The organism is Lysobacter yangpyeongensis, assembly GCF_042655745.1.
In the GTDB taxonomy this organism is placed as follows: Bacteria; Pseudomonadota; Gammaproteobacteria; order Xanthomonadales; family Xanthomonadaceae; genus Agrilutibacter; species Agrilutibacter yangpyeongensis.
The window spans coordinates 1-57,671 of sequence record NZ_JBHSNM010000001.1 but is presented as its reverse complement, the minus strand read 5'-3'; the positions used below and the strand labels follow the sequence as shown (position 1 = coordinate 57,671).

Here is a 57,671-nt window from a genome sequence, read left to right as displayed (position 1 = left end):
CCTTATCGAGCTGGTCAAAGGCAGCCCGGTCAGCGAACGGGCGATGGCCGCCGGAAACGTCGTCGGCCTGGCCTTGATCGTCGGCCTCATGGGCCTGGCGTTCTACAACGACATCGTGAACAACCTGGTGCGCTGATGGCGACCGCAATGCCATCGCCGCACCGGGGAACCTGCTCACGAAAGACTGGTCCAGGAAGGGCCTGTCCGACCACCGCTTCGAGACCACAGATCAGCCCGCGGCGCCTGCCCACGGCACCCGCAATCCCCAACCGGATTTGATGATGACGCGACTTCCCAATCGCCGCCTGCTCGCTCTCGCCCTCACTGCAGCGATGGCACCGGCGCTTCCCGCCCTGGCGCAGTCGGCCGATCCGTTCGCTCCGGCGGGTGCCCAGGCGCCGCAGCCGCCGGTTCCGTCGAACGAGGCTCCGGCCAGTGCGACTTCCGCGGGCGCGTTTACCGTCAGCGACATCCGCGTCGATGGGCTGCAGCGCATCTCGGCCGGTACCGTCTTCACCTACCTGCCGGTCGAACGCGGCGACACGCTCGATTCGACCAAGGCAGCCGCGGCGATCCGTGCGTTGTACCGCACCGGCTTCTTCGATGACGTGCGCCTGGACCGCCAGGGCGACATCCTCGTGGTCACCGTGCAGGAGCGTCCGGCGATCAACAAGCTGACCGTCAGCGGCAACAAGGACATCCAGAGCGAGGATCTGCTCAAGGGCCTGAAGGAAAACGGGATGGCCGAGGGCGACACGTTCAATCGCCTCGTGCTGGACAAGATGGGCCAGGAGCTCACCCGCCAGTACCAGAACCGCGGCAAGTACGACGTCGAGATCACGCCGACCGTTTCGCGCCTGGACCGCAACCGCGTCGACGTCACGATCAACATCAAGGAAGGCAAGGCGGCGCGGATCCAGCACATCAACCTGGTCGGCAACGAGAAGTTCGCCGACAAGGACATCATCGATACCTGGGAATCGGCCGAGCACAACTGGCTCAGCTGGTACCGCCGCGACGACCAGTACTCGCGCGAGAAGCTCTCCGGCGACCTGGAGAAGCTCAACAACTATTACCTGGACCGCGGCTACGTCGACTTCAACATCGATTCCACCCAGGTTTCGATCAGCCCCGATCGGCGCGACATGTTCATCAGCGCCGGCGTCACCGAGGGCGACCAGTACAAGATCTCGTCGGTGCAGCTGACCGGCGACACGGTGTTGCCGAAGGAAGAGCTGCAGAAGCTGGTCATCGTCAAGGAAGGCCAGATCTTCTCCCGACGCCTGCTGGAGGTGACGTCCGATGCGATCGTCGCCACGCTCGGCAACGTCGGCTACGCCTTCGCCCAGGTCAATCCGGTCCCCGACGTCAACCGCGAGGAAAAGACCGTCGGCATCAGCCTGCAGGTCGTTCCCGGTCCGCGCGTCAACGTGCGCCGGGTCGTGTTCAAGGGCAACACGCGCACCGGCGACGAAGTGCTGCGGCGCGAGATGCGCCAGTTCGAAGGCAGCTGGTACTCCCAGGCGGCCATCGACCGTTCCAAGATCCGCCTGCAGGGCCTGGGCTTCTTCGAGACCGTCGACATCGAAAGCGAGCCGGTCGAAGGTACCAACGACCAGGTCGACGTCGTCGTCAACGTCAAGGAAACCTCCTCGGGCAGCTTCGTGTTCGGCCTGGGCTATTCGCAGCTCAGCGGGCTGACCACGCAGATCCAGCTGTCGCAGGAAAACTTCCTGGGCACCGGCAACCGCGTGTCGGTGCAGGCGCAGCGCAGCCGCTACCAGTCGCGCTACGACTTCTCGTTCCTCAACCCGTACTTCCTCGATAACGGGTTGTCGCTCGGCTACAACCTGTGGTGGCGCGAACTCGACTACTCCGATTTCGGCACCGCGCAGTACAGCAGCAACAGCGGCGCGGCACAGGTCGTGCTCGGCTTCCCGATCACCGAAACCGACAGCATCACCGGCCTGTTCGGCATCGACAGCAACCAGATCCTGGCCAGCGGCAGTACGCCGGAGCCGATCCGCAACTACCTCGACGCGCTCAACACCCGTACCTTCCATGCCTGGCGCGCCGAACTGGGCTGGTCGCGCAACTCGCTGGACAACCTGCTCACGCCCTCGCGCGGCATGCAGCAGCGCGTCTGGCTCGAGACCACCCTGCCCGGTTCGACCGTCGAGTACTACAAGCTCAACTACAGCATCTCCAAGTTCTGGCCGCTGTCGCGCCATTTCGTGCTCAACACGCGTGGCGAGCTGGGTTATGGCGACAGCTACGGCAACGCGACGTCGCGCAACCTGTGCTTCACCAGCGGTTCGTTCGTCGACACCGACCACGATCCCGATACGCCGCCGGTCTTCGTGCCCGGCCCCGAGCCGACCGATCCGTGCCTGACCTCCTCGCCGGACTTCCGCGGCACGGTCACCGCCGACGGGCTGCCGTTCTTCGAGAATTTCTACGCGGGCGGCGTGCGTTCAGTGCGTGGCTTCCGTGACAACACGCTCGGTCCGCGCCAGGCGCCCACGCCTACGAGCACCTTCCTGCAGCCGGTCGGCGGCGCGGTGAAGACCACCGGTTCGCTGGAAATGTATTTCCCGACGCTGCTCGACACGCCGGCGGCACGCGCCTCGGCGTTCATCGACTTCGGCAACGTGTACAAGGACGTCGACAGCTGGGATGCGGGCGAGCTGCGCGCATCGACCGGCATCGCGCTGATGTGGCGTTCGCCGATGGGCCCGATCTCGATCAGCTACGCCTTCCCGTTGCGCAAGAAGGAAGACGACGAACTCGAGCGCCTGCAGTTCACGTTCGGCGGCGCGTTCTGACGGACGCAGGCCGGACGTGGCCACGCCTTCCTACAGCGCAGCCGAACTCGCCGAACGCTTCGGCCTGGAACTGCACGGCGATGGCGCCGTGCAGGTGCACGGCGTCGGCACGCTGGCGCGGGCGCAGCCGGGCCAACTCGCCTTCCTCGCCAACAGCAAGTACCGCAACCAGCTGGCGCAATCGCAGGCCAGCGTGATCGCCATGCGCGCGGAAGACGCCGCTGGATATCCGGGCACGGCGCTGGTGGCGCGCGATCCGTATGCGGCATTCGCGCGGATGGCGGCGCTGTTCGAACCCATGCCGGAGTACCCGGCCGGCATCCACGCCACGGCGGACATCGCCGCGGACGCGCACGTCGATCCCGGCGCGCACGTGGGCGCCTTCGTTTCCATCGGCGCGCGCAGCCGGATCGAAGCCGGTGCGGTGATCGGTCCGGGCTGCGTCATCGGCGAGGACTGCGTCGTCGGCGCCGGCAGCCGGCTCCTCGCGCGGGTGACCCTGGTCACGCGCGTCCGCCTCGGCAGCCGCGTTACCGTGCATCCGGGCGCCGTGCTGGGCGCGGCCGGTTTCGGCCTGGCGATGGACGCCGGGAAATGGTTGAACGTGCCGCAACTGGGCGGCGTGGTCGTCGGTGACGACTGCGAGATCGGCGCCAACACCACGATCGATCGCGGCGCGATCGAGGACACCGTGCTCGAGGAGGACGTCCGCCTCGACAACCAGATCCAGATCGGCCACAACGTCTTCATCGGCGCGCACACCGCGATGGCGGGTTGCGCGGCCGTTGCCGGCAGCGCGCGGATCGGCCGCTACTGCCTGATCGGCGGCGCCGCGGGCGTGCTCGGGCACCTGGAAATCTGCGACAAGGTCATGGTCACCGCGATGAGCCTGGTGACCCATTCCATCCGCGAACCGGGCGAATACTCCTCGGGCACGCCCCTGATGGACAACCGCAGCTGGCGCAAGAACGCCGCGCGCTTCAAGCAGCTCGACGCCCTGGCCCGCCGGATCGGCCGGCCCGAACGGGCCAGCGAGGACTAGACCGGCGAGTCCGTGGCGCGTGTCGCGGCCCGGATCGCCCCATTCACGGTAAGCTTGGCGGCCATACGGACGCGCATGTGGCAGTGAAGCCGGATAATTGCCGATTTCGCTGCACGCTCCCGTGCGCCAGGAAGAGATGATGACCCAGCCCGTGCAACTCCCGGTCGATATCGAAGGCATCCAGAAGGTGCTGCCGCACCGCTATCCGTTCCTGCTGGTCGACCGCGTGGTCGAGCTGGAACCGAACAAGCGCGTGCTCGCCTACAAGAACGTCAGCGCCAATGAGCCCTTCTTCAATGGCCACTTTCCGGGCCATCCGGTGATGCCCGGCGTGCTGGTGATCGAAGCGCTGGCGCAGGCCGGCGGCCTGCTCACCCAGCTGTCCGGCCACGACGGCAAGGGCAGCGTGTTCTACCTGGTGAAGGTCGACAACGCGCGCTTCGCCCGGATGGTGGTGCCCGGCGACCGGCTCGAGCTCGAAGTCACGCTCAAGCGCATCATCCGCAACATGGCGCTGTACGTGGGCGTCGCCCGCGTCGACGGCCAGGAAGCGGCAAGCGCGGAGATCCTCTGCGCCGAGGTCAAGAACGACGCATGACGAGCGCCGCGCCCACGATCCATCCCACCGCCGTGGTCGAAGCCGGCGCGACGCTCGGCGCCGGCGTGAAGGTGGGGCCGTTCTGCTACATCGGCAACGAGGTCGAGGTCGGCGACGGCACCACGTTCGGCCCGCACTGCAGCGTGCAGGGTCCCACGCGCATCGGCCGCGACAACCGCTTCCACGGCCATTGCGCCATCGGCGGCGAGCCGCAGGACAAGAAATACGCCGGCGAACGGGTCGAGCTGACGATCGGCGACCGCAACGTGTTCCGCGAGTTCTGCACGGTGAACCGCGGCACCGGCGGCGGCGGCGGCAGCACCAGCGTGGGCAACGACAACTGGTTCCTCGCCTACACGCACATCGCCCACGACTGCCATGTCGGCAGCCACTGCGTGTTCTCCAACAACGCCACGCTGGCCGGCCACGTCACCGTGGGCGATCACGTGATCCTCAGCGGCTTCGCCGGCATCCACCAGTTCTGCCGCATCGGCGACCACGCCTTCATCGGCATGGGCGCGTTCGTCAATGGCGACGTGCCGCCGTTCCTGATGGTCGCGCAGGAAGGCTACGGCAAGCCGCGCGGGATCAACAGCGAAGGCCTCAAGCGTCGCGGCTTCGACAGCGAGCGCATCGGCGCGATCAAGCGCGCCTACCGCGCGCTGTACATGGCCGGCATCCCCCTCGACGAAGCCCGCGTGCGCCTGGCCGAACTCGCCAACGACAGCGCCGACGTGCGCGCGTTCCTCGACTTCATCGAAAGCGGCGACCGGCCGCTGGTGCGGTGAAGCCGTGATTCGGGAATCGTGATTCGATAAGGCAAAACCCACGCTCTCCCGGTCGATTTCCGTACACGCGCTCGGTCAGGTTCCCGCTTGTCCAATCCCCAATCCCCCATCCCGAACCCAGGCGCTCCCCGCATCGCCCTCGTCGCCGGCGAAGCTTCCGGCGACCTGCTCGGCGCGGGCCTGATCGCCGAACTGCGCAGGCGTTATCCCGACGCCCGTTTCGCCGGCATCGGCGGCGACGCGATGCGCGCGGCGGGCATGGACACCTGGTTCGACGCCTCCCAGCTTGCGGTCATGGGCCTGGCCGAAGTGCTCAGACACCTGCCCCGCCTGCTGCGCGTGCGGCGCGAACTGCGTCGGCGCGTGCTGGCGTGGCGGCCGGACGTGTTCATCGGCATCGACGCGCCCGACTTCAACCTCGGCGTGGAGAAATGGCTGAAACAGCGCGGGATCCGCACCGTGCACTACGTCAGCCCCTCGGTCTGGGCCTGGCGCGAGAAGCGTGCGGCGAAGATCGGCCGGTCAGCGTCGCGCGTGCTGTGCCTGTTCCCGATGGAACCACCCATCTACGCGAAACACCGCGTCGACGCGCGCTTCGTCGGGCATCCGCTCGCCGACGAAATGCCGGTGGATCCCGACCGCCAGGCGATGCGCGAACAACTCGGCATCGATCCCGATCGACCGGTGCTCGCGCTGCTGCCGGGTTCGCGCGTGGGCGAGATCGAACGGCTCGCGGGCGTCTTCCTCTCCGCCGCCGCACGGATGCTGGAGGAAATGCCGGAGCTGCAGGTCATCGTCCCGATCGCGAATTCGCCGACCAACCACGCGTTCCGCCGCATTCTCGCGACGCATCCGGACTTCGAACGGGTGCGCGGATCGCTGCGCATCCTGGTCGGCAACGCGCGCCGGCTGATGATCGCCAGCGACGCAATCCTGCTCGCCTCGGGCACCGCAACACTCGAGGCCATGCTCGCGAAGCGGCCGATGGTCGTCGCCTACCGGGTGGCGCCGCTGACCTACGCCCTGGTCAAGGGCCTGGGCATGCTGAAGACGAAGAACTACTCGCTGCCCAACGTGCTGGCCGGCGAGCGCGTGGTGCCCGAGCTGATGCAGGGCGACTGCACGCCGAAGAAGCTCGCCGACGCGGCCCTGGCGATGCTGCGCGACGGCGAGGCGATGGCGCGGATCGCACCGCGCTTCCGCGAACTGCACCTGCAACTGCGGCAGGACGCGTCCGCGCGTGCGGCCGATGCGGTGGCCGAACTGTTGCCGGCTTCTGCGCCGAGGCTTGCGTGAACGCGCGCCGCCCGCGCAAGCTGCGGCCGCCTTCCGAGTAGCTGCGATGCCGTCCGACGCGCCTTCTTCCGAACCCTTCCTCGCGCCGCCCTCGCCGCCCGATGCGCGTCCGCTGCGCATCGCCGGCATCGACGAAGCCGGACGCGGCCCGCTCGCCGGGCCGGTGGTGGTGGCTGCCGTGGTGTTCGCGCCCGGGCGCACGCCGGTGAACGGCCTGGACGACTCCAAGCAGCTGGATCCGGCGCGTCGCGAAGTGCTTTACGAGCGCATCGTGCAGCGCGCGCTCGCATGGCGGATCGAGTTCGTCGACGTCGCCGAAATCGACCGCATCAACATCCTGCAGGCCACGCTCACCGGCATGCGCCGTGCGCTCGAGGGCGTCGCGCACCTGGCCGATGCGGCGCGCATCGACGGCAACATCGTCCCGCCCGGGCTGTGCCGCCCGGGCGAGGCCTGGATCGGCGGCGATGCGCGCGACCGGTCGATCATGGCGGCGTCGATCCTCGCCAAGGTCGCCCGCGACCGCTACATGCGCGAGCTGCACGAACAGTGGCCCCAATACGGATTCGCCGAGCACAAGGGCTACTCGACGCCCGCCCACCTCGCGGCTCTGAAAACGCACGGTCCCTGTCCGCATCACCGCCGAAGCTTCATGCCGGTACGGCTCGCGCAGGCCGACCTGTTCGCCGAACCGGCCTGAGGGCCAGGCCGGCCCGACGCGAGCGGGTCACTGGTTGTGCGAGCGCGGCCCGATGATCACGTCCGGGTCCACTTCCTCGCCATTCACCGCGATGCCGTACGAATACTTGCCGTAGACCGAACCGGCGGTCACCTCCAGGGTGTGCTGGTCGCCGGTCTTCCTGTTGGACTTGCGAGTGACCCGTTCGTCGCTCCACAACAGCTTCAGGATGATTTCGAACGGTTCCGCGCAGGTCCATTTGATCGTGCCGCCGGGACTGACCCACGCACTGTCGGGCTCGGCCTTGGGCTTGCCGTTCTGCGTGTCCACGACGATGTCGATCTGCGCGGAACCCGGCGGCGTGTTGCCGCCGCCTCCGCCGCCGCCCTGCATCACCATGCCCATCGTTGCAAACGACAACAGGTTCATCGCGTTCTCCTTGCTGTACGCCCGTCCGCTGGGCCGGGAATTCAGCGGGCGGGATCAGCCGCCGGCTGCGGTTGCGGGGTCAGGCCCAGCAGGGGGCGAAGCACGGGCGAGGCCTCCAGGCGCGGCGCGTTGACGCCGCCCTTGCGCGCGCGCTCCAGCCAGGTGCGCGCGCCCGCCTCGTCGCCGAGCACGGCCAGCGATTGCGCCGCCCAGAACGCGACTTCGCCCGGCTCGATGTCCAGCGCCTGCGCGCGTTCGATCAGCTGGCGCGCCTCGCGTTCCTGCCCGAGATTGGCGCGGTACCACGCCAGCACCGCGATGGCATGCGCGTCGCTGGGCTTGATGTCGACGTACTGCTGCGCCATGCGCGCGGCGCGTTCGTAGCTGTCGCGCGCGCCATCCGCGCCCGACGGCAGCGCCGCCAGCGCGTCGCCGAGGTTGCCCCAGATCCGGTAGTCGCTGCCGTTCAATTTCGCGGCGCGCCGGTACAGTTCCGCGGCTTCGGCGTAGCGTCGCTGCTCGTAGCGCAGCGAGCCCAGGTTGCTCAGCGCGCCGTAGTTCGGTTCGATCGCGAGCGATCGCGAATAGGCATCGGCGGCGCGCGCGGCATCGCCGCTGACCATGTACAGGCCGCCCAGGTTGCTCCAGATGTCCGCATCGTCCGGGGCCAGCGTTGCCGCGGTGGCGAACCCGTCGATCGCCTTGGGCAGGTCGCCGCGCAGGTAGTACTCGAAGCCGAGGCCGCGATAGATCGCCGGATCCCCGGGGCGCGACTGGCGCGCGCGCTCGAAGTAGTCGAGCGCGAGATCGTTGTGTCCCTGCGCGGACTCGGCGCGCGCCAGCCCGAGGTACGCATCGGCGCGCAGGGCGAGCGACTCCAGCGCCTTGCGGTACTGCTCGATGGCCTGCGCGTTGTCGTTGCGCGCACGGTACAGGTCGCCCAGCGCGAGGCTCACCTCGCGCAGTTGCGGGTCCATCGCCGCGGCACGCTGGCACGCCGATTGCGCGCGGTCGAACGCGGCCGCATCGTGCGCGCCCTCGAAGGCGATGATCTCGGCCCGGCAGATGCCCGCCTGCGCGCGCGCGAACGACGGATCGGCCGCCAGCGCCTCGCGGAAGAACCCGATCGACTTCGCGCTCCCGGCCACCTCGTCGTCGCCGGGCTGTTCGAGTTGCTGCATGCCGTGCAGGTAGGCGTCGTAGGCGGCGACGTTGGAGGTGGGTGCCAGGCGCCGGGTGATCGCCTGCGTGTCGTGCGGCAGCACGCCCAGCAGCGACTGGACGACGTCCCGCGCCAGTTCGCTCTGCAAGGCGAAGACACCGTCGAGCTCGCGGTCGTAACTGCCCGACCACAGCGTGAAACCGGTGCGGGTGTCGGTGAGCCGCGCGTTGACCCGGACCTGGCGGCCTTCGCGCCGCACGTCGGCATCGAGCACGGTGGCCACGCCCAGCAGCTTGCCGAGCTTGCGGGCGTCGGCGCCGCGGGTTCCGCACGCGCTCGCCACGTGGCAGGCCGCGACCTTGAGGCCGGGCACGTCGGCGAGCGCACCATGCAGCTCGACCGCCAGGCCTTCGGCGAAATAGCTGTCCTGCCGGTCGGCGCTGAGGCTGGTGAACGGGAGGATCGCGATCGAGGGTTCCACCGGCTGCGGCCGCACCGGTGTTTCGGGGCGTCGCCACCACCACGCCGCGGCCAGCACCCCCATGATGGCCACGACGACGACCAGCAGCGGCCAGGCGCTCCGCCGTCGCGCCGATGGCCGCGTCGCAGCCGGCGCTGGCGCCGCGAGCGGCGCTACGGCCGGTTCATGATGGGTGTCACCCGCCGCGGGCGCCTCTTCGGGCGCCATTGGGGCCGGTTCTGCTGCGGGTGCAACCAAGGCCCGCGCGGGCGGTCCGTCCGGTTCGGGCCAGGATTTGAGCTCGCCGATGAAGCGATAACCCAGCCCGTGCTGGGTCTGGATGTACTGCGGCCGGTGCGAATCGTCGTCGAGCACATGCCGCAGCTGCGCGATGGCGCGGGTGAGCACGCCGGCCGTGACATGGCGGTGGCCCCAGACCGCATCGAGCAGTTCGTCGTGCCGCACCAGTTCGCCGGCATGCCGCAGCAGGTGCAGCAGGACCGCGAAGGCCTTGGGTTCGAGCGCCTGGGGTTCGCCGTCGCGCGTGAGCGTGTAGGCCGCCGCATCGACCAGGAAGGGCCCGAAACGGTAGCCGTCGCCCCCGTTTCGCGCGGTTCCGGGATGGCCTCCGGCATCCATCAGGAAAACCTCAGGAATGCCACGACATCGTCACGCAAGGCTGCGCGCTGCGTCGTGCACGCGTCATGACCCCGTTGCCGCGCGAACGGATGCTGGCCCCACGCCGGAACGCCGGCGTGCCCACATCCCCACGGAGCCTTTGTCATGAACGCCATGCTCGCTGCCACGATTCCGTTGCCCGCCATCCTCGACCAGCCGGCCCCGATCGGACCGGGCCGCCGCCACTGCATCGACAACTTTCATCTGACCGCGGCCTCTGTCGACCGCTTCAATGCACTGCTGGCCCGGCTGGGCCGGCGTGCCGCGCCGCTCGACTGCGACCGGTTGGCCACCGCGGCGCGCGAGTTGCGCGATGGCGTTGCCGGAACGGGGGAGCCGGCCTGCATCCTGCAACGCATGAAACGCCTCGAAGCGGCCGCCCGGATGCTCGACGACAACCAGTGGGAGCCCGTCGACGAGGCCGGCAACGTTGCCGCGCTGATGGTGCATTACGCCACCGGGCGCTACCAGTTGCTGCCCAATTCCCTGCCGACCGTGGGCCACCTCGACGACGCCATCGCCGTGGAAGCCGCCTGGCCCTCGCTGCAGGAGGAAGTCGCCTCGTTCCTGGACTACTGCCGGATCCGCTCGCTGGAAGCCTCGCTGCGCGGTCGCGACGTCGGCGGCTTCGGCTTCAGCCGCACCGACTGGGAGGAAGCGCGCCAGGCCGAATACTGGCTGGACAGGCAGCGCCGCTGCATCCGCGAGCGCAGTTACCTGCCGCTGCGCGAGGCGCGGTTCCTGGTCCACTGAGGGCCCGCGGGCCCGGTCGTGCAGACCCGATCGCGGGGCCGTCCTCCAGGACGGCCCCGCCGCATCCGCAGACAGCGATACCGCCGCAGTCAGCAACGGATCGCCCCACTGAACCGTTCGTCGGCAGCACCCTCCGGCCGGGCCACGGCGGCGCATCATCGGCATGCATCCCCGACCCGCGACCGCGCCGCGACCGGCCCAGCGCGAACCCGCGGAGGAAGGGTCTCCCCCGATGGACTGCGGCCGGACGCGAGGTGCCCCATGCGCTTGCCTCACCCCACTCCTACCAATCATCCCCTGCCGTTCGAGCACTTCCGCGGCGGCCTGACCGATGCCCTGGGCGCACCGGCGGGCTTCCCCGAAATCGCCCTGTCCGGCCCCGCCGTCGCCCGTTTCGACGATCTCGTGCACGAGCTCTATCCCGATGCCGCGCGCGTCGACCAGCCGCGCCTGCAGCAGCTGGCCGCCTGGCTGCTGTCGCTGCCGGAAGAGGAAGCCCGGCAGGAACTCGATGCACGCCTGCAATGCACGGACGACCTGCGCGCACTGTGCGAGGACGCCGCGTGGGACGTGCACGAGGCGACCCGCATGCGCATCGACAAGCTGCTGGCCTACGTCGATCGCGAGGACGACCTGATTCCCGACAGCCTGCCCTTGCTGGGCCAGCTCGACGACGTGCTGCTGATCGAACTGGCGTGGCCGGCCTTCGCCGAAGAAGCGAACGAATACCGCGATTTCTGCCAGTACCGGCAAACCGAACGCCCGAGCGGGACGCCCGAGGAGCAACGCAACGCCTGGATGCGCGACCGCCTCGCCGAACTCGAGCTGCTGCGCCAGGGCACGCGCATGGAAGACATGCACTTCGCCAACGGGCGCTCGCCCGAGGGGCCGATGCGGGTGACCGGATCGCCGCTCTGAGCCGTTTGCCTCCCTTGTCCCCGCACCGCGGGGAAGGTGCCGCAGGCGGATGAGGGGCGAGCGCAGCGAGCCCGACTTGCCTCTCCTTCTCCCCGCGCCGCGGGGAGAAGGTGCCGCAGGCGGATGAGGGGGCGAGCGCAGCGAGCCCGACTTGCCTCTCCCTTCTCCCCGCGCGCGGGGAGAAGAGGAAAGTCCTTCCGCGGCCTGCGAACGCGCACGCCGAAAGTCAACCTCCTCCCGGCGCGCCGCGACTGCTAACCTGCGGAACCGGTTTGTCCTGGTCCGCATGTCCCGCTTCGTTCATCTCCACCTCCACAGCGAGTACTCGCTCGCCGACTCGACGATCCGCATCGGCGAGCTGGTCAAGCGCTGCGCGAAGCTGCGGCAGCCGGCGGTAGCGATCACCGACCTCGACAACCTCTTCGCCGCGGTCAAGTTCTACAAGGCCGCCGAAGGCGCGGGGCTCAAGCCGATCATCGGCGCCGACATCGGCCTGGCCGACGGCAACGAGACGCCGGCGCGCATGACCCTGCTGTGCCGCGACCGCAGCGGTTACCTCACCCTCTCGCGCCTGCTCACCCGCGCGTGGATGGAAGGCCACCGCATCGACGGCGTGGCGATCCGCCCGGAATGGCTGCGCGAGGAGAACGCGGGATTGTTCGCGCTGGCCGGCCGCAGGTCGCTGGCCGGGCAACTGGTCGCCAGCCACCGCCACGAACTGGCCGAAGCCTCGCTCGCCGACTGGCGCGAAGTCTTCGGCGATCGCCTGCACCTCGAGCTCACCCGCACCGGCCGCGAAGGCGAGGACGCCTTCAACGCCTTCGCCCTGCACGCCGCCGCGCGCCGCGGCATTCCCGTCATCGCCAGCAACGACGTGCGCTTCATCGATGCCGAAGGCTTCGAGGCGCACGAAGCGCGCGTGTGCATCGCCTCCGGCCGTGTCCTCGACGATCCCAAGCGCCCGCGCGAGTACAGCGCCGAGCAGTACCTGAAGTCGTCGGAGGAAATGGCGAAGCTGTTCGCCGACGTGCCCGACGCGATCGACAACGCGGTGGCGCTCGCCACGCGCTGCAACGTCACGATGAAGCTGGGCGAATACGCGCTGCCGGCCTTCCCGGTGCCCAGCGAGCACACGATCGAATCGTGGCTGCGCAACTCCGCGCGCGAAGGCCTCGCCGCGCGCCTGGAGAAGAACCCGCTGGCGCCGGGCAAGGCCCGCGAGGACTACGACGCGCGCCTGGAAACCGAGCTGGACGTCATCATCAAGATGGGGTTCCCCGGCTACTTCCTGATCGTGGCGGACTTCATCAACTGGGGTAAGGCGCAGGGCATTCCGGTGGGGCCGGGCCGCGGTTCCGGTGCGGGGTCGCTGGTGGCCTGGGCGATCGGCATCACCGACCTCGATCCGTTGCCGTACGACCTTCTGTTCGAGCGATTCCTCAATCCCGAACGCGTGTCGATGCCCGACTTCGACATCGACTTCTGCATGGACCGCCGCGACGAGGTGATCGACTACGTTGCGCGCAAGTACGGCCGCGACCGCGTCTCGCAGATCATCACCTACGGCACCATGGCGGCGAAGGCGGTGGTGCGCGACTCCGGGCGCGTGCTCGGCCATCCCTACGGCATGGTCGACGGCATCGCCAAGCTGATCCCGAACACGCTGGGCATCTGCCTCGACGACGCGCTGGGCGAATCGGAGGCGGCGAAGAAGGATCCGAACCTCGCCTCGGCCGACCTGATCCAGCGCTACCACGCCGAGGACGAAGTCCGCGATCTGCTCGACCTCGCGCGCAGCCTGGAAGACCTGACCCGCAACGCCGGCAAGCACGCCGGCGGCGTGGTGATCGCGCCCTCGCCGCTGAGCGATTTCTGCCCGCTGTTCGCCGAACACGACGGCGAAGGCCGCGGCAAGAACCCGGTGACGCAGTTCGACAAGGACGACGTCGAAGCGGTCGGCCTGGTGAAGTTCGACTTCCTCGGCCTGCGCACGCTCACGATCATCGACTGGGCCGTGAAGGCGATCAACGCGCGCCGCGAACGCGAGGCGAAGGCGGGAACGCTGCTCCCCGGCGCGGTGGTGGGCGGCATGGAGGCCAGCGGTCCGCTGGACATCACCGCACTCCCGCTCAACGACAAACCGACCTACGAACTGTTCGCGCGCGGCGACACCGTCGCGGTGTTCCAGTTCGAATCGCGCGGCATGCGCGAGCTGCTCAAGCGCGCGCGACCCGACACGTTCGAAGACATCATCGCGCTCGCCGCGCTGTTCCGCCCCGGCCCGCTGGGTTCGGGGATGGATCGCGAATGGGTCGACCGCAAGCACGGCAATACCGAAGTCACCTACCCGCATCCGCTGCTCGAACCGGTACTCGCGCCGACCTACGGCGTGATCGTGTACCAGGAGCAGGTGATGCAGATCGCGCAGGTGCTGGCGGGCTACACGCTCGGCGGCGCCGACATGCTGCGCCGCGCGATGGGCAAGAAGAAGCCCGAGGAGATGGCGAAGGAGCGCGCCAAGTTCGAGGCGGGCTGCGCCGAGCGCGGGATCCCCGCGAGCCAGGCGAGCCCGATCTTCGACTTGATGGAGAAGTTCGCCGAGTACGGCTTCAACAAGTCGCACTCGGCCGCGTACGCGCTGGTCGCTTATCAGACCGCGTGGCTCAAGGTGCACTACCCGGCCGAATTCATGGCCGCGGTGATGTCCTCGGACATGGACAACACCGACAAGGTGGTGGGCTTCCTGGACGAAGCGCGGGTGATGGGCCTGACCGTGCTGCCACCGGACGTGAACGCTTCGGCGTACATGTTCGAGGCGGTGACGCCGGACACGATCCGCTACGGCATCGGCGCGGTGAAGGGCGTCGGCCGCGGCGCCTGCGAAGCGATCGTGGAAGCGCGGCGCGCGGGCGAGTTCACCGACCTGCTCGACTTCTGCAAGCGGGTGGACAGCAGCAAGCTCAACAAGCGCGCGCTGGAGGCCCTGATCCAGGCCGGTGCGCTCGATGCGCTGGGGAAGAACCGCGCGAGCCTCGCGCTGCAGTTGCCCGAAGTGCTCAAGGCCACCGACCAGCTCGCGCGCGAACGCGAAGCCGGCCAGGTGTCGCTGTTCGGCGGCATGGAGTCGGCCGCGCCGACCATCCACATCGAATTGCGCGAGACGGACGAATGGCCGCTCGTGCAACTGCTCAGCGGCGAGCGCGAGACGCTCGGCCATTACCTCAGCGGCCATCCCTTCGACCCGTATCGCGAAGAGTTGCGCGCCCTGGTCGGACACGACCTGGGCGATCTCGAACGCATCTGGGAATCGCGCCCCGAAAGCGCGCGCAGCGGCTGGCGGCCGGAACTGGAAACCGTGGTCGCCGGCCAGGTCGTCGGCCTGCGCAAGAAGGGCGACAGCCAGATGTTCGTGCAGATCGAGGATGGCCGCGGCCGCCTCGAATGCGCCTTCTTCGCCGAGACCTACAACGAATTCGCGCAGCTGATCGCGCGCGACCGTCTGCTGATCGTGCAGGGCGGCCTGCGCGAGGACGCCTTCAGCGGTGGCTTCGCGTTGAAGGCGCAGCGTTGCTGGGATTACTCGCAGCTGTGCGCGAAACATGCGCAACGCCTGTCGCTGCGCCTGGATTTGCGCGTGCCGGGCACGTGGGCACGCGTGGACTCGCTGCTGGCGAAGCACCGCCCGGGCGCGACCCCGCTGCGCCTGGACCTGCTGCGCGAAGGCGCGGCGGGGATGCTCGATCTCAATGGCACCCATTCGATCCGCGTCGACGCGGACCTGCCCGGCGCGCTGCGCTCGCAGCCGGGGGTGCGGACGGTGAAGCTGGCGTTCTCGCGGCCCTGGTGATTTGCAGATCGCCTACTAGGCGACACGTCCCCTCACTCTGCTTCGCTGCGCGAAGTCCCGCTTCCCGCAAGCGGGGCGAGGGCGACTTTCCTTCTTCGCGCAGGTGGCGAGGGTGACTTTTCCCTCTCCCCGCAAGCGGCGCGAGAGGTGACGCGGGGAAAGGTCGGAGCGGGCGCTAGCCCGCGGAGGGAAGGTGGCGGCGAAGCAGAAAAGTGTCTGATCCAAAACAGGCGCGGGAGCCCGCTTCCCACTGGACCACCATCGCACTTCCCGCCCCCCAACAAACACCCCCGTACGGCCCCTTTCCCTCACCTCGGCTACACTTCCGCCCCTCACCGGCCGCGGCCAGCGCATGAACCCGAACTACCTCGACTTCGAACAACCCATCGCCGACCTGGAAGCCCGCATCCAGGAAGTGCTGCATGCCAGCCATGGCCCGGCGGTCAATGTCGATGCCGAAGTGCACGCGCTGCGCGAAAAGCTGCGCCTGCGCACCGCGCACATCTTCCGCGACCTCACCCCGTGGCAGGTCTCGCAACTGGCGCGCCATCCGGCCCGCCCGTACACGCTCGATTACCTGCGCGTGATCTGCGACGAATTCCAGGAACTCGCTGGCGACCGCGCCTTCGCCAACGACAACGCCATCGTCGGCGGTCTCGCGCGCATCGATGGCCGCAGTGTCGTCGTGATCGGCCATGAGAAGGGTCGCGACACCAAGGCCAAGGTGCGCCGCAACTTCGGCATGCCCAAGCCCGAGGGTTACCGCAAGGCGCTGCGCCTGATGAAGCTGGCCGAACGTTTCGGCCTGCCCATCCTCACCTTCATCGACACCGCCGGCGCATGGCCCGGCATCGATGCGGAAGAGCGCGGCCAGTCCGAAGCCATCGCCCGCAACCTGCTGGAGATGTCCGAGCTGAAGGTGCCGATCATCTGCACCGTGATCGGCGAAGGCGGCTCCGGCGGCGCGCTCGCGATCGGCGTGGGCGACCGCACGCTGATGCTCGAATACAGCACCTACTCGGTGATCACGCCGGAAGGCTGCGCCTCGATCCTGTGGAAGACCGCGGAGAAGGCGAAGGACGCCGCCGAGCAGCTGGGCATGACCGCCAAGCGCCTGAAGGAACTCGGCCTGATCGACAAGATCGTGCGCGAGCCCATCGGCGGCGCGCACCGCAATCCCACGCAGATGGCCAGGCGCCTGAAGGCCGTGCTGATGAACGAGCTCGACGCGCTCGAACAAATACCGGTGCCGCAGCTGCTCGATCGCCGCTACAAGCGCCTGCGCAGCTACGGCGCGTACGAGGCGGCGTAAAGCGGGTGGCGGCGCAGGCGCTGCGCGTGACGAATTCCGCCTGGCCGCACCCGACATCCATGGCTCGTCATTCCCGCGCATGCGGGAAGCGTTTTACAAAACGGCGAAGCCGGTAATCCAGCGACGTTGCCCTAGTGCCCGTCATCCCTGCGAAAGCAGGGATCCAGCGACTTTGCCCTATTGCCCGTCATCCCTGCGAAAGCAGGGATCCAGCGACTTTGCCTTTTTGCCGATCATCCCTGCGGCTTCAACGAACAAATGTTCGGTCAAGCAGGGATCCAGTGAATTTGCCCTAGCCCGTCATCCCGCGCAGGCGGGATCCAGCGACTAGCCTTTGCCCGTCATCCCCGCGAAGGCGGGAATGATGAGCAAAAAACCGAAGCGGGCGGCCGCGATGAGCCTACTTCCCTGACCCCTCCTCCTCCGGCGGCGCATCCCCCGCCTTCACCGCCAGCGGACGCACGTCGTTGACCAGATGCATCAGGAACCGCCCCGGCTGCTCCTGCATCATCATGTGCGCCGAGTCGTCGAACCAGAACATCCGCTTGAGCGGTGCCTGCAACGTTTCGAACCAGCGCGCGGCCACTTCGAACGAAGTGGTGTAGTCGTGGCGGCCGTTGAAGAGGAACACCGGCGTGTCGAAGCGCGTGTTGCGGCTGAAATCCACCGATGCCAACGGCGTCAGCAAGTGCTGCAGCGAGAACAGGCTGCCCTGGTCGATCGCCGCCACTTCCGCGTTGCTGTAGTCGGGCGAAAGCTTGCGCGCGTCGTCGAACGGCTTGAAGTCGGTGCGGCCCCAGGCGAGCCCGCCGTAGTACATGTTCCATTTGCGCTGCGTGCCGATGCGCTCGATGGTGAGCTTCCCGGCCGGGCCGGGATACGGCGCCAGCGCTTCGAGTTCGCGGATCGCCTCCTGGTTGCCCTGCGTGCGCGCCTGCTGCAGCGCCCACTCGTAGCCGATCGCCTCGCTGGCGCGCATGTCCGCAATCTGCCCGGCACCGATGTACGCGTGCAGCCATTCCGGATGCCGGCGCGCGACTTCCTCACCGACCACGCTGCCCCAGGAATGGCCGAGCACGAAGATCTTCTTCTTGCCGTAGGTGGCCATCAGGTAACGAATCATCTCTTCGGCATCGGCGACCATGCCGTCGATGCTCATGCGCGGCGCCATCGCCTCGGGCGTGTTCGAAGCGAACGTCTTGCCCGCGCCGCGCTGGTCCCATTGCACCACGGTGAAGAAGTCTTCCCAGGGTCGCTGGTAGCCATAGGACTCGACCATCTCCACCGAGCCCGGACCGCCGTGGACGTACAGCAGGACCGGATTGCGACGATCGTTGCCGCGCACCGAGATCCATTGGCGGATGCCGCCGATTTCCACCGCTTTCACCTCCTCGATGCCCTGCGGCGAAAGGATTTTCCGGCTCTGGGCGATGATCGCGCGCGCATCGTCCTGTCCGAAGGGCTTGCGGGCGGTGGTCGCATCGTCGGCATGGGCCACGGACGCCGAGGCCAGCGCAGTCAACAGCAAGGACGAAGCGAAGCGTCCAATCGAATTCATCCGCATTCTCCGTGTGGGCTTGCAACGGATTGTCGCGAATGCCGGCAGCGCGGTGTCGTGCCATGCGTCACTGCAACCCTTCGCCGCCTGGCCGCAACGCGCGCCGCGCGGTGCGGCCGCGCTACGATGTCGCGATGACCACGTCCCGGCTCATTCCGGCTTCGGGCTTGCCCAGCGGCGGCGCGTTCGTGGTCGGACTCAGCGGCGGGCTGGATTCGATGGCGCTGCTGCATGCATTGGCGCAGTTGCCCGAAGTGCGGCAACGCGGCTTGCGCGCGCTGCACGTGCACCATGGACTGCACGCCGACGCCGATGCATGGCAATCGCACTGCGAAGACGCCTGCGCGTGCCTGCAGGTGCCGTTGCGAAGCGTGCGGGTGGACGTCGCACCAACCGGAGAAGGACTGGAATCGGCGGCGCGCCACGCACGTCGCGCGGCCTTTGCGTCCGAACTCCGGGAAGACGAAGTGCTGGCACTCGCGCATCACCGCGACGACCAGGCGGAAACCTTCCTGCTGCGCGCGCTGCGCGGCTCCGGCACCGACGGACTGGGCAGCATCCGTCCGCTGCAACGCTTCGGCCGCGGCTGGCTCTGGCGTCCGCTGCTCGATTGCACCCGCGCGCAGCTGCAGGACTACGCACAGGCGCAGGGATTGTCCTGGGTCCAGGACCCCAGCAACGCCGACGACCGCTTCGACCGCAACTTCCTGCGCAACCGCGTCCTGCCGCTGCTGCGCGAACGCTGGCCGCACGCCGTCGATGCCTTTGCCGCGTCGGCCGCCCTGTGCGCGCAGGCGGACGAACTGCTCGGTGCGGAAGACGCGCGCTGTCTCGCCTTGGTCCGCACTGCCGATCCGCAGGTGCTGTCGCGTGACCGGCTGCGCGAACTGCCGGTCGCGCGTCGCGCGCGCGTGCTGCGCCGCTGGATCGCGTCGCTCGGCTTGCCGCCGTTGCCTGCGCAAGGCGTGGCACGCATCGAAGCCGACCTTTTGCCTGCGCGCGCCGATGCCGCGCCCTGCTTCCGCTGGCAGGACGCGCGCATCCGCGCCTGGCGCGACCTGTTGCACGCGGCACCGGTGCAGTCGGCGCTGGCCGCATCGTGGCGACAGGCGTGGGACGGCGCGGCGCCGCTGGTACTGCCCGACGGCGCCACGCTCGCGCTGCATGGCGCCCCGGCATTCGCCGCGCCGCTGACGCTCGCCGCGCGCCAGGGCGGCGAGCGCATGATCCTGCCGGGGCGCACGCACTCGCACGCGCTCAAGCACCTGCTGCAGGACCTCGGCGTTCCGCCGTGGGTGCGCGAGCACCTGCCGCTGCTGCTGGACGCCGATGGCGAAGTACTGGCGGTCGGCGACCTCGCCTATTCCGCCGCCTTCGACACCTGGCTGCGTGAACGCGGCGCCCGGCTGGAATGGCGGCAACCGGCAACGGTCACGGCGGATCCGCGCGATTGACCGTCCCGCACCCGCCCCTCACACTTTCGCCATGGCCGCCCGCCCCCCCGACAACGAGACGCCCGCCGCTTCGCCGGCTGCAACCAGCCACGTGGCCGACTTCGAGCAGTCGCTGGACGCGCTCGAACAACTGGTCGAACAGATGGAACGCGGTGAGATGAGCCTGGAAGAATCGCTGGCCGCGTACGAGCGCGGCGTAGGCCTCTATCGCAAGTGCCAGACCGCGCTGGAACAGGCCGAGCTGCGCGTTCGCCTGCTCAGCGACCCGCAGGATCCCGCCGGCGCCGAACCCTTCGCATCGCCCGATGCCTGATTCGCTGTTCCAGCATTGGCGCGTCCGCGTCGATGCCGCGCTGCTGCGCGCCCTGCCTGCCCCGGATACGTCACCGCAACGCCTGCATGCCGCCATGCACCACGCCGTGCTGCTCGGCGGCAAGCGCATGCGACCGCTGCTGGTCTATGCCAGCGGCCTGCTGGCCGGCGCCGACGAAACCGCGCTGGACGCGCCCGCTGCGGCGGTCGAGCTGGTCCACGCCTACTCGCTGGTCCACGACGATCTGCCGGCCATGGATGACGATGCGCTGCGCCGCGGACAGCCCACGGTGCACGTGGCGTTCGACGAAGCCACCGCGATCCTCGCCGGCGATGCGCTGCAATCGCTGGCCTTCGACGTGCTGGCGGACACCGGCGTCGCCGATGACGTGCGCGTGGCGCTGCTGCGCACGCTCGCGCAGGCCTCCGGTGCCGCGGGCATGTGTGGCGGACAGGCCCTCGACATCGATGCGACCGCACTGCGGCAAGCGCCGGCGCCGCAGCGCGGCGCGGAAGACGAAACAGCCGACCGCCGCACCATCACCGTCCCGCAGCTCGAACGCCTGCATTCGCTCAAGACCGGTGCGCTGATCCGCGCCTCGGTGCGCATGGGCGCGCTGTGCGGCGGCGCCGGTGCCGACCTGTTGCAACGCCTCGACCGCTACGCGGACGCGCTGGGCCTCGCCTTCCAGGTGCGCGACGACATCCTCGACGTCGAGGGCAGCAGCCAGATCCTGGGCAAGACCGCCGGCAAGGATGCGGCCCAGGACAAGGCCACCTTCCCCGCCCTGCTCGGACTGGACGCCTCCCGCGCGCGACTGGCGGAGCTGGCTGCCGTCATGCACGACGCGCTCGCTGGCCTGGGGCCGCGTGCCGATGCGCTGGCCGCGCTGGGTCGCTTGGCCATCGAGCGCGACCGCTGATCGTCCAAAGAAAAACGCCGGCACGGGGCCGGCGTTTTCGCATGCGGATCAGGCTGCGTCACTTGATCAGGCGCAGCGTGAACGGATAGCGGTAGGTCTCGCTTTCGCTGGTCTTGACCGCCGCGATGATGCACAGGACCAGATTGGCCAGGGCCACTGCCGGCAGCAGCAGCAGGCCGATCAGGACGAACATCAGGATCCACGACACGACCATCGCGATCGCGACGGTGATCTGGAAATTCAGTGCTTCCTTGGACTGCTCGACAAGGTATCCCTTGTCTTCCTTGTCCTTGTTGATCAACCAGACGATCAGCGGCATCACGAAGCCGAGGAAGATCCCCGACAGGTGCGTGACCATCGCCAAGGTCTTGTCGTCGGAGGACGAGACTTGCTGGTTCATTGCTTTCCCCTAGCAGTGCGCGAACGGAGTCGGCACTCTCCCGCGCCCATCCGGCACTGTCAAGGGAAGTCCGCTCAGCTCTCGCCGGCGACGGTCATGCGGCCGACGAGGATCGACCCCGTGCGGATGTGCGAGCGCGGATCGACGTCGCTGCCGACGGCTTCGATGGCGCCGAACATCGCGCGCAGGTTGCCGGCGATGGTGATGCCGTCGACGGGATACGCAATTGCCCCGTCCTCGATCCAGAACCCGGCGGCGCCGCGCGAGTAGTCGCCGGTCACCGTGTTCACGCCCTGCCCCATCAGCTCGGTGACCAGCAGGCCGCGGCCCATGGCACGGAGCATGGAAGGGAGGTCGCCGGCATTCGCCGCCACTTCCAGGTTGTGCACGCCGCCGGCATTGCCGGTGGTCGCCAGGCCCAGCTTGCGTGCCGAATAGCTGCCCAGCACGTAGCGCTGCAGCACGCCGTCGCGGACCAGCGGCGATTCGCGCGTGGCCACGCCCTCCGCGTCGAAGGCCGCCGAGCGCAGTCCGCGGCGCATGAAAGGCCGCTCCTCGATGGCGAACCAGTCCGGGAACAGCCGCGTCCCCGCGCTGTCCACGAGGAAGCTCGCCTTCCGGTACAACGCGCCGCCCGACACCGCGCCGACCAGGTGGCCGATGAGCGAGCGCGCGACTTCCGCCGCGAACACCACCGGGTAGTCGCCCGTCGGGACCTGCTTCGGCGCCAGCCGCGATGCGGCCCGCTCGGCCGCGCGACGACCGATGGCGGCGGCCGATTCGAGGTCCTCCGCGGCCAGCGCATAGCTGTACCAGCCGTCGCGCTGCATGGCGTCGCCGCGGCCGGCGATCAGCGCGCAACCGATGCTGTGGTTGGTGCTGCGCTCGCGGCCGACGAAACCGTGCGAGTTCGCGTACACGCTCAGGCTGCTGCCGCTGCCCAGCGACGCGCCGTCGGAATTCTCGATGCGACGGTCCGCGTCGCGGCCGGCCGTTTCGCAGGCCAGCGCGAGGTCGATCGCCTGGTCGGCTTCGATCGCCCACGGATGCCAGCCATCGAATTCGCGCAGCTCCGTCGCCATCCGCTCGCGATCGGCCAGGCCGGCCGCCTCGTCGTCCTCGGTATGGCGCGCGATCGCGCAGGCCTGCTCCACGGTGGCGTCGAGGCTGTCCTCGCGCAGGTCCGCCGTGCTGGCGCTGCCCTTGCGCTTGCCGAAGAACACGGTGACCGCGATGCCGCGATCGCGGGTCGCTTCCACGGTTTCGACCTCGCCCATGCGCACGTTGACGCTGAGCCCGGTTTCTTCCGAACACGAGACTTCGGCCTCGCTCGCGCCGCGCGCGCGGCAGCCGTCGAGCAGGCGCCGGGCGATGTCGGCGAGGCGGTCCAGGCGGGCCTGGCTGTCGTCGTGGGCGGGGGGTGCCGGGATGATGGCGTTCAATGATTTATCCTTTTCCGGTGCCGGTCGCCCGGCATGCGATGTGAATTCCTGACGTGCCGGCAGGCACTACAACAGCCGTGGTGCCCGATGCGTGGTCGTGACGAAGAAACCGGCGAATTTTTCAGCCCCAGCCGCAGCCAGCAACGGCGCGATGCGCTGGAGGTACTGACCCTGGGTGAGAAGCTGGTGTCGCTGACCGAGGCGCAGCTGGCGAAATTGCCCGTGCCCGAATCGCTGCTGCCGCACATCCGCGAATGCAAGCGCATTACCGCGCAGATCGCGCACAAGCGCCAGCTGCAGTACCTGGCCAAGCAGATGCGACGCGAGGACGACGAGGTGCTGGCTGCGATCCGCGACGCGCTGGACGAAAAGGGCGAAACCGCCCGCCGCGAAGTCGCGGCGATGCACCGCATCGAAACCTGGCGCGACCGCCTGTTGGCCGAAGGCGATGCGGCGCTCGCACAGCTGCTGGACGAATACCCGTCCGCCGATCGCCAGTCCCTGCGCCAGCTGGTGCGCAATGCGCTGGAGGAACGCAAGCGCAACAAGCCGCCGCGTGCGTTCCGGGAGCTGTACCGGGAACTGCGCGAACTGATGAGTTCGGGTACGGAAGGCGAGGAGTCGCAGGAAGACGGCGGCGACGACGCATTCGAGGACGATCAGGATTCCTGACGCCCGCGTAGTCGAAACATCCGAAGTCGAAACATCCGAAGTCGAAACACGCGTAGCCGAAACACCCGAAATCGTCATCCCAGCGCAAGCCGGGATCCATTTTGACCTTGGCTTCATCGGCGACAACAACGGTCGTAGCAACATGGATCCCAGCGTTCGCTGGGATGACGCGTCACGGCGCTGGGATGACGCGTCACGATGCAGGGATGACGAGTCACGGTGCAGGGATGACGGGCAATGGCGTCGGGACGACAGGCGAGAGCGGCGAAGGCCAACGCGGCCCGACGCCGAGACCGCAGGCTGGTCCGCCTCGATCCCGTCGCAAGGACTGGACGACGCGCAATTGCCATCGCACAGCACCGTCATGAAACCCGCCCTCAGGCCGCCTGCGTCCCGCCCACCGTCAGTGCTTCGATCAGCAGCGACGGCTGGCCCACGCCGACCGGCACGCTCTGGCCGTCCTTGCCGCACACGCCCACGCCTTCGTCCAGCGCGAGGTCGTGGCCGATCATCTTCACGCGCTGCATGGTTTCCGGGCCGTTGCCGATCAGCGTCGCGCCCTTCACCGGCGCGGTGACCTTGCCGTCCTCGATCAGGTACGCCTCCGTGGCGGAGAACACGTATTTGCCCGACGTGATGTCGACCTGCCCGCCGCCGAAGTTCACTGCGTACAGGCCCCTCTTCACCGAGCGGAGCATCTCCTCCGGATCGTGCGTGCCCGCGAGCATGTAGGTGTTGGTCATGCGCGGCATCGGCAGGTGCGCGAAGGATTCGCGGCGGCCGTTGCCGGTGGGCGCCATGCCCATCAGGCGCGCGTTGAGCGTGTCCTGCATGTAGCCGACGAGCACGCCGTCCTCGATCAGCGTCGTGCAGTTGGTCGGCGTGCCTTCGTCGTCGATGTTGAGCGAACCACGCCGCCCCGGCAGCGTGCCGTCGTCGACGATGGTCACGCCCGGCGAGGCCACGCGCTGGCCGATGCGGCCGGCGTAGGTCGAGGTGCCCTTGCGGTTGAAGTCGCCTTCCAGGCCATGGCCGACGGCTTCGTGCAGCAGCACGCCCGGCCAGCCGGAGCCGAGCACCACCGGCATCACCCCGGCCGGTGCATCGATGGCGTCGAGGTTCACCAGCGCCTGGCGCAAGGCTTCCTTCGCCAGCGCCTCGGGCTTGCCGCCGCCGAGCAGCTCGGCATACGAATAGCGCCCGCCACCGCCGGCATAGCCGCTTTCGCGGCGGCCGTTCTGTTCGACGATGACCTGCACGTTGAAGCGCACCAGCGGCCGCACGTCGGCGGCGAGCACGCCGTCGCTGCGTGCGACCAGCACCGTGTCGATACCACCCGACAGGCTCACCACCACCTGCTGCACGCGCGGGTCGGCGGCGCGCACGTAGCGGTCGATGCGGCGCAGGGCCTCGACCTTGTCCTCGTTGCCCAGCGAATCGATCGGATCGTCGCTCGGATACAGCGCGCGCCCGTTGCCGCGCACCAGCGCGCGCATGCCCTGGGTGGAACCGTCCCGCGCGATCGCCCGCGCCGAGCGCGAAGCCTCCAGCAGCGCCGCGGTGTTGATTTCGTCGGAATAGGCGAAGCCGGTCTTCTCGCCGCTGATCGCGCGCACGCCGACGCCCTGCTCGATCGAGTGCGCGCCTTCCTTGACGATGCCGTCCTCCACGGTCCAGCTCTCGCGCCGCGCGTGCTGGAAATACAGGTCGCCGAAGTCCACGCCCGGGCCCAGCAGCGTGCCGAACGCGCGTTCGAGGCCGCCGGTGTCGAGGCCGGCAGGCAGCAGGAGGCGGGATTCGGCGAGCTGGATCGGCAGGGTCATCGAGAAACCATGGAGGGAGGGAAAGGAGCGGGGCGTGAAACGCGGGATCGCCGCGCCGACGGGCGGCGCGCGGGCGGCCAGCGCCGGTGCGGTGGCCATCATGGACCATGATGGAGGTGGCCGGGCCCGATCCCAACCCGGCACGGCGCCGCCGCTAACCCGACGGTGGCGCCACGGCCGCTTCCGCGCGGCTCTGCTCGCGCGAGATCACCTCGACCTTGGGCTCCTTCCATGGCCCGGTGACGCGGTAGGTCTTCGCTGCCAGCGATCCCAGCGGCTTGTTGAGCACGACATTGGCGGCCGCGCCGATCGCCGCCCCGACCGGACCGCCCGCCACCGCGCCGATCGCGGTCAGCAGATTGCCGGCCTTGGGCCGGACCTCGATGGTCTGGTCGTAACTCTGGGCATGCAGGTCGGCGGCGCCGCGGATATCGATCGTGGCGGCCGGTCCATCGATCACCAGCTTGTCGCTGCGCGCCTGGCCGTTGCCGAAGTGCACGGTGCCCTTCATCTCGTTGAAGGCGAAGCCCTTGGAGAACAGGTCGCGGAAATCCAGGGTCAGGCGCCGCGGCAACTGCGCAAGGCTGAGCAGGCCCAGCACGCGCCCCGCGCCCGGTTCGATTTCCAGCAGGCGGCCTTCGCGCGCATCGAGCTGCAGGCTGCCGTCGAGCTGCTCGAGCCGGAAGGCGACCGGACTGCCGGGCCAGCCGGCGTCGAACTTCACCGTGCCCTCGCCACCGCCCAGGCGCTGCCCCATGCCGAACCCGGCCAGCAGCGCGCCGAAGTCGTCGCTGCCGATGGTGACCTTGAGGCGGGTATTGGCCGCGGCTCCCTTTCCGGTCCAGTCGCCGCTGAGGTCGATGCGGTGCTTCGCGGTGCGCGTCTGCAACTGCTCGATGCGCATGCCCGCTGCCGTCGGATGCGTGCGCACCTTCGCACTGCCCAGCTTCGCATCGCCAAGATGGAGTTCGTCGATATCGATCGTCAGCGGCGGAATCCGCGCCGGATCCATGTCCTCGCCGATCACGGCGGTGCGCGCCGCCGGCGCTGTGGCGGCTTGCGGAGGCGACGATGCCGACGTCGACGCGGCGGCGGGCGCGTTCGCCGCGACGGCCGTGTCCCCGGCCGAGGTCGCCGGGCGCCAGTACACGCGCTGCAGGCGGCCGGCGATGGCTTCGTTCGCGTTCGCCGGAACCAGCAGCGCGCCCTGCAGCGCGGCGCCTTCGGCCTGGATCGCGATGGCGCCGCGCGCGGCAGGCGCCACGATGACCCGGGTATCGGCGAATTCGCCGCCGATCAGTTGCAGACGATGCGCGGTCACGTCGATGCGCTGCAGCGGCAGCGTGCTGCCGCCTTCGCCGCCGCGGGTGAGCGCGATCCAGTCGATGGCATCGAGCGTTTCGGCGCGACCGCTGGCGACCAGCCCCGACGCCGGCGCCGCCTCGTCGACGCGCGATGCGCCGAGCAGCACCCGCACGCCCGTCTGTCCCTTGCTGCTGCGTGCGCGCAAGGCCATCACGTTGCCGAAGCCGACGCGGATGTCGCCGCTGCCCAGCGGCAACGGCGTGGCGATCGAGGTCGCCATCGGCGTGGCGGCCGCCTTGCGCATCGGCGCAGGCAGGGCGAGCGCGGTGCCGACCAGATTCGAATCCAGCTGCAGCAGGGTCGGCGCGGGCTTGCCCGGTGCCGAGTGCGGGATGGCGATGCCGACCGTCCACAGCGAACGGCCGGACAGGTACGGCTTCAGCCAGCCCAGGTCTTCGGCGCGATCGATCAGTTCGGTCGCGCCCAGGCTCGCCTCGAGCCCGGCTTCGAACACATGCGCCGCATCGCGCACGTACTGCGTGCCGGCGCGCAGCGACAACCGTCCCGGCTCGCCCTCGTGGCGCACGGCGAGGTTCTCGGCCTTGAAGCCACCGCGCGAATAGACCGCGCTGCCGTTGACCTGGTCGAACGCGAGCTTCCAGCGCGGATCGGCGAGCTTTGCGTTCTTCAGTGCGACCGTGCCGTCGATCGTCATGCTCTTGCCATGGACGAACGGCAGCTTCAGGCCGAAGCCGACGTCGGCCGGCCCGCTCGCGCGCACGTTGGCGAAGGTGTCCGCGTTCTCCTTCTGCAGCGGACTCTGCCTGAGCACCGCCAGCAGCTGGTTCGCATCGCCGCTGCCCTGCGCCTTCACGGTCAGCGCACCGCCGCGGTAGTCGTCGACGCCCGCCTCGATATGACGGATGCCCACTTCACCCAGCTTCGCGGTCCCGGCCACGTCGAAACCGATGCCGGTGAAGCGCGTGTCCGCCTCGAGCCCCTGCGCAGCGGGCCAGCCCCCGTCGAAGCGGATCGTCGCGTCGCGGATGTGGCCGGTGGCTTCGAACAGGCCGGTGTTGTTGCGGAACGGCCAGTCGTCGAGATCGCCCGACACGACCGCGCGACCGCCCGTCACCCGACCCGCCACCAGGGCGGTGTCGAGCCAGTGCACGGCGGTGGGCGCCATGTCCTTGCGCAACCAGAAGCTCTTCGCGACCGGCACGGTGGTGTCGTCGACGTCGGCGGCGATGTCGATCCACGGCCGCGAGCCGTCGCCCTGCCACCACAGGCCGCCACGGGCATTGGCGCCGTAGCTGCCGAACTTCGTTCGCGCGTCGATGCGCAGGGCGGTGGTGCCTACGCGCCAGCCCGCGCCTTCGCGCCAGCCGCCGGCTTGTCCGCGCAGCTTCAGCGTGTGCACCACGCCGAAGCCTTCCGGCCAGTCGAAGCTCACTTCCGCGGCGGGATCGAAACGCAGGGTGAAGCCGTTGCCGTCGGCGTCGAGCTCGCCACCCAGGCCGTGCAGGCCCGGCGACTTGCCGACGGAATCGAAGCCGAGGTCGCTGACGACGGCATGCAAGCGCAGCGGACCGTTGCGGCGTCCGGCGAGTTCGACGTCGCGCAGCACGGCCATCGGTTGTGCCGCCTGCAGCCAGTGGCGCAATCCGGGCGACAACCTGTCGCTGAGCGCGAGCGCCGCGAACAGCGGACCGGCATCGACCTGCCGCGCCTGCACCGCGTAGTTCTCGCCGCCGGCAACGAGCAGTCCATCGAGCTTCTGTGCGTCGTCGGCGCGACCGATGCGCAGGCGCGGCGCATCCACGCGCCAGCCGCCGTCGATCAGGCGATAGGTCGCGCGCGCTTCGACATGCGGGTAGTGGCTGCGAGGCGCAGGCGTACCGCTGTCGATGGGGCGTCCGCGCAGCACGACGTTGTCCAGCATCGCGTCCACCGTGACAGCGGCGATGCGGTTGCCCTGCAGCGTGCCCCAGGCCTCGGCGCGACCGACGCCGCTTTCCACCGCGATGCCGTGCGCATGCAGCAAGGCGCCCCATGCGGCGAGGTCGGCGCGCCTGGCGCCGGCATACGCGCGACCATCGCCCTTGCGGCGGTCGAAATCGAGCACCGCATCGAGCGGCGTCGCCTCCAGATGCGGCCACGCGCGCACGCCCGCGCGCACGCGATCGCCATCGACGCGAAGGCGCAGATGCACCCGCGGTATGCGCGCGTCGATGCCCAGCGACGGCGCGATCACGGCGAGCTTGCCGCCGATCACCTGCAATTCGCCCAGGCCTTCCAGCGCGGAGAACGGATCGCTGCCCGCCTGCTGCTGTCCGGGCAGGCCACGCACCTGCCAGCGGCCGTCCGCGCTGCGTTCGAGCGTGAGGTCGAGGCCGCGCAGGCGCAGCTCGGAAAAGGCGTGGCCGGGCAACAGGCCGGCATATACCGACACCAGCATCTCGGTGTCGCCGACAGTGAACGCGCGCGCGCCTTCACCGATGCGCAAATTATCCAGTTTCAGCACCGGGCCGCGTCGGGTCCATGCGGCTTCGACGCGATCGAACGCGACCGGCCGCCCCGCACGCTCGCTGAGCCACGCCGCAATGCGCGCCGGATGACTCTCGGCCAGCGGCAACACCTGGCTGGCCGCACCCAGCAGCAGCGCCACCAGCACGAGCGCAATCGCCACCGTGTAGCCGACGCCACGACGGGCCATGCGTAGTCGGCGGCGGATCGGCGTAGGCATCAGCATCGTGCTCCGAGCGATGCCGTGATTCGCAACTCGCAATTCGTGATTGGCAGAAGCATCACGCCGCCTCGCAGCAGCAGGCCTTCGCTCTTACGAATCACGAATCCCGAATCCCGAATACCGGCCTCAAAGCAACACGACATCGAACTGCTCCTGCGCGTACTGCTCGTCGGCCTGGAAGCGGATCGACTTGCCGAGAAACTCTTCCAGCTCCGCGACCGACGCGGATTCCTCGTCGGTAATGCGCGCGACGACTTTCGGCGAGGCGATCACCAGCAGGCGCGCGGCGTCGAACTGCCGCACCTGGCGCACGATCTCGCGGAAAATTTCGTAGGTCACGGTCTCCGGCGTCTTCAGCGTGCCGCGGCCGCCGCATTCATGGCAGGGCTCGCTCAGTTGCCGCTCCAGGCTTTCCGTGGTGCGCTTGCGCGTCATTTCCACCAGACCCAGCGGCGAGAATTCGTACACCGTGGTTTTGGCGTGGTCGCGGGTCAGCGACTTCTCCAGCTGACGCAGCACCTGGCGGCGGTGCTCGGCATCGGTCATGTCGATGAAGTCGATGATGATGATGCCGCCAAGGTTACGCAGGCGCAGCTGACGGGCGACCGACTGCGCAGCCTCGAGATTGGTGCGATAGACGGTTTCCTCGAGGTTGCGCTGGCCCAGGAACGAGCCCGTGTTCACGTCGATCGTCGTCATCGCCTCGGTCTGGTCGATGACGAGGTAACCGCCGGACTTCAGCGGCACTTCCTTGTCGAGCGCGCGCTGGATCTCGTCCTCCACGCCGTACAGGTCGAAGATCGGACGCGCGCCGGTGTAATGCTCGATCTTCTCGGCCAGCCCGGGCATGTACTGCGCGGCGAACGCCTTCAGCCGCTCGCTGGTCTCGCGCGAATCGACCTTCACCTTCTCCACGTCCTTGCGCATCAGGTCGCGCACGGCGCGCAGCGGCAGGCTGAGATCCTCGTACACGCGCTCGCCGACTCTTGCGCTCGCGGACTTCTCCTCGATCAGCTGCCATGCACGGTTGAGGTAGGCGACGTCCTCGGCCAGCGCCTCTTCCGGCTGCCCTTCGGCATTGGTGCGCACGATGTAGCCGTGCTGCGCGCCCGCCGGAGACAGCGCGGTGACGTGCGTCTTGAGACGCGCGCGCTCGGCTTCGTCCTCGATGCGCGCCGAAACGCCCACGACGCGGTTGCGCGGCAACAGCACGAGATAGCGCGAGGGAATGCTCAGCTGCGTGGTCAGGCGCGCGCCCTTGCTGCCGATCGGATCCTTGACCACCTGCACGATGATGTCCTGGCCTTCGCGCAGCAGTTCGGCGATCGGCCGCGTCGGCGCGGGCGGCAGTGGCGCGACCGCGTCCTCGCCCTCGCCTTCCACGACCTGCGTCGGCTTCACGATGTCCGCCGCATGCAGGAACGCCGCGCGATCAAGGCCGATTTCGACGAACGCCGCCTGCATCCCGGGCATCACCCGCTGCACGCGCCCCTTGTAGATGTTGCCGACCACGCCGCGCCGCCAGCCGCGCTCGATGTGCAGTTCCTGCAGCATGCCGTTCTCGACCACGGCGACGCGGGTCTCGCGCGGGGTGACGTTGACGAGGATCTCTTCCGTCATGGCGTTGCCACCGGCGTGCGCGATGCCGGAGGTACCGGTTCGAGCCCGAATTCGCGCAACAGCTGCGCGGTCTCGTGCACCGGCAGGCCCATCACGCCGGAATAGCTGCCGTCCAGGCGCGTGATGAAGGTTTCGGCGAAACCCTGGATGGCATAGGCGCCGGCCTTGCCCTGCCATTGGTCGCCGCCGATATAGGCGTCGATCTGCGCGGCGCTGAGCGCGGCGAAGGTCACCTGCGAGATCGAAACGGTCTGGCGTTCGCGCGAAGGGGACACCAGCGACACCGCCGAGATCACCTGGTGCGTGCGACCGGACAACCGTCGCAGCATGCCCGCGGCATCTTCGGCATCGCGCGGCTTGCCGAAGACCTCGTCGTCGAGCACCACTTCGGTGTCGCTGCCCAGCACCAGCGCGGCGGGATTGGCCATCACCTTCAGCAGGCCCGCTCCGGCCTTCTCGCGGGCGACGCGGCGGACGTAGTCCTCCGCCGGTTCGCCGGGCGCGCGCTGTTCGGGCACGTCGAGATCGATGATGCCGAACGGCAGGCCGAGGCGGCCCAGCAGTTCGCGCCGGCGCGGGGATTGGGAAGCGAGATAGAGCATCGGGTCCTTGTGGCCGGCGCGGCCATGACAGGCGCGCGGCGGAGAATTCGCGAGGCCGGAAGAATAACCCGGGCTGACTGGTGGCCACCCCGGCCGCGATCACGTAACCCTGACCCGGCTCACGAATCGTTTACCGTACCCGCGCACAGTGCCCGCACCCCGGCGCTTCCCCCACGTCCCACACGGAGTCCGACCATGCCCCAGACGATGTCCCGCCTCGCCCTGCGCCCGCTTGTGCTGGCGGCCTTCCTCAGCCTTGGAGCCTTCACGTCGATGCCCACGAACGCCCAGACCACGCCCTTCGTCGCCACCGACGGCACGCTGCTCAACGTCTCCGCGCAGGGCGAGGCCAGGCGCGTTCCGGACATCGCCCGCATGTCGACCGGCGTGGTCACCCGCGCCACCGATGCCAACGCGGCGATGCGCGCCAATGCGGAGCAGATGGCCAAGGTCGTCGCCGCGATCAAGGCCGCCGGCATCGCCGACCGCGACGTGCAGACCAGCGGCATCAACCTCAACCCGACTTACCAGTACCGCGACAACCAGCCCCCGACGATCACCGGCTACGAGGCCAACAACACCGTCAGCATCACCGTGCGCGACGTCGCGAAGCTGGGCAAGATCCTCGACACGCTGGCGGCAGTGGGCGCCAACCAGATCAACGGCCCCAGCTTCGACGTCGACAGGAAGGACGAAGCGCTCGACGAAGCCCGCCAGAAGGCCGTCGCCAGCGCGCAGGCGCGCGCGGAGATGTACGCGAAGACCCTGGGCATGAAGGTGCGTCGCATCGTCAGCATCAGCGAAGGCGGCAGCTTCAACCCGCCGATCCCGATGATGCGCATGCAGGCGATGAAGGCCGAAGCCGACACGTCGGTGTCGCCGGGCGAAAACACCCTGAGCGTCAACCTGGACGTGGTGTTCGAACTGGGCCGCTGAGTCCGCGACGCACCTGCGTCCGGCGCATGAAGCGAAGGCCCGCCTGTGCGGGCCTTCTGCTTTTGCGGTCTGCGGCGTGGTGGTATGCCGTCACGACCTCGGCTGCTTTTTTGTCTGCCCGCCCTTCCGACTACCGCGGCTCTCGTTCTCCCGCGCAAAGATGCTCCCCTTCTCCCCGCCTGCGGGGAGAAGGTGCCGAAGGCGGATGAGGGGAGCGAGCGCAGCGAGCTGCTTCGACGCTTCAGCCATGTCATCGCGCACAGCTTCGATCACGCCGCGCATGACTTCGTCGACTCCATACGCAAGCCGGCCGATCGACCCAGTCCGATAACGCTGAACCCCATTCACCACACCGGCCCGTTGTCATCCCTGCCGACAACTTCCGGAGGTGGCAAATGGCCCAGACCCATGCCCTGCACGCACCGCGCTTTCGCATCGCGAAGCTCGACTTCACCCGCATCTCCGCCGAAGCCGGCGCATTCGCCATCAACGGCGCAGCGCTGCTGTTGCTGCTGGCGCCATTGAGCATGCATGTGCCGCTCAGGGAAGAAGCAATGCCGCCCACGATCTATGAGGTGCATCCAAGGAAGCTGCCCGAGAATCCGCCGCCCATACCGCCCAAGCGGGTCGAGATCACACCGCCACGGACGAACCCTGTCGCGCCGACGCTTCCGCAGAAGATCGAACTTCCGCAGCAGCCCGTATTCGACGAGGCACTGCCAGGAGACCTCCCGGCCGAGCCCGAGGTAGTCGCCAAGGTGGAATTCGGACGCGGCAACGACATCGCCAAACCGTTGGCCGGCGCGCATCTCGAGTATCTGGAAGCACCCGCACCGCGCTATCCGATCGAAGCGATCCGCGAGTCGCTCTCCGGCACCGTCACACTGCGCGTGCTGGTCGATGTCGACGGCAAGCCGATCGACGTGCAGGTGGAGCAAAGCAGCGGCCATCGCATGCTCGACCTCGCGGCGAAGCGACAGGTGCTGGCGAAGTGGCGCTTCAAGCCCGCGATGGAGGGCGGCCGTGCGGTGCAGGCGATCGGCCTGGTGCCGGTGGTATTCAACCTCAATCGATAGATGCAACCAGGTGGCGCCCGTGGGGCGCTCCTACGGCCGTGCACACGTAGTTGCCTGCCCGCTGCGCACCGAACGCACACGCGGACCATGGTGAGGGTCGCAACACGGCCCTCACCTCTTTCAAGGCCGTCCGCAGGAACCAGCGCGAAGACGGACTACGCCCGGTGGTACGGATGGTTCGCCAACAGCGCCGCGGCGCGATAAAGCTGCTCGGCCGCGACCAGGCGGACCAGCATGTGCGGGAGCGTGAGCGGACCCAGCGACCACTGCTCGTCGGCGCGCGCGATGACGTCGGGCGAATGGCCTTCGGGGCCGCCGATCAGGAAGGCCAGGTCGCGGCCCTGCGCCCGCCAGTGCTCCAGGCGCTGCGCCAGTTGCTCCGAAGACCACAGCCGTCCACACCCATCGAGCGCAACCACGGTCGCCTGCTTCGGCAGCGCGCCCAGTACCCGCGCCCCTTCGTCCTGCGTTGCCCGCGCGGCGTCGCGCCCCTTCCCGCGCAGGCCGGGTTCGATCTCGACGAGCTCCAGCGGCAGCCAGTGCGACAGGCGCTTCTGGTATTCGCCGAATCCCTCCGCGACCCAGCGCGGCGCGCGTTCGCCGACGGCGATGAGCTTGGCTTTCATGGCGGCATGGTAGCGGACGAGGCCGGAACGCCGTCGTCGTGCGCACTGAAGCATCAGGCGTCGCACGCATCGGCATGCCGCCCGCAGCGCAAAAAGGAACGGCGCCACTGGCGCCGTCCTGTCGGTCTTCGTGCGGCGGGCGTCAGTAACGCCCGTCGGTGCCCGTCTCGCTCGGGTAGTCCTCGACGTCGTGATGCGACGGCGGCTGATCGCCGACCGTCCACAGGCGCTCGAGCGCGTAGAACTCACGGATGCGCGGCAACATGATGTGCACGACCACGTCGCCCAGATCCACCAGCACCCATCCGGCCTCGCGCTCGCCTTCCACGCCCAGCGGCTGGACGTCGAGGTTCTTGGCGAACTTGACCACCTCGTCGGCGATGGACTTCACGTGCCGGGTGGAGGTGCCCGATGCGATCACCATGTAATCGGTGACGCTGCTCTTGCCCCGCACATCGATTTCGACCACGTCGCGCGCCTTGAGCTCTTCGACCGCGGCATGCACCGTCCTGAGCAGGACTTCCACCGGCGGCGGGGGATTGGGAAGGCGGGTCTTGATGACTTGGGCTTGGCTGGTCAAGGGGCGGAGCTCGATGGGATTGCCGGTGAATTATAGGAAACCCGAGTCTGGCGCGACTGTCGAGTACAGATCGTGACGATCGATGTAGCCGGCGACGGACGGCGGCACCCACGTGCGCCAGGCCGGATCGCGGGCGGCGATGAGCCGGCGCAGCTCGGTGGAGGATTCCGGGCGCAGTTCTTGCAAGGGCAGTACCGCCAGGCCGCCGGCCGGCGCGTTCTGCAGCGCTTCCAGCGTCGTCCATCGCGCCGCCGCTTCGGCGGCCACTTCCGGCGCGACGCACCGGAGGGTTTCCGGATCGATGTGCGATCCCGGCCGCTGCACCGCCACGACATGCGCGTGTTCGAACAGTTCGCGCCAGCGATGCCAGGTGTGCAACTGGTTGAGCGAATCGCCGCCGACCAGCCACGCGACCGGACGCGCGGGCCCGACCTGCGCGCGCAGTTCCAGCAGCGTGTCGAAGGTGTAGGACGGCCCGTCGCGTTCGAGTTCGCGCCGGTCGACCTTCAGTCCGGGCTCGCCGGCGATGGCGAGATCGAGCATGCGCGCCCGTTGCAGCGCATCGGCGTGGGTCGGCCCCTTGTGCGGCGGATCGGCCGCGGGCAGGAGGAACACCGTCGCGCGCAGTGCGTCGCGGGCGGCCCGTGCCACGGCCAGGTGGCCGTTGTGGACGGGATCGAAGGTCCCGCCGTAACAGATCAGGGCGGGCATCGCGGCGTCGCCGGCACCGGGACTCATCGCACGGCGAGCAGGCGCGACGCGCGCGGTTCGGCGACCGCGAGCAGCAGGCGTTCGAGCGCTACCCACGCATCTTCGGGCTCCTGCCCGCGGCGCGGACGTCCCTTGGCAATGCTGTCCACGCGACCGGCCTGGGCGAGGAACGCGTCCCAGCGCGCGGCTTCATGGCGCTGCAGCGCGCGCCGGTACATCGGTTGCTTCGAATCCCAGATGCGCTGGGCCTTGAACGCGCTGACGAGATTGGGCGCGCGCGCGAGCGCCGCGGCGGTCTGCAATTCCCGGATCACCATGCCGAGCAATGCCGGCACGGCCTCGCCTTCGCCACGCAGGCCGCGAAGCATGCGCGACACCTGCGCGCCCTGCCCGTTCATGGCCGCGTCGACGAGGCGGAACACGTCGAAACGGGCGGCATCGGCGACCAGGTCCTCCATGCGCGCCGCATCGAGGATGTCCCCGCTGCCGGCCGCGCCTTCGGACAGCAGCTTGAGCTTCTCGATTTCCTGCGCCGCGGCGAGCAGGTTGCCTTCGACCAGGTCGGCCAGGCGCTGCACCGCATCGCGATCGGCGCGCAATCCGCGCGAACGCAGGCGGCTTTCGATCCATCCGGGCAATTCGTGCGGCTTGATCGGCCACGCGATCGCCACGAGGCCGACGCGCGCGATCGCATCGCTCCACTTGCCGCCGTGCTGCCGGCTCCATTCGCCGGCGGTGACCAGCAGGACGATGTCCGCCGGCGGATCGGCGCAGAATTCGCTGATGACCCGCGCGCCTTCGGTGCCCGGCTTGCCCGTGGGCAAGCGCAGCTCGAACAGGCGCCGGCTCGCGAACAGGCTCGGCGCGTGGAAGCCCGATTCCATCGCGTTCCAGTCGGGCTCGCGCTGGTTCCCCTCGGCTTCGAAGACTTCGCGTTCGGTGATGCCCTGGGCACGCGCGGCGGCACGCACGGCATCGGCGGCCTCGAGCACGCGCAGCGGTTCCGGGCCGGCGATCAGATAGGCAGGACGCAGCGGACCCGCCTGCACCTGCGCGGCCAGCTGTTCCGGCTTGAGCTCCATCATTCGGTCAACGCGGCTGCGGCGGATCGGCCGGCGGCGTTTCCTGGGATTCGGGTGCCGGCTCGTCCGGCGGCGGATTCGCATCGGCGGCTTCCAGCGCCGCTTTCGCCGCGTCTTCCGCAACGGGTTCGTCCAGGCGCGATGCCGGCACCGGCGTGCCTTCCGTGCGCGCCACTGCGTCGAGCCGGCGGATGATCGACGCCGTCATGTCGCGTCGCATCTCCTTTTCCAGCAGTTCGCGTTCGCTTTCCGTGCCGATGGTGTTCACCGGATTGGAGATGTAGTCGCGCGACAGCTCCACAGCCTGGCGCGGCAGCACCTTGGTACCGTCGGCGCGGCGTACTTCGAACACGACCGCGTAGCGCAGGCTGTACTCCTGCGCGCGACCCAGCTGGTCGACGCTGAGCGGCGTGTTGCCCCAGCGTTCGGAAAGCAGGTCGAGCACCGTGGCGTTGGCATCGTCGTCCGACGCGACGGGTGCGCCGGCGCGCCGGATCGACTGGGTGAGCGAATCCGCCAGCGGGCTGTAACGATCCACCGAAGAGACCCGCAGCGGGCCCAGATCGTCGGGCAGCACCAGGGAATTGCGGAGATGGAAGCCGCACGCCGTGAGGGCCAGTGCGAGGACGATGGGCAGGCTGCGACGGATCATGCGCGAAGTCTGGACGAGGCCGGCGCAGGCGGCAAGCCGGAGTCGCGCTGGCCTGCGCCTGCACCGTTCACGGTCGGATCACGCGGGATGCGTCAGCGCCGCGGCTTCAGCACGGCGGCCATGCCCAGAGCCGCAAGCAGCCAACCGCCCCACTGGTCGACCAGGTCGCTGATCAGGAAATCGGTGCTGAAGCCGTACCAGGTCCATTGCGACACCGACACCGACAGCCAGGCGACGACGCCGAACGCGAAGAGCGTGCCCACGCGCGCGCCGTAGCTGCGCAACGCCAGGCCGCCCACGGCCAGCGCCGCCACCAGCGCGGCGAGGACGTTGCTCAGGAACTCCATCGGCAGTTCCTTCTTCATGTCCATGCTGACGCCGCCGGTGCGCACGACCAGCAGGCCGCTGGGGCCGTTGGCGACCTTGTCGGCATACGCCTCTTGCTCGGCCTCGCTGGCCCGCCTGTAGTCCAGATGCGGCACCGCGTACACGCCGTTCTCGGTGATGTTGCTGCGGAGTGTCTCGATGACGGCGGCTTCATTCGGGACCGGCTTCAGCGCCTGATCGGAGAACGGCAGCAGGACGTGCGCGACGAATCCCCACAGGAACAACAACACGCCGCCCACGACGGCCGCGATGATCGTTTTCATCAGCTTTTCCCCAGTGTCTGGATCGAATCGGAATGGCGGCCTGCCGGCACCCCTGCGGCCGCGCCGCCGCAGGGATCATATGACTGGGCCGGCGTCGTTCAGTACACGGCCTCGTGGCCCGCGAACAGCCGCTGCGGTGTCCGGAAGCCGGGCAACGCCGCGACGCGGCCAACCCAGTCGTTGACCCGGGGCCAGCATGCGGGATCGAGACCGGCCGCCTCCGCCCACGCCACGCCGTCGGACGTCGCGATGTCGAGTCCCTCACCGAGGAAGAAGAGATAGCCGCAGCAGGCCACGTCGGCGATCGTCGGGGCGTCGCCGGCGAGGAACCGGCTACCGGCGAGTTCCTGGGCACCCGACCAACGAAGGCGCAGGCAAATCACAGGCCCTGCACTCTCTGCTCCTGCTCGTCATTCCCGCGAAAGCGGGAATCCAGTGACTTTGCTCTCAGGCACCCGACCAACGAAAGCGCAGGCAAATCACAGGGGCTGCACTCTCTGCTCCCGCTCGTCATTCCCGCGAAAGCGGGAATCCAGTGTCTTCAGCCTTTTGCCCGCATTTCCGTAGAGCGAGCGTCCGGCGCCTTTGGCCAGCAGCCGAAGTTGGCTGCAGACTTTTCGGTATTGTTCGGCGAGCGACCGAGGAGCAAGTCACTGGATTCCCGCTTTCGCGGGAATGACGAGTGGGAGCGAAGCACGCAGAGCGCAGGCCCTGTGCTTCGCCTGCACTTTCGTTGGCCGGATGCCTGTGAGAGCAGAGAAACTGGATTCCCGCTTTCGCGGGAATGACGACCCAAGCGTCCCAGGCGAAGCTGGAGCCGGTAATTGCCGCCATCAACAGATGGCGGCAACCAGCCGAAGCAGGAATCACCCCACCACGATATTGACGATCTTCCCCGGCACGACGATGACCTTCTTCACCGTCTGCCCCGCGACGAAGTTCGCGACGCCCGGCGCGGCCAGGGCGAGACGCTCGGCCTCTTCCTTCGCGACGTTGACCGGCACCTCGATCGTGCCGCGCAGCTTGCCGTTCACCTGGACCGCCAGCGTGATGCTGTCGCGCACCAGTGCCGCCGGATCGGCGACCGGAAACGGTACGTCTTCCAGCAGCGTTTCGGGGTGCCCCAGCGCCTGCCACAGCGCGTGGCAGACGTGCGGCGTGACCGGATTGAGCAGCAGCACCATCGCCTGCAGCGCCTCGTGGCGCACGGCGCGCCCCTGATCGCTCATGTCGTCGAATTTCTGCACGTGGTTGAGCAGCTCCATCAGCGCGGCGATCGCGGTGTTGAAGCTGTGGCGGCGACCGTAGTCGTCGCCGACCTTCTGGATGGTCTCGTGCAGCTGCCGGCGCAGGGTCTTCTGCGCGGCGTTGAGTTGCGAGGGGTCGACCTCCGGATGATCCGGCTGCGACACGTGCGTGAGGACTTCGCGCCAGAAGCGGCGCAGGAAGCGCGCCATGCCCTCGACACCGGCCTCGTTCCACTCCAGCGACTGCTCCGGCGGCGCGGCGAACATCGAGAACAGGCGCACCGTGTCGGCGCCGTACCGGCCCACCATCAGCTGCGGGTCGACGCCGTTGTTCTTCGACTTCGACATCTTCTCGGTGCCGCCGATATGCACCGGCTGGCCGTCGGCCTTGAGCTTCGCGCCAGTGATGTGGCCGCGCGCGTCGCGCTCGACTTCGACGTCGGCGGGATTGATCCAGTCCTTCGAACCGTCGGCGTTGTCGCGGTAATAGGTCTCCGCGATCACCATCCCCTGGCACAGCAGGTTGGTGGCGGGTTCGTCGGAAGCGACGAGGCCCTGATCGCGCAGCAGCTTGTGGTAGAAGCGGAAATACAGCAGGTGCAGGATCGCGTGCTCGATGCCGCCGATGTACTGGTCGACCGGCGTCCAGTACTTCGCGCGTTCGTCGACCTGCTGGTCGGCGCCCGGCGAGGTGTAGCGCGCGTAGTACCAGCTCGACTCCATGAAGGTGTCGAAGGTGTCGGTTTCGCGCTCGGCCGCGCCGCCGCATTGCGGACACGTGGTCTTGCGCCATTCCGGATCGGCCTTGATCGGCGAGGTGACGCCGCTGAAGGCCACGTCTTCGGGCAGCACGACCGGCAGCTGGTCTTCCGGCACCGGCACGTCGCCGCACTTGCTGCACAGGATCACCGGAATCGGGCAGCCCCAGTAGCGCTGGCGGCTCACGCCCCAGTCGCGCAGGCGGTAGTTCACGCGGCGCTGGCCGCGGCCTTCGGCCTCGAAGCGCGCGGCGAGCGTGTCGAAGGCCTGCTGGTATTCCATGCCGTCGAGCTCGCCCGAATTCACCAGGAAACCGCGTTCGGTGTACGCGCCCTCTTCGGCGAGGCGGCGCTCGAAGTCGGCCACCACCTGCACGGCGGCGCCGGTGTCGTAGGCATCGATCGCGCCGCCCTCGCCCAGCGCGCTGCGCATGGGGTCGTTGTGACGCGCGACGTCGCGGCTGATTTCGGTGAGCGCATCGCGCACGTCGGCGGGCACGATCACCATCTTTATCGGCAGCTGGTAGGCGCGGGCGAATTCCCAGTCGCGCTCGTCGTGGCCCGGCACCGCCATCACCGCGCCGGTGCCGTAGTTCATCAGCACGAAGTTGGCGACGTAGACGGGGACCTGCTCGCCGGTGACCGGATGGATCGCGCGCAGGCCGGTGTCGCGGCCGCGCTTCACCTGCGTCTCGAGTTCGGCTTCGGAGACGCCACCCTGGCGCAGTTCGGCGATGAAGGCGGCGAGTTCGGCGTCCGACTGCGCGGCCAGTTGCGCCAGCGGATGCTCGGCGGCGATCGACACGAAGGTCACGCCCATCAGCGTGTCCGGACGCGTGGTGAACACGGTCAGGGGCTCGACCGCATTACCGTTGCCGTCGACCACGTCGAAACGGATCTCCAGGCCTTCGCTGCGGCCGATCCAGTTGCGCTGCATGGTCTTGACCGCGTCGGGCCAGCCGGGCAGCGCGTCCAGGCCGTCGAGCAGTTCCTGCGCGTAGTCGGTGATCTTGAGGAACCACTGCGGGATCTCGCGCTTCTCCACCAGCGCGCCGGTGCGCCAGCCGCGGCCGTCGATCACCTGCTCATTGGCGAGCACGGTCTGGTCGACCGGGTCCCAGTTCACCACCGCGTTCTTGCGATAGGCCAGGCCCTGCTTCATAAGGCGCACGAACATGCGCTGCTCGTGCACGTAGTACTCGGGGCGGCAGGTGGCGAATTCGCGCGACCAGTCGATGGCGTAGCCCATCTGCTGCAGCTGCGCCTTCATGTGCGCGATGTTGGCGTAGGTCCACTTCGCCGGCGCGGTGTTGTTCTTGATCGCGGCGTTTTCCGCCGGCAGGCCGAAAGCGTCCCAGCCCATCGGCTGCAGCACGTTGTGGCCGGTCATGCGCTTGTAGCGGCTGATGACGTCGCCGATGGTGTAGTTGCGCACGTGGCCCATGTGCAACGCACCGGACGGGTACGGCAGCATCGACAGGCAGTAGTACTTCGGCTTGCCCGACGTCTCGACGACCTCGAAAGCCTTGTTGGCAGTCCAGAAGCCCTGCGCGGCCGCCTCGACGGCTTGCGGATCAAAGGCCTTCGGATCGGCGACGGATTCGGTCTGGACGGCTTCGCTGGACACGGTCGGCAAACAGTACGGGAAAGACTGGAAAGCCTACCGCAGCGCACCATTCACCGCCATTCGCCCGGTCGGGCAGCCGGGGCGGGGGCGCGCGCAGGGTTCGCGTGCGGGCGCGCGGGCTCCGGCACTCGCCCGGCCGTGGCCGCCGGCTCCGGCGAGCCGCACGCGGCACATCGCGGGACGTACCGGTTTCGGCAAGGACGGCCGTACGACGGCTGTGCTTAGAATCGGCCCCTCATCCGCCGGGGTCCTCTGCCAATGAACCGTCTCGCCGCCGCACTGCTCGTCGCCATGGCCGTTCCCACCGCTGCAATGGCGGCGGAACCGGTCGCCCTGCATTGCGGAAAGCTGTTCGACGCCCGCAGCGGCAAGCTGCTCGACGACCGCACCGTGGTCGTGCGCGATGGCCGGATCGCCGAGGTCCTCGCCGGCCATGCCGACGTGGCGGGTGTGCGTTCGCTCGACCTGTCCGGCCACACCTGCACGCCCGGCTGGACCGACCTGCACGTGCACCTGTCCTCGGAGAGCAGCCCGAAGGCCTACGAGGAAGAGTTCCGGCTCGACGACACCGACTTCGCCTTCCGCTCGGTCGGTTACGCGAAGAAGACCCTGCTGGCCGGCTTCACCAGCGTGCGCGACCTCGGCGGCGACGTCGTCCTGCACCTGCGCAACGCCATCAACCAGGGCCTGGTCGAGGGCCCGCGCATCTGGGCCGCCGGCACCGCGATCGGCACGACCGGCGGCCACGCCGATCCCACCAATGGCTACAACGCGGAGCTGTCGCACCTGATCGGCCCGCCTGGCCCGACCGAGGGCGTGGTGAATTCCGTGGACGACGCGCGCCAGGCCGTGCGCCAGCGCTACAAGGAGGGCAGCGACGTCATCAAGATCACCGCGACCGGCGGCGTGCTCTCGTATGCGAAATCGGCCGATGCACCACAGTTCACCGTCGACGAGATCCGCGCGATCGTCGATACCGCGAAGGACTACGGCTACCGCGTCGCCGCGCACGCGCACGGCACCGAGGGCATGAAGCGCGCGGTGCTCGGCGGCGTCACCTCGATCGAGCACGGCACCTACATGAGCGACGAGGTGATGTCGCTGATGAAGCAGAAGGGCACCTGGTACGTGCCGACGATCTATGCCGGCCGCTTCGTCGCCGACAAGGCGAAGATCGACGGCTACTTCCCCGACATCATCCGGCCCAAGGCCGCGCGCGTGGGGGCACAAATCCAGGAAACCGCCGGCAAGGCCTACCGCAACGGCGTGAAGATCGCCTTCGGCACCGACATGGGCGTGGGTCCGCACGGCGACAACGCCCGCGAATTCCTCTACATGGTCGAAGCCGGGATGCCGGCCGCGTACGTGCTGCAGGCCGCGACCATCAACGCGGCGCAGGTGCTGGGCGTCGACGACCAGGGCGTGATCGAAGCGGGCAAGCGCGCCGACATCGTCGCGGTCCCGGGCAACCCGCTCGAGGACATCAAGGTCGTGCTCGATGTCGACTTCGTGATGAAGGACGGCACGGTCTACAAGCAGCCGGGCGCGACGCAATGAACCTTGCCGGCGATGGTGTCGGTTACGCCGCCGCGATGCTCACCACGCTCGCGTTCGTGCCGCAGGCGGTCAAGACCATCCGCAGCAAGGACACACGCGGCATCTCGCTGGAGATGTACGTGATGTTCACCGTCGGCGTGGCGTTGTGGCTGGCCTACGGCTTCGTGCTGATGTCGTGGCCGATGATCCTGTGCAACGCCGTCACCCTCGCGCTGGCCTCCACCATCCTGGTGCTGAAGCTGCGCTACGGCTGACGCGCATTCGCCGCGAAAGCGCCGGCGCCGATCGCCCAGGCGAACCACGCGGCGAAAGCCAGCCGCTGGGTAATGCCGGCCGGAACCAGCGCCGGCAGGACGAAAGCGAGCAGCGGCAGCGCGATCGCGACGCAAACAGACGCCGTGGCGAAGCCGCGCCGCGGACGCAGTCGGGTGCCCAGCAGCGCGGCGCCGAGCGTCGACGCCAGCAGCCACGCCATCCATGCCGCGGCGTGACGGCTGCTGCCTCCGCCATCCAGGTCGGAGGCATCCAGCGGCCACAGTCCCTGCGCGGCGAAGGCGAGTGAGGCCAGCAGCATCGATTGCGCGCCGATCCGCGTCGACCATCGTGGCGCCGGATCACCCGCGGCGTCGATCGCGCTGCGCAGGCGGATCGCCACGGTCGCAACCAGCAGGCCCGGCAACACGAATGCGAGCACGTTGAACGCGAACGCACCCGGCAAGGGCGCCGCGCCTAGCAGGGCCAGGGGCAGTTGCGCGTGCGAATAGCCCTGCACGCGCGCGCCGAACGCCATCGCCGCGGCCGCGGACAACAGGGCCGCCAGCACGCCGGCATGGCGCAGGATCGAAGGAACGCGGGCTTTCATGCCGCCATGCTAGCGTGCGCAACCGCCGAGCTTGCGTCCGCGCGCGCTCGCCCCCATCTCGCCGCAACCCCTGCCACGCCTTCCGACGATGACGACCGACACCGCCCAGCCCCATGTGTTCGACGCGACCACGGCCAATTTCGAAGCCGACGTGCTGCGTCGCTCGATCGAAACGCCGGTGCTGGTCGATTTCTGGGCCGAGTGGTGCGGGCCGTGCAAGCAGCTGGGCCCGATCCTCGAGAAGCTCGCCGGCGAATACAACGGCGCGTTCGTGCTGGCCAAGGTCGACGTCGACAAGGAACAGGAACTCGCCGCAGCCTTCCAGGTGCGCTCGATCCCGACCGTGTTCCTGGTCAAGGGCGGCCAGCTCGCCGACGGCTTCCCCGGCGCCCTGCCGGAAGGCCAGTTGCGCGAATTCCTGAAACACCACGGCATCGAACCCGCTGCGTCCACCGCACAGGACGCGGTCGAAGTCGCATCCGCACCGCTCGATCCGCATGCCGAAGTCGTGCGCCTGCGCGGCGAAGTCGCGGCCACGCCGGACGACGACAACCTCAAACTCGACCTGGCGCTCGCATTGCTGAAGACCGGCGCGGTGCGCGAGGCCGAGCAGCTGCTCGATGCGTTGCCCGCCAACCTCGCGCACGACGATCGCGCCGTCCGCGCGCGTTCGCGCCTGGGCTTTGCTGCATTGCTCGACAACGCGCCGGCGCCGGAAGTGCTCGAAGCGGCCATCGCCAGCAATCCGGACGACCTGCGTGCGCGCCACCTGCTGGGCGTGCAGCGGATCGTCGCCGGCGATTCGCAGGCGGGCCTGGAGCAGTTCCTCGAAATGCTCCGCCGCGACCGCAATTTCGACGACGGCCTGCCGCGCAAGTCGCTGATCGACGCCTTCCGCATCATCGAAGACGAGGACCTCGTCGGTGCGTATCGCCGCCGGATGTCGTCGCTGCTGTTCTGAACGAAGCGTCGCGGCAACGGCGCGCAACGGGATTCGCCGGCCAACGCTTGACTGTACGCACGCGTATGGCGAAGCTGCGCCGGCCTTCCCCACGGCAAGTACCCGATGAAGCACAGCTTCAGTCCCGGCGCCCTGCGGCGGATCCTCAACCTGTGGCCGCCGTTCCTGTTCAACGGCATCCACGTTGCCGCCATCGCCTCCGACTGGCGCAGCGCGCGGGTGGAACTGCGCGCCCGCCCCTGGAACCGCAACTACGTCGGCGTGCACTTCGGCGGCAACCTGTTTGCGATGACCGATCCGTTCTGGATGCTGCTGACGATGCACGCGCTGGGCCGCGACTACATCGTCTGGGACCAGGCGGCGACCATCGAATTCCTCAAACCCGGCCGCGGCACCGTGCATGCGGAGTTCCGCCTCGACGAGGCCGTGCTCGACCGGCTGCGCGAGGCGACCGCGGGCGGCGCCAAGCGCCTGCACTGGTTCGAGACGGACGTCGTCGACGCCTCCGGCGTGGTCGTCGCGCGGGTGCGCAAGCAGGTCTACGTGCGCCGCAAACGCGCGCGTATGGACGACGGCGAAGACCCGCGGCTGGCGGCTTAGCGGTCCATCCACGCGATCGCAACGACGGGCGCGCCACCATCGGCGCTTTTCGCGGGAACGTGCTGAAGCCTGGCCATTCGGCGATGACGATCACATTCCTGGTGCCCCGGTGGGAGTTTTCGTCCCGTGCGCAATGCGTACGCCGCGGGAACGCAGGGTATGCTTGCCCGGCCACAGGGGGCGCGGAACATGGCTGAAGAGCCGAGACACGACGACGGAACGCCGTTGCCGGAAATCGCCGGCTACCGATTGCTGCGGGTGATCAACCACGGCGGCATGTCGACCGTGTATCTCGCGCGCCAGCACACGCTGGGCCGCGACGTCGCCATCAAGGTCATGTCGCCGCAGGCGCTGTCCGACGAGACCAGCCGCCGCCGCTTCGAGAACGAAGTGCGCACCATCGCCCGCCTCGAGCACCCGCACGTCGTGCGCATCTACGAGGTCGGCCGCACGCACGAGGGCCTGCCCTATTACGTGATGCCCTACATGTCGCGCGGTCACCTGGGCCAGCGCAATTACGTGAGGAGCGAGCGGCGCGTCGTGGAGATCGCCGACATCCTGCTTTCGGTCCTGGGCTATGCCCATGCGCGAAACATCGTGCATCGCGACGTCAAGGCCGAGAACGTGCTGTTCGACGACGCCGACCGTCCGCTGCTCGCCGATTTCGGCATCGCCCTGCGCAAGGACTGGGGCGGCGCACGCATGACCGCCACCGGCCTGGCGGTGGGCAGCACGGCGTACATGGCGCCCGAGCAGGCGCGCGGCGAAGTCGTCGACGGCCGCGCCGACCTGTACGCGCTCGGCGTGCTCATCTGGGAAATGCTGACCGGCAAGCTGCCCTTCGAAGCGCCCGACGCGCTGTCGATGGCGGTCATGCACGCTCAGGACCCGATCCCGAAACTGCCCGCGCACCTCGCGCACTGGCAGCACTTCATGAACCGTGCGCTGGCCAAGCAGCCGTCGCAACGCTTCGAGGATGCCGCGCAGATGCGCGCAGGCATCGAGTCGGTCACCGAGCGCAGCCTGCTGCCGGCACTGCGCGACCGGCTGCGCCGGCTCGCGCCGCTGCAGCAGTACGCCAGGCCGATCTGGGCCGTCGGCGCGCTGCTCGCCTTCATCGGCGTGGGCGTGCTCGGGGCGGAATACCTGTCGCGGCGTCGTTCCGCGGAGGACTACAGCCCGCAGGCCGCCGATGCCGCGGCAATCGTGGCCCACAACGAAGTCACCACCGCGATGCTCAAGCCGCTGCAGGACACGCCGGCGCGCAAGGCCATCGACACCGCGCGCAAGCGCATCGCCGCCGGCCAGCTGACAGCGCCGCTGGACGCCAATGCCTACACCAGCGTGCTGGAGGCCTGGAACGCCGACGGCACCAACAGCGAAGTGCTCGCCGTCGCCGGCGAACTCATCGACGCCTTCGCCGATGCCATCGCCGCGCAGATCCGCGAAGGCAACGACGCGCGCGCGCGGGAAATCCATGCCATGGCCAGCGCGCTTGCGCAGCAGACCGGCACCACGCGATCGCCCGCGTACCAGCGCCTGCGCGGCAAGATCGAAGCCGCGGTGAAGGCCCGCTTCGACGCGGCCGCCAAGCGCTACGACCGCAAGGAAGCGGAGCGCACCGCGCTCCTCGTGCGCGATTTCGGCCTGGCGCCGCAACTGGGCACCGCACTGGCCGCACGCGCGGCGAAGATCCCGAAGATGGGCGCCGTGCTGCCCGGCGGCGGCGTGCTGCATGCGGGCGCGGAAGGCGCCGTCGCGATCAGGCGCAGCCCGGTCACGCGCGCCGATTACGTCCGCTTCGTGGAGGCCACGAAGCGAACCCCCACGCTATGCCGCGAACGCGCCTCGCTGCTGCGCGTGCTCGCGCCGCGCGACTGGCGCACGCCGGGCTTTGCCCAGACCGAAACCGAACCCGTCGTCTGCGTGTCCCTGCAGGATGCCGAGGCCTACGCCAACTGGTACAGCCAGCAGACCGGGCAGCATTGGCGCCTGCCGACCCTCGCCGAAGCGAGCGAAACCCCGGCGCAGGCCGGCAATCGCGCGCTGTCGCTGTGGTCGCGCGACTGTTCCGGCGGCTGCGCGCGCCGCATCGTCAGCGGCAAGTCCTGGCGCAGCCGCACCGACCAGCGTCCCTTGCTCGCCAACCGTGGCTACGACGACGTCGGCTTCCGGCTGATCCGCGACCTCGAGTAGCAGGCGAATGCGGAGCCCGCGCACCGCCCCTACAATGCGCGGATGACCACGCCCCCCCGCGCTCCCCGCGTCAGCTTCCAGCGTCTGTTCCTCACCGGCCTGTTGACCCTGCTGCCGATCTGGCTCACCTGGGTGGTGATCAAGTTCGTCTTCGTCCTGCTGTCCGACATCAGCCGCCCCGCCATCGGCCCGTTGCTGGAGGAAATCGCGCTCGAATCGCCGCAGGCGATGGGCTGGGTCACCGCGCCCTGGGTGCAGACGGCACTCGCGCTGGTCGCGACGCTGGGCGTGATCCTGGCCTCCGGCGTGATGGCCCGCATCGTCATCGGCCAGCGCCTGCTGCGCTGGTTCGAAGCGCTGATCCGCCGCATCCCGCTCGCCAGCACCATCTACGGCAGCGCGCGCCAGTTGCTCGACATCCTGCAGACCAAGCCCGACGGCACGCAGCGCGTGGTGCTGATCGACTTCCCGCACACCGAGATGAAGACGCTCGGCTTCGTCACCAAGGTGATGCACGAGCACGGCACCGGGCGCGAGCTCGCCGCCGTCTACGTGCCGACCACGCCGAATCCGACCTCGGGCTACCTCGAGATCGTGCCGGTGGAAAAGATCACGCCCACCGACTGGACCGTCGATCAGGCGATGAGCTTCATCATCTCCGGCGGCGCGGTGTCGCCGGATTCGATTCCGTTCTCGCCGCCGCGCGCCGCAAGCGCGCCCGTCGGGCGAGAGGATTGAAGCCGCGTCGCGGCCGATGCCGGTCAACCACCGTATCGCGCGGCCTGTAGCTGCCAGCGCGCCGGATCGGCTGCGCAGGAATCCGCACGCCGGCGCCCGGCCGACGCGCAGGATGCTTCCCCACTTCCATCAACGCAGCCCGAGGCCGCCAGAGTGAATGACACGACTTCGCCCGCGCTTTCGATTGCTCCCAGCCGCCTCCTCGACGATCGCGCCCTGCGCCTGTTCGTCATCCTCGCCGCGTTCTTCTGCGTCAACGCGGTGCTCGCCGAATTCATCGGCGTCAAGATCTTCGCGCTCGAGGACACGCTCGGCATCGCGCCGCTGCAATGGAATTTGTTCGGCCAGAGCGGATCGTTGAGCTTCACCGCGGGCACGCTGCTGTGGCCGGTGGTCTTCCTGATGACCGACGTCGTCAACGAGTTCTACGGACGCCGCGGCGTGCGCATGATTTCCTGGCTCGCCGCGGGGCTGATCGGCTACGGCTTCCTGTTCGCATTCGCCGCGATCTCGCTGGCGCCGGCGGGCTGGTGGGTAAAAGCCGCCGAAGCCCAGGGCGTGGCCGATTACCAGGCCGCGTTCGCCGCCGTCTTCGGCCAGGGCCTGTGGACGATCGCCGGCTCGCTGGTCGCCTTCATGCTCGGCCAGCTGATCGACGTCGCGGTGTTCCACCGCATCCGCAAGGCCACCGGCGAGCGGCACGCGTGGCTGCGCGCGACCGGCTCCACCGCGGTTTCGCAGCTGGTCGACAGCTTCGTCGTGCTGTACATCGCCTTCGTGCTCGGGCCCCAGCACTGGCCGATCTCGCTGTTCCTCGCGGTGAGCACGGTCAACTACTGCTACAAGATGCTGGCCGCCGTGGCGATGATCCCGCTGCTGTACGCGATGCGCCGCGGCATCACCAACTACCTGGGCGAGCGAAGGGCGGAACAGCTGCGGCTGGAGGCGGCGGAGTAAGCAAACCTGCGCGCGAGCGCGCCGGAGGGACTGGCATATGCGGTTCCGGGCGCGATGGAGAGATTTCGCCGCGAACAGCCCGCTGCCGCGGCTCCAAGCGCGCTGCGGCGCGTTCGACGGCGTCGCACGCGGGTGCTATCGCGGCGCGGCGCGGCATGACTTCCGGCCGGGTGCATCCGCGAGCCGCAGGGCCCATCCTTCCGGTTCCGCCCCGTGACCCGGAACCGTCATGACCCTGCGCCCACTCGTTCTCTCCGTCGCCCTGCTCACCGCCCTCGCCGCTTGCACGGGTTCGTCCGCCACTGCCGAAACAACACCGGCCACCGCACCGCAAGCGGCCACGCACGACAAGGCCACGCGCCTGGATGCGCTGTACGCGCAGTACTGGGAAGAATTCCTCAAGCTCAACCCGATCCAGGCCACCTTCCAGGGCGACACCCGCTACAACGACCAGTTGCCGGACTTCCTGTCCGCGCAATACCGCCAGCAGACGCACGACTTCAACACGCGCTGGTTGAAGACCGTCAAGGACATCGGCTCCGACGGCCTCGATGGCCAGGCGCTGATCAGCTACGAGATCTTCGTGCGCAACGCCGAACAGGCGCTGGAATCCGAACAGTTCCCGGACTGGATGCTTCCGTTCGACCAGTTCAACAACATCGCCGGCTTCGCCGCGCAACTGGGTTCCGGCACGAGCGCGCAACCGTTCAAGACCGTGAAGGACTACGACGACTGGCTGGCACGCGGCGCCCGCATCCCGGGCATCTTCGACACCGCCATCGCCAACATGCGCGAAGGCATGAAGGCCGGCGTGGTGCAGCCCAGGGCGCTGATGGTGAAGGTGCTGCCGCAGTTCGACGCGCTGATCAAGGACAAGCCCGAAGACACGCTCTTCTGGGGACCGATCACCAACATGCCCAAGGATTTCTCCGCTGCCGATCGCGAACGCCTCACCAACGCCTATCGCGAACTGATCGGGCAGCAGCTCATGCCGGCCTACCGCAAGGTACGCGCCTTCATCGCCGACGAATACATGTCGAAGACGCGCGCCACGCCGGGCATGGACGCACTGCCCAACGGCAAGGCCTGGTATGCGTTCAACGCGCGCAACTCGACCACGACCGACAAGAGCCCGGAGGAAATCCACCAGATCGGCCTGGATGAAGTCGCCCGCATCCACGGCGAGATCCGCAAGGTGATGCAGCAGGTTGGTTTCAAGGGTTCGCTGCAGGATTTCTTCCGGTTCATGCAGACCGACAAGCGCTTCAGCTTCAAGAGCGAGGACGCACTGCTCGCGCATTACCGCGCGCTGGAGGCGAAGATCAACGAGAAGATCCCCGCACAGTTCTCGCTGATTCCCAAGTCCCCGTTCGAGATCCGCCCGGTCGAGCCGTTCCGCGCCAAGTCGGCGGCCGGCGGCGAGTACTACCCTCCGAGCGAGGACGGCACGCGTCCGGGCATCTTCTACGTCAACACCTACGATCTGCCCACGCGTAAGACCTGGGATTCCGAAGACCTGTATTTGCACGAGGCAATCCCCGGCCACCACTTCCAGATCGCCCTGCAGCAGGAACTGACCGGCCTGCCCGCCTTCCGCCGCTTCGGCGGCGAGACCGCGTTCGCCGAAGGCTGGGGACTGTACGCCGAATCGCTGGGCAAGGACCTGGGCGTCTACACCGATCCGTACAGCTACTTCGGCTACCTGCAGAACGAGTTGTGGCGCGCCATCCGCCTCGTCGTCGACACCGGCCTGCACAGCAAGGGCTGGTCGCGCGAACAGGTGATCAAGTACATGCTCGACAACTCCGCCGAATCCGAAACGCAATCGACGGCGGAGGCCGAACGCTACATGGCCATCCCCGGCCAGGCGCTGGCCTACAAGATCGGCGAACTGAAGATCCAGGAACTGCGCCATCGCGCCGAACAGCAGTTGGGCGACAAGTTCGACATACGCGAATTCCATGCCGAAGTGTTGAAGGACGGCGCGGTGCCGCTGGCAGTGCTGGAAGCCAAGATCGACCGGTGGATCGCGGCGAAGAAGGGCTGATCACGCGCGTCGCGTTGTGCATCGGAAGGGCCGGTCGTTGACCGGCCCTTCTGCCATTCGTGTCCGCGTAATGCAGATTCCCGACGCGAAGTCGTTGGCTGCGGCGAATTCAACGATCCAGCGGACTGACCACACCCCCTGCCCCACGATTTAGGACGTGCGTATAGATCTGTGTGGTCGCCACGTCCTTGTGGCCAAGCAGTTCCTGCACCGTGCGGATGTCGTAGCCCGCCTCGATCATGTGGGTGGCGAAGGAGTGGCGCAGCGTGTGGGCGGATACGGGCTTCACGATCCCGGCACGCGTGCAGGCCGACTTCAGCGCCCGCGACAGCGTGCCATCGTCGAAATGATGCCGCCGCTCGACGTTGTCGCGCGGATCGACCGAACGCCGGGGCGACGGAAACACGTACTGCCAGCCGAACTCCCGCTCCGCATTCGGGTACTTGCGTGCCAGCGCGTGCGGAAGGTGCACCGCCCCGAGCCCCTCCTGCAGGTCCGCCGCGTGCAGCGCACGCGCGCGCTCCACCTCGCGCAGCAAGGGCTCGACCAGCGCCTTGGGAAGCACCGTGCGCCGATCCTTGCCACCCTTGCCGTTCCGCACCGTGATCTCATTGCGCTGGAAGTCCACGTCCTTGACCCGCAGGCGAAGGCACTCCATCAGCCGCAGACCGGTGCCGTACAGCAGACTGCACAACAACCAGGGCCGACCATCGAGTTGCACCAGCAGGTCCTGCACCTCCGACCGAGACAGGACCGTCGGCAACCGCCGCGGACGCTTGGCCCGCGTAACCCCCTCCATCCAGGGCAACTCGATGCGGAGCACTTCCTTGTAGAGGAACAGCAGCGCCGATAGCGCCTGGTTCTGCGTACTGGCCGCAACCTGCCCCTCCACGGCAAGCGATGTGAGGAACGTTTCGACCTCTTCCGCCCCCATCGATCGCGGATGCCGGCGGCCATTGACCTCGATGAAACGGCGGATCCATCCAAGGTAGACATGCTCCGTGCGGAGACTGTAATGCTTGGTCCGCAGCACCCGCCGAACCTCGTCGAACAGGCGCGGCGAGCGCGTTCCTCCCGAAACGGATCCGCCCGCCGGCACATCGGGCTCCCGGATGCCGAAACCACCGCGCATTACCGCGGATTGCAGTGAATAAAACATAGCGCCCCGATAGCTTGGATATGCACAGGCAGCATGCCGCCAAGAAGCGAGGATCGCAGTCGGGCAAGCGATTGATTCGGCGTAGGATTTTTCCTTGACACCACCCAAAAGCCGACCTGAATATCCCGCCCATATCCCCGTTTTTGGGGTCTACTAGGCGTTAGGCCGCAAGCAAGTCAAAAGCAGAAGGAGTGGTTTCAGGCGAGTGCCATCATTTTTGGCTGCGCTCATTGATTCGTTCGGCCATGTCCTCACGGCGCGCACAGGCAGCCGCGGGATGCGCCCGCACCTCCCACACACCAAAGTCTCTCTGCCTCGTTAGGTGATTCCCAGGATGCGCCCGGAGTCCGCTAAGCGCGCCCCGACTGGCCCGGCTTCGTCCCAAAAGCGGACAGTTGCTCGGCCCCCAACCACTACGGCACCATCGGCGGCCTAACAATTCGTTCAAGCCGAACCCGCTTCGCGGCTTCGTCTTGAACTCCTCGCAAACTGTTGCCGTCTCGCTTTCCGGCTCTTCCCGCAGCGGGTCGGCTTAACTCAGGCGTTAGGCCGCTATGACCGTTCGCAAAGTTCTGCTCTTCGCCCTTCGGATCTCGGCCTTCCTTGCTTTCGTTTGGCTTTGCCGAGAGTTCTTCGCTTTCGGAGAGGTCGACGCGTGTGTTGACGACGGTGGTGCCGCTAATCAGGCACTTGGCGTCTGCACCGACGCCCGGCACGGACAGTGGCAAATGGTCTCTGGCGGATCGTACTTGGCATGGCTCATCAGCCTAGGGCTACCCGCCCTCGTGGTGTTTGGTGCATATGCTCTCGTTCGCAGCTGGCTACTTCCCAAAACACGGGGCGCGGCCTAACAATTCGTTCAAGCCGAACCCGCTTCGCGGCTTCGTCTTGAACGACTCGCAAACTGATCGTCCGCCGTTCTCCGACTGCTGCGGCAGCGGGTCGGCTTAACTCAGGCGTTAGGCCCCGGGAGATGACCATGAGCCGGCTGATGCGATTTCCAAGTGCGGTTAAACGCGACCCGGCAGTCGATGCCTGGATGCAACAACACCCAGGGCCGCTTGGCGCCATCGCGCAACAATGGTTTGAGGTAATGCGCAGCTGTGGTGACGACGTTCGGGAGCTGCTGCACGACGGACATCCAACTGCATGCGTTGGTGATGCGGCGTTCGGTTACGTAAATGCTTTCACCAACCACGTTAATGTCGGCTTCTTCCTTGGCCCCGAGCTTGACGATCCAAAGCATTTGCTAGAGGGCACTGGTAAGTTCATGCGTCACGTAAAGCTCCGGCCGGGGCAAGAGATTGATTCAGCGGCACTTGGGCGACTGGTGATGTCCGCATACACTGGGATTGGTCACCTCCTGGCGCCGGGGCCTAACAATTCATTCAAGCCGAAGCCGCTTCGCGGCTCGGCTTAATTCAGGCGTTAGGCCGCACAAGTCAAAAGCGTCAGAGTGGGTTCTCGCGAATGCCGGCGTGCTGGCTGCGCTCATTGATTCCTTCGTCCAGTTCCTCGCGGCGCGCCCACGCAATCCGGATGCGCTCGTAGCTCCAACACGCCGGACTCTCTCGCTCCATTACGTGATTCCCAGGATGCGCTCGGAGTTCGCTAAGCGCGCCCCCAACCCTGCCGGGCTTCGGTCCAAAGCGGACAGTTGCCATCGCCCCAACCTTCCCGGCAACATCGGCGGCCTAACAATTCATTCAAGCCGAAGCCGCTTCGCGGCTCGGCTTAATTCAGGCGTTAGGCCGCACAAGTCAAAAGCGTCAGAGTGGGTTCTCGCGAGTTCCGGCACCCCGGCTGCGCTCATTGATTCCTTCGGCCAGGCCCTATGGCGCGCCCAGGCAGCAGCGGAATGCGCCCAAAGCTCCAACACACCAAAGTCTCTCGGCCTCGTTGCGTGATTCTCGGGATGCGCTCGGGGCCAGCCAAGCGCGCCCCGACTGGACCGGCTTCGTCCCAAAAGCGGACAGTTGCTCGGCCCCCAACCGCTACGGCAACATCGGCGGCCTAACAATTCGTTCAAGCCGAACCCGCTTCGCGGCTTCGTCTTGAACGACTCGCAAATTGATCGTCCGCCGTTCTCCGACTGTTACGGCAGCGGGTCGGCTTAACTCAGGCGTTAGGCCGCAAGCAATTCAAAAGCAGAAGGAGTGGCTTCAGGCGAGTGTCAGCATTTTTGGCTGCGCCCATTGATTCCTTCGGCCAGGTCCTCGCGGCGCGCCCAGACAATCGCGGTATGCGCCCGCAGATCCAACACACCAAATTCTCTCGGCTCCATCCTGTGATTCCCGGGATGCGCTCAGGGTCTTCAAAGCGCGCCCCGGCTGTCCTGGCTACGGACCGAAAAGCGGGTAGTTGCCATCGCCCCAATTCTCCCGGCAACATCGGCGGCCTAACAATTCATTCAAGCCGAAGCCGCTTCGCGGCTCGGCTTAATTCAGGCGTTAGGCCGCAAGCAAGTCAAAAGCAGAGGGAGTGGGTTCAAGCGAGTGCCAGCATTTCTGGCTGCGCTCATTGATTCCTTCGGTCAGACCATCACGGCGCGCCCAGGCAATTGCGGGATGCGCCCGCAGCTCCAACACACCAAACTCTCTCGGCTCCATTGCGCGATTCTCGGGATGCGCCCGCAGTCTGCCACGCGCGCCCCGGCGGCTCTTGGCTTCGGCCCGAAAAGCGGACAGTTGCTCGGCCCACAAGCACTACCGCAACATCGGCGGCCTAACAATTCGTTCAAGCCGAACCCGCTTCGCGGCTTCGTCTTGAACGACTCGCAAATTGATCGTCCGCCGTTCCCCGACTGCTGCGGCAGCGGGTCGGCTTAACTCAGGCGTTAGGCCGCAAGCAAAGCAAAGCGTCGGAGTGGTTCCTCGCGAGTACATGCGCTCCCCACTCTTCGGTCAGAACCTCTTCGGCAGAGTCGTTGCAAGCGCGCACTGAGTTCCTCGCGGCTTGCGTTGGCTTCGGCCAGCGTGTGGGCTTACGGGGAGCTGCTCGCTTGTCCAAGCGGTCGCTTCGGTTGGTATCGCGTGGCAGCGCGGGGCGCGCCCCGGCTATCCGGGCTTCGGGCCGGAGAGCGGTGAGTTGCCGGCGCCCCCACCTTCACGGCACCATCGGCGGCCTAACAATTCATTCAAGCCGAAGCCGCTTCGCGGCTCGGCTTAATTCAGGCGTTAGGCCGCTCCTGCTCAAACAGTTCTTGCGTAAACAGCTGGCACTTCGTGGCGTTCAATCCGGGGCATCGTCAGCACATCGCGCTCGCCAGCCTGCGCCTCTGGTTTGGCAACGCTCCAGGTGGCATGCTCGCCCGGGCACCGTTCTGCCGATTTCCATCGCCAGTTTCGGCCTAACAAGTCATTCAAGCCGAACCCGCTTCGCGGCTTCGCCTTGAATGACTCCCCAGCTCCACTTTACCGGCTCACCGATTCGTGGCGGGTCGGCTTAATTCCAGCGTTAGGCCGCAAGCAAAGCAAAGCGTTCGGAGTGGTTTCTCGCGCGTGCGAGCCGCGTGCCTGCGCTCATTTGCTGCTTCGGCCGGATTCTCGCGGCGCGCTCACGCAACCTTTGGGGGCGCCCACACTTTTCAGACATCAAGCCTTGTCGGGTTCACGCAGTGATTCCCGGGAGGCGCTCGGAACTCATCACGCGCGCCCCACTCGTCCCTACTTCGGCCAATAGCGGCATTGCCGGGCGCTTACTCTCCCCGCTAGAGTGCGGCCTAACAATTCATTCAAGCCGAACACCAATCGCTACGCGCTTGGTGTCGGCTTAATTCAGGCGTTAGGCGGCATGGGAAGATCACCGATAGCTGTTAGAGCAATATCTGCAGATGAGCGCGCCGTTCTTGAGCGTGCGCTTCAGTACGCTCCGGCCAAGTGCACCCGCATGCCCTCGCTAGACCAGTTAGATTCGCTACAGGTCGTTGGCAAATGTCAGTGTGGCTGTGCATCAGTAGATTTTCAGCACCTCAAACCCGGCGAGATTGCTGAGATAGTCGCTGATGCTATCGGCGAGACCCGCTCCGGGGAAACAGTGGACGTCATTGTCTCTGCGTTGGACGGCAACTTGGTTGCGCTGGAGATCGTCGGATACTCAGACATTCCCGCAACCTTGCCGGTACCATCTAGTGTTCGCGGTTGGGACGGCCAAGGGTCACAGGGTGCCGCCTAACAATTCATTCAAGCCGAAGCCGCTTCGCGGCTCGGCTTAATTCAGGCGTTAGGCTGCTTGTGATGAATCTCTTTCAACCACCTCAATCAGCTACCCCGAGCTCAGAACGGCGCTGGGCGCATGTGGTCGTCGCTTTCCTGTCAGCACTCTTCATTCCAGCATTGCTGGCTTACGGCGTATTGGTGCTGTGGTCCTCTAGCTACTCTGTCGTCGTAAAGCCCGAGGCAATTGGCACGATTGTTCTCGGCGCCTTCATTAGCGCCGCTGCGATCTATAGGCACAGGCGGATCCCCCTTTGGGCCGCATCGCTCATCGGGTTCCTGGTCGTAATCTTGCTGGCCGTTGCGCCTTCAATCTGGGCTGCCCTGCTTGGTCGCGGCGCAGCCTAACAATTCATTCAAGCCGAAGCCGCTTCGCGGCTCGGCTTAATTCAGGCGTTAGGCGCCACTGGGGAGTCCAACGTGACTGAGTACAAGTTCTTGCGCGGCAGCGATATCAATCGCGACGGGATGTATCTTGAGCTGTCGGTCGCGGGGGAGTCGCCTCTCGCGGAGGTCTTCTACTCGGACACATCCGCGGAGTTCTATGTCACGTGCTATGCCCAGGACATTCCCCTCAATGCTCTCGAGGAGCTCATTCAACGGGCGCGCCGTGATTTGCCGTCAGTCAGTTGATCTAGGCTCAGCCGTCGTCGGCATGGCGCGTGAATTCAACCACCAAGTGCGACAAGCTCCTCTAACCGAATAGTTTTTGCATTGGGCTGCGATAGCCATAGCGCTTCCTCGGTCTGGTGTTGAGTCGATGGGCAATGGCATCACAGTGTCTCTGC

The 57,671-nt window shown here is 67.8% G+C and carries 46 protein-coding genes (1 of these 46 running past the window's edge); 27 read left to right on the top strand and 19 right to left on the bottom strand.

Going from position 1 to position 57,671, the window contains the following annotated elements; genetic code table 11:
• The 7 genes from rseP to ACFPN1_RS00200 form a co-directional block, all read left to right on the top strand.
• Window positions 1-136, top strand: partial view of an RIP metalloprotease RseP gene (gene rseP, locus ACFPN1_RS00230; RefSeq protein ID WP_386751979.1) — the end only. Its footprint begins 1,241 nt before the window's first position; 136 of the gene's 1,377 nt are visible here — the last part of the coding sequence; the start codon falls outside the window, past its left edge; its stop codon occupies window positions 134-136.
• A gap of 145 nt (window positions 137-281) precedes the next feature.
• Window positions 282-2,825: an outer membrane protein assembly factor BamA gene (gene bamA / locus ACFPN1_RS00225; RefSeq protein WP_386751977.1), complete on the top strand. Its 2,544-nt coding sequence runs from the start codon at window positions 282-284 to the stop codon at window positions 2,823-2,825.
• A 16-nt stretch (window positions 2,826-2,841) separates the two neighbouring features.
• Window positions 2,842-3,867 carry a UDP-3-O-(3-hydroxymyristoyl)glucosamine N-acyltransferase gene (gene lpxD, locus ACFPN1_RS00220; RefSeq protein WP_386751975.1) on the top strand — a complete coding sequence of 342 codons (1,026 nt, stop codon included), beginning with the start codon at window positions 2,842-2,844 and terminating at the stop codon, window positions 3,865-3,867.
• Window positions 3,868-4,006: 139 nt separating this feature from the next.
• Complete coding sequence (gene fabZ / locus ACFPN1_RS00215) at window positions 4,007-4,465, top strand: 3-hydroxyacyl-ACP dehydratase FabZ (protein WP_386751974.1); 459 nt, start codon at window positions 4,007-4,009, stop codon at window positions 4,463-4,465.
• Entirely contained in the window at window positions 4,462-5,253 is a 792-nt protein-coding gene (gene lpxA, locus ACFPN1_RS00210) for an acyl-ACP--UDP-N-acetylglucosamine O-acyltransferase (protein WP_386751972.1), read from the top strand. The genes fabZ and lpxA overlap by 4 nt, the downstream gene beginning before the upstream one ends.
• A gap of 87 nt (window positions 5,254-5,340) precedes the next feature.
• Window positions 5,341-6,549: a lipid-A-disaccharide synthase gene (lpxB, locus tag ACFPN1_RS00205; protein WP_386751970.1), complete on the top strand. Its 1,209-nt coding sequence runs from the start codon at window positions 5,341-5,343 to the stop codon at window positions 6,547-6,549.
• 46 nt (window positions 6,550-6,595) lie between these two features.
• Window positions 6,596-7,249, top strand: coding sequence for a ribonuclease HII (locus ACFPN1_RS00200; protein WP_386751968.1), 654 nt, complete (start codon window positions 6,596-6,598; stop codon window positions 7,247-7,249).
• A 27-nt stretch (window positions 7,250-7,276) separates the two neighbouring features.
• Here the strand turns inward: ACFPN1_RS00200 and ACFPN1_RS00195 are convergent, their stop codons facing one another.
• Together ACFPN1_RS00195 and ACFPN1_RS00190 are read right to left on the bottom strand one after the other, a co-directional pair.
• Window positions 7,277-7,657, bottom strand: a complete 381-nt coding sequence (locus ACFPN1_RS00195; protein ID WP_386751966.1) for a hypothetical protein — start codon at window positions 7,655-7,657, stop codon at window positions 7,277-7,279.
• Between the two features lie 41 nt (window positions 7,658-7,698).
• Window positions 7,699-9,918: a tetratricopeptide repeat protein gene (locus ACFPN1_RS00190; protein WP_386751964.1), complete on the bottom strand. Its 2,220-nt coding sequence runs from the start codon at window positions 9,916-9,918 to the stop codon at window positions 7,699-7,701.
• Between the two features lie 144 nt (window positions 9,919-10,062).
• Between ACFPN1_RS00190 and ACFPN1_RS00185 the strand changes: the two genes are divergently transcribed.
• The 4 genes from ACFPN1_RS00185 (at window position 10,063) to ACFPN1_RS00170 (ending at window position 16,787) form a co-directional block, all read left to right on the top strand.
• Window positions 10,063-10,710, top strand: a complete 648-nt coding sequence (locus tag ACFPN1_RS00185) for a hypothetical protein (RefSeq protein ID WP_386751962.1) — start codon at window positions 10,063-10,065, stop codon at window positions 10,708-10,710.
• 261 nt (window positions 10,711-10,971) lie between these two features.
• Entirely contained in the window at window positions 10,972-11,628 is a 657-nt protein-coding gene (locus tag ACFPN1_RS00180) for a YkvA family protein (protein ID WP_386751961.1), read from the top strand.
• 286 nt (window positions 11,629-11,914) lie between these two features.
• The gene (dnaE, locus tag ACFPN1_RS00175) at window positions 11,915-15,475 is read left to right on the top strand and encodes a DNA polymerase III subunit alpha (RefSeq protein WP_386751959.1); all 3,561 of its coding nucleotides are present in this window, start codon (window positions 11,915-11,917) and stop codon (window positions 15,473-15,475) included.
• 352 nt (window positions 15,476-15,827) lie between these two features.
• Entirely contained in the window at window positions 15,828-16,787 is a 960-nt protein-coding gene (locus ACFPN1_RS00170) for an acetyl-CoA carboxylase carboxyltransferase subunit alpha (RefSeq protein WP_386751958.1), read from the top strand.
• Between the two features lie 400 nt (window positions 16,788-17,187).
• Here ACFPN1_RS00170 and ACFPN1_RS00165 read toward each other — a convergent pair whose 3' ends face one another.
• A complete protein-coding gene (locus ACFPN1_RS00165; RefSeq protein WP_386751957.1) occupies window positions 17,188-18,345 on the bottom strand; it encodes an alpha/beta fold hydrolase in 1,158 nt (385 codons plus the stop codon).
• Window positions 18,346-18,479: 134 nt separating this feature from the next.
• Here ACFPN1_RS00165 and tilS point away from each other — a divergent pair, with 134 nt between their 5' ends.
• From tilS to ACFPN1_RS00150, 3 genes are read left to right on the top strand one after another with little or no spacing between them, the layout of a single operon-like run.
• Window positions 18,480-19,799 carry a tRNA lysidine(34) synthetase TilS gene (tilS, locus tag ACFPN1_RS00160; RefSeq protein ID WP_386751955.1) on the top strand — a complete coding sequence of 440 codons (1,320 nt, stop codon included), beginning with the start codon at window positions 18,480-18,482 and terminating at the stop codon, window positions 19,797-19,799.
• A gap of 31 nt (window positions 19,800-19,830) precedes the next feature.
• On the top strand, window positions 19,831-20,112 hold the full coding sequence (locus tag ACFPN1_RS00155; RefSeq protein WP_386751954.1) for an exodeoxyribonuclease VII small subunit: 282 nt from the start codon (window positions 19,831-19,833) through the stop codon (window positions 20,110-20,112).
• Complete coding sequence (locus ACFPN1_RS00150; RefSeq protein ID WP_386751952.1) at window positions 20,105-21,034, top strand: polyprenyl synthetase family protein; 930 nt, start codon at window positions 20,105-20,107, stop codon at window positions 21,032-21,034. The genes ACFPN1_RS00155 and ACFPN1_RS00150 overlap by 8 nt, the downstream gene beginning before the upstream one ends.
• Before the next feature lie 58 nt (window positions 21,035-21,092).
• Here ACFPN1_RS00150 and ACFPN1_RS00145 read toward each other — a convergent pair whose 3' ends face one another.
• Together ACFPN1_RS00145 and pmbA are read right to left on the bottom strand one after the other, a co-directional pair.
• Complete coding sequence (locus ACFPN1_RS00145; protein ID WP_386751950.1) at window positions 21,093-21,434, bottom strand: DUF4870 domain-containing protein; 342 nt, start codon at window positions 21,432-21,434, stop codon at window positions 21,093-21,095.
• Between the two features lie 74 nt (window positions 21,435-21,508).
• Window positions 21,509-22,876, bottom strand: a complete 1,368-nt coding sequence (gene pmbA / locus ACFPN1_RS00140; protein WP_386751948.1) for a metalloprotease PmbA — start codon at window positions 22,874-22,876, stop codon at window positions 21,509-21,511.
• Window positions 22,877-22,963: 87 nt separating this feature from the next.
• Here pmbA and yjgA point away from each other — a divergent pair, with 87 nt between their 5' ends.
• Entirely contained in the window at window positions 22,964-23,548 is a 585-nt protein-coding gene (yjgA, locus tag ACFPN1_RS00135) for a ribosome biogenesis factor YjgA (protein ID WP_386751946.1), read from the top strand.
• 377 nt (window positions 23,549-23,925) lie between these two features.
• On the opposite strand, the gene tldD is transcribed toward yjgA, so the two are convergent.
• From tldD to ACFPN1_RS00115, 4 genes are all read right to left on the bottom strand, one after another.
• Window positions 23,926-25,371: a metalloprotease TldD gene (gene tldD / locus ACFPN1_RS00130; protein WP_386751944.1), complete on the bottom strand. Its 1,446-nt coding sequence runs from the start codon at window positions 25,369-25,371 to the stop codon at window positions 23,926-23,928.
• A gap of 154 nt (window positions 25,372-25,525) precedes the next feature.
• Complete coding sequence (locus tag ACFPN1_RS00125) at window positions 25,526-29,422, bottom strand: YhdP family protein (RefSeq protein ID WP_386751942.1); 3,897 nt, start codon at window positions 29,420-29,422, stop codon at window positions 25,526-25,528.
• Window positions 29,423-29,551: 129 nt separating this feature from the next.
• Entirely contained in the window at window positions 29,552-31,045 is a 1,494-nt protein-coding gene (gene rng, locus ACFPN1_RS00120; protein WP_386751940.1) for a ribonuclease G, read from the bottom strand.
• The gene (locus tag ACFPN1_RS00115) at window positions 31,042-31,647 is read right to left on the bottom strand and encodes a Maf family protein (protein ID WP_386751938.1); all 606 of its coding nucleotides are present in this window, start codon (window positions 31,645-31,647) and stop codon (window positions 31,042-31,044) included. Before ACFPN1_RS00115 ends, rng begins: the two co-directional genes overlap by 4 nt.
• Before the next feature lie 207 nt (window positions 31,648-31,854).
• Between ACFPN1_RS00115 and ACFPN1_RS00110 the strand changes: the two genes are divergently transcribed.
• Together ACFPN1_RS00110 and ACFPN1_RS00105 are read left to right on the top strand one after the other, a co-directional pair.
• Window positions 31,855-32,583: an SIMPL domain-containing protein gene (locus tag ACFPN1_RS00110; protein WP_386753990.1), complete on the top strand. Its 729-nt coding sequence runs from the start codon at window positions 31,855-31,857 to the stop codon at window positions 32,581-32,583.
• Between the two features lie 395 nt (window positions 32,584-32,978).
• Window positions 32,979-33,659: an energy transducer TonB gene (locus ACFPN1_RS00105; RefSeq protein ID WP_386751937.1), complete on the top strand. Its 681-nt coding sequence runs from the start codon at window positions 32,979-32,981 to the stop codon at window positions 33,657-33,659.
• Window positions 33,660-33,814: 155 nt separating this feature from the next.
• Here the strand turns inward: ACFPN1_RS00105 and rlmH are convergent, their stop codons facing one another.
• The 8 genes from rlmH to leuS form a co-directional block, all read right to left on the bottom strand.
• A complete protein-coding gene (gene rlmH / locus ACFPN1_RS00100) occupies window positions 33,815-34,285 on the bottom strand; it encodes a 23S rRNA (pseudouridine(1915)-N(3))-methyltransferase RlmH (protein ID WP_386751935.1) in 471 nt (156 codons plus the stop codon).
• Window positions 34,286-34,427: 142 nt separating this feature from the next.
• Window positions 34,428-34,865, bottom strand: a complete 438-nt coding sequence (gene rsfS / locus ACFPN1_RS00095) for a ribosome silencing factor (protein WP_386751933.1) — start codon at window positions 34,863-34,865, stop codon at window positions 34,428-34,430.
• Window positions 34,866-34,895: 30 nt separating this feature from the next.
• On the bottom strand, window positions 34,896-35,576 hold the full coding sequence (gene nadD, locus ACFPN1_RS00090) for a nicotinate-nucleotide adenylyltransferase (RefSeq protein WP_386751931.1): 681 nt from the start codon (window positions 35,574-35,576) through the stop codon (window positions 34,896-34,898).
• 23 nt (window positions 35,577-35,599) lie between these two features.
• On the bottom strand, window positions 35,600-36,658 hold the full coding sequence (holA, locus tag ACFPN1_RS00085) for a DNA polymerase III subunit delta (protein WP_386751929.1): 1,059 nt from the start codon (window positions 36,656-36,658) through the stop codon (window positions 35,600-35,602).
• Window positions 36,659-36,665: 7 nt separating this feature from the next.
• On the bottom strand, window positions 36,666-37,310 hold the full coding sequence (locus tag ACFPN1_RS00080; protein WP_386751927.1) for an LPS-assembly lipoprotein LptE: 645 nt from the start codon (window positions 37,308-37,310) through the stop codon (window positions 36,666-36,668).
• Window positions 37,311-37,402: 92 nt separating this feature from the next.
• A complete protein-coding gene (locus tag ACFPN1_RS00075; RefSeq protein WP_386751925.1) occupies window positions 37,403-37,960 on the bottom strand; it encodes a hypothetical protein in 558 nt (185 codons plus the stop codon).
• Window positions 37,961-38,058: 98 nt separating this feature from the next.
• Window positions 38,059-38,343 carry a glutathione S-transferase family protein gene (locus ACFPN1_RS00070; RefSeq protein ID WP_386751923.1) on the bottom strand — a complete coding sequence of 95 codons (285 nt, stop codon included), beginning with the start codon at window positions 38,341-38,343 and terminating at the stop codon, window positions 38,059-38,061.
• 483 nt (window positions 38,344-38,826) lie between these two features.
• Window positions 38,827-41,592, bottom strand: a complete 2,766-nt coding sequence (gene leuS, locus ACFPN1_RS00065; protein WP_386751921.1) for a leucine--tRNA ligase — start codon at window positions 41,590-41,592, stop codon at window positions 38,827-38,829.
• Between the two features lie 258 nt (window positions 41,593-41,850).
• Here leuS and ACFPN1_RS00060 point away from each other — a divergent pair, with 258 nt between their 5' ends.
• Both ACFPN1_RS00060 and ACFPN1_RS00055 read left to right on the top strand, forming a co-directional pair.
• A complete protein-coding gene (locus tag ACFPN1_RS00060) occupies window positions 41,851-43,149 on the top strand; it encodes a metal-dependent hydrolase family protein (RefSeq protein WP_386751919.1) in 1,299 nt (432 codons plus the stop codon).
• On the top strand, window positions 43,146-43,403 hold the full coding sequence (locus ACFPN1_RS00055; RefSeq protein WP_386751917.1) for a SemiSWEET transporter: 258 nt from the start codon (window positions 43,146-43,148) through the stop codon (window positions 43,401-43,403). The genes ACFPN1_RS00060 and ACFPN1_RS00055 overlap by 4 nt, the downstream gene beginning before the upstream one ends.
• Here ACFPN1_RS00055 and ACFPN1_RS00050 read toward each other — a convergent pair.
• Window positions 43,394-44,011 carry a DUF998 domain-containing protein gene (locus ACFPN1_RS00050; RefSeq protein ID WP_386751915.1) on the bottom strand — a complete coding sequence of 206 codons (618 nt, stop codon included), beginning with the start codon at window positions 44,009-44,011 and terminating at the stop codon, window positions 43,394-43,396. The genes ACFPN1_RS00055 and ACFPN1_RS00050 overlap by 10 nt on opposite strands.
• An 88-nt stretch (window positions 44,012-44,099) precedes the next feature.
• Between ACFPN1_RS00050 and trxA the strand changes: the two genes are divergently transcribed.
• From trxA to ACFPN1_RS00020, 6 genes are all read left to right on the top strand, one after another.
• On the top strand, window positions 44,100-44,972 hold the full coding sequence (gene trxA, locus ACFPN1_RS00045) for a thioredoxin (protein ID WP_386751912.1): 873 nt from the start codon (window positions 44,100-44,102) through the stop codon (window positions 44,970-44,972).
• A gap of 105 nt (window positions 44,973-45,077) precedes the next feature.
• Window positions 45,078-45,572 (top strand): DUF4442 domain-containing protein, encoded by a 495-nt coding sequence (locus ACFPN1_RS00040; RefSeq protein WP_386751910.1) that lies wholly within the window; start codon window positions 45,078-45,080, stop codon window positions 45,570-45,572.
• Between the two features lie 189 nt (window positions 45,573-45,761).
• Window positions 45,762-47,768, top strand: coding sequence for a bifunctional serine/threonine-protein kinase/formylglycine-generating enzyme family protein (locus tag ACFPN1_RS00035; protein WP_386751908.1), 2,007 nt, complete (start codon window positions 45,762-45,764; stop codon window positions 47,766-47,768).
• A gap of 42 nt (window positions 47,769-47,810) precedes the next feature.
• Window positions 47,811-48,506: a DUF502 domain-containing protein gene (locus tag ACFPN1_RS00030; protein ID WP_386751906.1), complete on the top strand. Its 696-nt coding sequence runs from the start codon at window positions 47,811-47,813 to the stop codon at window positions 48,504-48,506.
• 183 nt (window positions 48,507-48,689) lie between these two features.
• Window positions 48,690-49,463 (top strand): queuosine precursor transporter, encoded by a 774-nt coding sequence (locus ACFPN1_RS00025; protein WP_386753989.1) that lies wholly within the window; start codon window positions 48,690-48,692, stop codon window positions 49,461-49,463.
• Between the two features lie 229 nt (window positions 49,464-49,692).
• Complete coding sequence (locus ACFPN1_RS00020; RefSeq protein ID WP_386751904.1) at window positions 49,693-51,510, top strand: DUF885 domain-containing protein; 1,818 nt, start codon at window positions 49,693-49,695, stop codon at window positions 51,508-51,510.
• 109 nt (window positions 51,511-51,619) lie between these two features.
• Here the strand turns inward: ACFPN1_RS00020 and ACFPN1_RS00015 are convergent, their stop codons facing one another.
• Complete coding sequence (locus ACFPN1_RS00015) at window positions 51,620-52,564, bottom strand: integron integrase (RefSeq protein WP_465262150.1); 945 nt, start codon at window positions 52,562-52,564, stop codon at window positions 51,620-51,622.
• Between the two features lie 1,084 nt (window positions 52,565-53,648).
• Between ACFPN1_RS00015 and ACFPN1_RS00010 the strand changes: the two genes are divergently transcribed.
• Both ACFPN1_RS00010 and ACFPN1_RS00005 read left to right on the top strand, forming a co-directional pair.
• Window positions 53,649-54,089, top strand: coding sequence for a DUF1801 domain-containing protein (locus tag ACFPN1_RS00010; RefSeq protein WP_386751900.1), 441 nt, complete (start codon window positions 53,649-53,651; stop codon window positions 54,087-54,089).
• A 3,214-nt stretch (window positions 54,090-57,303) separates the two neighbouring features.
• Window positions 57,304-57,516 carry a hypothetical protein gene (locus tag ACFPN1_RS00005; protein WP_386751898.1) on the top strand — a complete coding sequence of 71 codons (213 nt, stop codon included), beginning with the start codon at window positions 57,304-57,306 and terminating at the stop codon, window positions 57,514-57,516.
• The last annotated feature ends 155 nt before the right edge of the window (window positions 57,517-57,671 follow it).

What these genes read in the sequence shown, in the direction of transcription:
- bamA (WP_386751977.1), top strand. Translation starts at nt 282, where the DNA reads ATGACGCGACTTCCCAATCGCCGCCTGCTCGCTCTCGCCCTCACTGCA.
- fabZ (WP_386751974.1), top strand. Translation starts at nt 4,007, where the DNA reads ATGACCCAGCCCGTGCAACTCCCGGTCGATATCGAAGGCATCCAGAAG.
- lpxA (WP_386751972.1), top strand. Translation starts at nt 4,462, where the DNA reads ATGACGAGCGCCGCGCCCACGATCCATCCCACCGCCGTGGTCGAAGCC.
- ACFPN1_RS00200 (WP_386751968.1), top strand. Translation starts at nt 6,596, where the DNA reads ATGCCGTCCGACGCGCCTTCTTCCGAACCCTTCCTCGCGCCGCCCTCG.
- ACFPN1_RS00195 (WP_386751966.1), bottom strand. Translation starts at nt 7,657, where the DNA reads ATGAACCTGTTGTCGTTTGCAACGATGGGCATGGTGATGCAGGGCGGC.
- ACFPN1_RS00190 (WP_386751964.1), bottom strand. Translation starts at nt 9,918, where the DNA reads ATGGATGCCGGAGGCCATCCCGGAACCGCGCGAAACGGGGGCGACGGC.
- ACFPN1_RS00185 (WP_386751962.1), top strand. Translation starts at nt 10,063, where the DNA reads ATGAACGCCATGCTCGCTGCCACGATTCCGTTGCCCGCCATCCTCGAC.
- ACFPN1_RS00180 (WP_386751961.1), top strand. Translation starts at nt 10,972, where the DNA reads ATGCGCTTGCCTCACCCCACTCCTACCAATCATCCCCTGCCGTTCGAG.
- dnaE (WP_386751959.1), top strand. Translation starts at nt 11,915, where the DNA reads ATGTCCCGCTTCGTTCATCTCCACCTCCACAGCGAGTACTCGCTCGCC.
- ACFPN1_RS00170 (WP_386751958.1), top strand. Translation starts at nt 15,828, where the DNA reads ATGAACCCGAACTACCTCGACTTCGAACAACCCATCGCCGACCTGGAA.
- ACFPN1_RS00165 (WP_386751957.1), bottom strand. Translation starts at nt 18,345, where the DNA reads ATGAATTCGATTGGACGCTTCGCTTCGTCCTTGCTGTTGACTGCGCTG.
- tilS (WP_386751955.1), top strand. Translation starts at nt 18,480, where the DNA reads ATGACCACGTCCCGGCTCATTCCGGCTTCGGGCTTGCCCAGCGGCGGC.
- ACFPN1_RS00155 (WP_386751954.1), top strand. Translation starts at nt 19,831, where the DNA reads ATGGCCGCCCGCCCCCCCGACAACGAGACGCCCGCCGCTTCGCCGGCT.
- ACFPN1_RS00150 (WP_386751952.1), top strand. Translation starts at nt 20,105, where the DNA reads ATGCCTGATTCGCTGTTCCAGCATTGGCGCGTCCGCGTCGATGCCGCG.
- ACFPN1_RS00145 (WP_386751950.1), bottom strand. Translation starts at nt 21,434, where the DNA reads ATGAACCAGCAAGTCTCGTCCTCCGACGACAAGACCTTGGCGATGGTC.
- yjgA (WP_386751946.1), top strand. Translation starts at nt 22,964, where the DNA reads ATGCGTGGTCGTGACGAAGAAACCGGCGAATTTTTCAGCCCCAGCCGC.
- tldD (WP_386751944.1), bottom strand. Translation starts at nt 25,371, where the DNA reads ATGACCCTGCCGATCCAGCTCGCCGAATCCCGCCTCCTGCTGCCTGCC.
- ACFPN1_RS00125 (WP_386751942.1), bottom strand. Translation starts at nt 29,422, where the DNA reads ATGCCTACGCCGATCCGCCGCCGACTACGCATGGCCCGTCGTGGCGTC.
- rng (WP_386751940.1), bottom strand. Translation starts at nt 31,045, where the DNA reads ATGACGGAAGAGATCCTCGTCAACGTCACCCCGCGCGAGACCCGCGTC.
- ACFPN1_RS00115 (WP_386751938.1), bottom strand. Translation starts at nt 31,647, where the DNA reads ATGCTCTATCTCGCTTCCCAATCCCCGCGCCGGCGCGAACTGCTGGGC.
- ACFPN1_RS00110 (WP_386753990.1), top strand. Translation starts at nt 31,855, where the DNA reads ATGTCCCGCCTCGCCCTGCGCCCGCTTGTGCTGGCGGCCTTCCTCAGC.
- ACFPN1_RS00105 (WP_386751937.1), top strand. Translation starts at nt 32,979, where the DNA reads ATGGCCCAGACCCATGCCCTGCACGCACCGCGCTTTCGCATCGCGAAG.
- rlmH (WP_386751935.1), bottom strand. Translation starts at nt 34,285, where the DNA reads ATGAAAGCCAAGCTCATCGCCGTCGGCGAACGCGCGCCGCGCTGGGTC.
- nadD (WP_386751931.1), bottom strand. Translation starts at nt 35,576, where the DNA reads ATGCCCGCCCTGATCTGTTACGGCGGGACCTTCGATCCCGTCCACAAC.
- holA (WP_386751929.1), bottom strand. Translation starts at nt 36,658, where the DNA reads ATGGAGCTCAAGCCGGAACAGCTGGCCGCGCAGGTGCAGGCGGGTCCG.
- ACFPN1_RS00080 (WP_386751927.1), bottom strand. Translation starts at nt 37,310, where the DNA reads ATGATCCGTCGCAGCCTGCCCATCGTCCTCGCACTGGCCCTCACGGCG.
- ACFPN1_RS00075 (WP_386751925.1), bottom strand. Translation starts at nt 37,960, where the DNA reads ATGAAAACGATCATCGCGGCCGTCGTGGGCGGCGTGTTGTTGTTCCTG.
- ACFPN1_RS00060 (WP_386751919.1), top strand. Translation starts at nt 41,851, where the DNA reads ATGAACCGTCTCGCCGCCGCACTGCTCGTCGCCATGGCCGTTCCCACC.
- ACFPN1_RS00055 (WP_386751917.1), top strand. Translation starts at nt 43,146, where the DNA reads ATGAACCTTGCCGGCGATGGTGTCGGTTACGCCGCCGCGATGCTCACC.
- ACFPN1_RS00050 (WP_386751915.1), bottom strand. Translation starts at nt 44,011, where the DNA reads ATGAAAGCCCGCGTTCCTTCGATCCTGCGCCATGCCGGCGTGCTGGCG.
- trxA (WP_386751912.1), top strand. Translation starts at nt 44,100, where the DNA reads ATGACGACCGACACCGCCCAGCCCCATGTGTTCGACGCGACCACGGCC.
- ACFPN1_RS00040 (WP_386751910.1), top strand. Translation starts at nt 45,078, where the DNA reads ATGAAGCACAGCTTCAGTCCCGGCGCCCTGCGGCGGATCCTCAACCTG.
- ACFPN1_RS00035 (WP_386751908.1), top strand. Translation starts at nt 45,762, where the DNA reads ATGGCTGAAGAGCCGAGACACGACGACGGAACGCCGTTGCCGGAAATC.
- ACFPN1_RS00030 (WP_386751906.1), top strand. Translation starts at nt 47,811, where the DNA reads ATGACCACGCCCCCCCGCGCTCCCCGCGTCAGCTTCCAGCGTCTGTTC.
- ACFPN1_RS00020 (WP_386751904.1), top strand. Translation starts at nt 49,693, where the DNA reads ATGACCCTGCGCCCACTCGTTCTCTCCGTCGCCCTGCTCACCGCCCTC.
- ACFPN1_RS00010 (WP_386751900.1), top strand. Translation starts at nt 53,649, where the DNA reads ATGAGCCGGCTGATGCGATTTCCAAGTGCGGTTAAACGCGACCCGGCA.